The organism is Pseudomonas sp. AM14(2022) (genome assembly GCF_036346455.1).
GTDB lineage: Bacteria > Pseudomonadota > Gammaproteobacteria > Pseudomonadales > Pseudomonadaceae > Aquipseudomonas > Aquipseudomonas putida_A.
In genome coordinates, this window is sequence record NZ_JAOTNY010000007.1 from 115,344 (window position 1) to 172,308 (window position 56,965).

The window sequence follows — 56,965 nt, forward strand, 5'->3', positions numbered from 1 at the left end:
CCGTCACTCATTCTCCAGTGCAAACGCCTCGACAATCTGCTCAATCACCGCCCTGACCCGTGCGGTGTGGCGCAAGTCCGAGTGGGTCACCAGCCACACCTCATACGGTTGCGGGCGATTGCGCTCAGGCCAAAGCCTGACCAGGCCATCGCGCTCGCCCATGTACACCGGAATTTCTCCTACGCCCAGGCCAGCCGCAATCGAGCGGCGTACCAACAGACTTGAACTCAGGCTGGCGACAATCCGTCCGCGATGCAGCGGCTCGCAAACCAGCGTCATGTCCTTGTGCGTCTGCAAATACGGCTGGTAGACCACCAGGTCATGGCCTTCGAACGCCGTACCCGGCGGCGGGATGCCATGGGCGTCGATATACGCCTGTGAAGCGAACAATCCCACGGGCCAGCGTGCAATCCGCCGCGCGATCAGATCGGGATTGTCAGGCCGGGTATTGCGCACAGCGATGTCCGCCTCGCGCTTGGCCAGGCTAAGAATCTGCGTGGAGGCGTCCAGTTGCACACGCACGTCCGGGTGCAGCGCGTGCAGGCGACTAATGGCCGGAATCAGAAAGTCGATGGCCAGTGAGTCGGTGGTGCTGACGCGTACGGTGCCGGTCAGACGATCATCCAGGCCCTGAATCTGCCGCTCAAGTTCCAGCGCCGAATGCTCCATTTTTTCCACGCTTTTGAGCGCGGCCTCGCCGACTGCGGTCAATGCGTAGCCGTCGGAGGTGCGCAGGAACAAGGTCGCGCTCAGGGACTTTTCCAGCGCCGTGATCCGTCGCCCGACAGTCGCCTGATCCACCCCCAAAACCCGCGCTGCGCCGCGTAAGGTCGACTCTCTGCATACCGCGAGAAATACCCGCGCATCATCCCAGTTCATGCTGCCCCCAACCGATGCGAATTTGCATCACTATAAAGCCAAATCGCTGCATTACCGCAGCAAAGATAGCCGATATCCTGAGCGCCATAGACCTTCCTCAGGAATGCTGTCATGCGTACATCCACCTCAGCGTTACCGATTTTCTCGGGACTCTGCGCCAGCCTGGTCGGCATTGGTCTGGCGCGTTTTGCCTACACACCGCTTATTCCCTCGCTGATTCAGGCGCAGTGGTTTTCTGCCAACGACGTGGTCTACCTCGGCGCAGCCAATCTGGTCGGCTATCTGATCGGCGCCCTGCTCGGCCGGCCGATAGCGCGGCAACTGGGCAATAAAAACGCCCTGCGACTGATGATGCTGCTGGTCACCGCAGCGTTTTTTGCCTGTGCATTTCCATTGTCGGTGAGCTGGTTCTTTGGCTGGCGGTTGTTGTCGGGGGTTACCGGCGGCGCAATTATGGTGCTGGTGGCGGCGACTGTTCTGCCCCACGTGCCGGCATCCCGCAAAGGGCTGGCCAGCGGTGCGATTTTTCTCGGTATCGGCCTGGGCATCGCCGCCTCCGGAACCATCGTCCCGCCCTTGCTGAATATGGGCCTGCACGCCACCTGGCTGGGGCTGGGCGGATTGTCGTTGTTGCTGACCGCAATAAGCTGGTTTGGCTGGCCTGCTGATCTACCACACCCGACCGCCACTCCCACAGGCGCTGCGGTTGAGCCAACGCCCTCCGCCGTCTATTTGCTGTTCGGCCAATACGCATTCATGGCCGCAGGTCTGGTGCCGGCCATGGTGTTTCTGGTGGATTACGTGGCTCGCGGGCTCGGTGCCGGGGCGCAGATTGGTGCACTGGTTTGGGTGATGTATGGCCTGGGCGCAATTGTCGGCCCGGTAAGTTACGGCTTTCTCGCGGACCGGCTTGGCGCGCGGATGGGCATTCGGCTGGTATTGGTGGTCCAGGCGATTGCGCTGGGATTGCTGGCGGTTTCCGACTCTTTCATGGCGTTGGCCGTGCTGGCAGTGATCATCGGTTCATTCCCGCCCGGCATCGTCCCGCTGGCCTTGGCCCGCGTGCATGAACTGGTGCCGGATCACCATCGCCAGCAAATCGCCTGGAGCCGCGCCACCGTATCGTTTGCCACGTTTCAGGCGCTGGCCGGATTTGCCTTTTCGGCGCTGTTCAATGCCACGGGCGGTCAGCACGCAATGCTCTTCGTGATCGCCGCAGGGGCGATTGTCGTGGCGATTTTGTTGGAGCACGCCCTGAAATGGCTGCCCTCAGCGACTGAACAACGTGTCTGTGAAAATTGAAGGGAATCATTGCCCGCGGGCTGCGCTCCCATCTTCAGAACCTCAAGCAACAGGAATCGACATGACTTTGCCCAACGAAATGACCCGGATCGAAATCACTCAACCCGGTGGCCCCGATGTTCTGCAAGCCAAACGCGTGCCGTTGCCGGTCGCTGCAGCCGGCGAAGTGCTGATCCGCGTGCATGCCGCCGGGATCAACCGCCCCGACGCCCTGCAACGCGCCGGCAAATACCCGATGAAGCCGGGCATGAACCCGATCCCCGGTCTGGAAGTGGCCGGCGAAGTGGTGGCGCTGGGTGCCGGTGTCAGTCAGTTTGCCGTGGGGGACAAGGTCTGCGCGCTGACCAACGGTGGCGGTTACGCCGAATACTGCAACGTCCCGGCCGGACAAACCCTGCCGATCCCCGATGGACTGGATTGGGTGCAGGCCGCCGCTATCCCGGAAACCTTCTTTACCGTGTGGGCTAACCTGTTCGGTCTCGGCGACGCCCAGCGTGGTCGGCGCGTGCTGATCCACGGCGGCAGCAGCGGCATCGGCACCACCGCACTGATGCTGTGCCGCGAATTCGGCATCGAAGCCTTTGCCACCGCCGGCAGCGCCGATAAATGCGCGGCGATCAGCAAACTGGGTGGGCAGCCGATCAATTATCGCGAGCAGGATTTCGCCACAGTCATCGCCGAAAAAACTGCAGGCCAAGGCGTTAACGCGATTCTCGACATCATGGGCGCTTCGTACCTCAACGGTAATGTCAGCGCGCTGGCGATGGATGGCCGGCTGGTGATGCTGGGCTTTCTCGGTGGCGGCAAGGCCAACGACATCGACCTGCTGGCGATCATGGCCAAGCGTGCGGTGATCACTGGCTCATTGCTGCGTGCACGAACCGCTGAGGAAAAGGCCGAAATTGCCGAGCAACTGCGCGAACACGTGTGGCCGGCGCTGGCCGCCGGACGCTGCCTGCCGATCATCGACAAGGTTTATTCGCTGAACGATGCGGCCCAGGCGCATGCGCGCATGGAAGGTGGCGACCACATTGGCAAAATCGTTCTGCGCGTGGGCTGAGCCGCAGCATTTTGTAATCGTTGCGAGTAGACGGTGGTCGAAAAAGTCACGCGCAGACCGAGCCTTCTGGTAAAAAGCCTTCTTTGTCTGCGCTGTGGTGAACCGTTTAATGTTCCTGTCCTTCATGACCCGTTTGCGTCGTCGCCGTCTGGCGTTCGCCTGCATGGCTGCGCTGATCATTGGCGTGCCGACGAGTTGTGCGGTGCTCGAACACACCGAGCGCAAACTGCTGTTTCGCATCGAACCGGGCACGGCCGGCTGGTATCACGGCTTGCCGGGCAGCGTGCAGGAACTCGACTTGCAGCCCAAGAGCTTCAAGGCCGGGCAGAATATTCATGCCTGGTGGTGGCCCGCAGAACGACCGAACGCTCCGGCGATTCTCTATCTGCATGGCGTGCGCTGGAACCTCACCGGACAGCTGTTCCGCATTGAGCAGTTGCGCGCGGCCGGCTACTCGGTATTGGCCATCGACTACCGTGGTTTCGGCCAGAGCAAGGGCGATCTGCCTTCGGAAAGCAGCGTATACGAAGATGCCCGTGTGGCATGGGAACGCTTCAAACTGCTGCAGCCCGACCCGAGCAAGCGCCTGATCTACGGTCACTCTCTGGGCGGCGCCGTGGCCATTGATCTGGCGGCCGAACTCGGCCAGGGCGCCGCACGGGACAAGTCACCGCTGCCGGTCAAAGGTCTGGTGATCGAATCGACCTTCACCTCCCTCGCCGACGTGGCTGCCGCCGTGGCCAACACCTCGCTACCAGTGCGCTGGTTGCTGTCACAGAAATTCGACTCCATCGACAAGATCGCCGAGATTCACATGCCATTGCTGGTGGTACACGGCATGGCCGACGCATTCGTGCCGCCACGTTTCAGCGAGCAACTGTTCAACGCCGCTCAACAACCGAAACGATTGCTGCTGGTGCCGGGTGCCACCCATAACAACAGCATGGCGCTGGGCGGGCAGAATTATCGCAAGGCGCTCGATGCGCTGATGCAGTCCAAACCCGCGCCGCGCGTGGCCGGCCCCGCACTGGTGCGCAGCGCGCAGAACTCCTAGCGATAGCCGCGCGCCTGCAGATCGAACAGTCTGGCGTAGTGTCCGTTGGCGGCGATCAGGCTATCGTGATCGCCCTGCTCCAGTATCCGTCCAGCCTCCAGCACCATGATCTGATCGGCGTTGCGCACACTGGAAAAGCGGTGGGAGATCAGCAGGGTCATGCGCCCTTCGGTGTGCTGGCTGAAATGCTCGAACACTGCCGCTTCCGCTGCCGGATCCAGCGCCGAGGTCGGTTCGTCGAGAATCAGGATGTCGGCATCGCGGCGCATGTACGCCCGGGACAAGGCAATCTTCTGCCATTGCCCACCGGACAACTCCTGACCGCCGGCGAACCATCGGCCTAGTTGCGTTGCATAGCCACGGTCGAGGTTTTCAATGAACGGCGCGGCCATGCCTTCGGCCGCTGCGGCCTGCCAGCGCGATTCATCGTTGAACGCCGAGGTATCGCCCACGCCGATGTTTTCGCCCACGGTGAACTGGTAGCGAATGTAGTCCTGAAAAATCACCCCGATACGCCGCCGCAAGGTGTTCTCTTCCCAATCCTGCAAATCACTGCCATCGAGCAGAATGCGCCCCTGATCGGGCCGATACAGGCGCGTCAGCAATTTGATCAGCGTGGTTTTGCCTGAGCCGTTCTCTCCCACCAGCGCCACACTCTTGCCCGGCACCAGGTGCAGGTCAATGCCTTCCAGCGCCGCACGGTGGGCGCCCGGATACCGAAAACCGACGTTTTCAAAGCGCAGGCCATCGCCCGGTTGCGCGCCGACGGTGAGATGGCCGCAATCGGCGAGCACCGGTTCGGCCAGATATTCATACAAGTTGGACAGATACAGACCGTCTTCGTACAGGCCACTGATCGCGCTCAGACTGCTGCTGACCGCACTCTGCCCCTGCTTGAACAACACCAGATACATGGTCATCTGACCAAGACTGATATTGCCGTGCACGGCATCGATCACCACCCAGGCATAAGCCAGATAGAACGCCCCGGTGCCGAGCAAGCCGAGACCGAAACCCCAGCCATCACGACGCAATGTCAGGCGCCGATCCTCGGCGTAGAGCTTGGCAAAGGTGTCCCGATAACGCTGCAACAGCAACGGCGCAAAGCCGAACAGCTTGACCTCTTTGATATAGGCCTCATGGGACAGCAAGGTTTCGATGTAATTTTGCTGCCGACTCTCCGGGGCACGGCGGGTGAACAAGCGGAAAGCGTCGCCGGAGAAATGCGCCTCGGCAAAGAACACCGGCAACGCGCCGATCACCAGCAACAGCAGTGCCCACGGCGAAAAATGCATCAGCAGCACACCGAAGCTGATCAGCATGATCAGGTTCTGGATCAGCCCCAGCGACTTCATCACCAACGCCAGCGGCCGGGTCGAGGCTTCGCGGCGCACGCGCACCAGCTTGTCGTAGAACTCGGAGTTCTCGAACTGCACCAGCGACAGGGTCTGCGCCTTTTCCAGAATCAGCGTGTTGACCTTCTGCCCCAACTGCACCCGCAACAACGACTGCTGCACCGAGAGCGCCCGTTGCGTACCGGACAACAACGCCAGCACGCCCGCCTCCATCAGCACATAACGCAACACCGGCCACAGCGGTGCATCGCCCTTTTGCGCGTGCAACTGCATCGCCGTCACCACCGCATCGACAATGCGCTGACCCAGCCATGCGGCCAGCGCCGGCAGAACGCCGGCAATCAGGGTCGCCAGCACCAACCCCAAAAACAACCCGCGTGAAGTCGCCCAGACCAACAGCAAGGCGCGCCGGGCCTGATCGAACAGGGCGTTGAAGCGGGAAATCAAAGGCATGGCAGAACAAGCTCGATAGGTCGTACAGGGTGTCATGGTACTCCGCAGGTTTTATCCGTGCTGAAGCGCGGCGTTTTCAGAAGAAAAACATCTGGAAAAACTCTGGCCGTTGCGACGTCCAATGCTTTGCTATGGTTTAACCGCCTTTCGCGGAACCTGGCGAACATCGCCTCTCTCCGCGCCTACTGCCAGGAACGCCACCATGCGAATCAATCCCTACCTGATCTTCAACGGCAACTGCCGTGAAGCCTTCACCTTTTATGAGCAAGCGCTGCAAGGAAAACTCGAAGCAATCATGACCTTCGGCGAAACACCCGCCGCCGAACACGTACCGAAAGAGCACCACAACCTGGTCATCCATACCTGCCTGAAGGTTGGCGATCAGATGATCATGGCCTCGGACACCACACCTGATCGCCCGACCGGGGGCATGAGTGGTTGCTCGATTTCACTCAACGTCGACAGCATTGCCGAAGCCGAGCGGGTGTTTAATGCACTGGCCAAGGACGGTCGCGTCGATATGCCGCTGGAAACCACGTTCTGGGCCGCCCGGTTCGGCATGCTGGTCGATCGCTTTGGTGTGTCGTGGATGGTCAATTGCGAGACTGACAAGTGACGTCGACATTTCGTCAGGCATGAAAAAGCCCAACCTCTTCAGGTTGGGCTTTTTGATTTATCGTTGGGCCAGCTCATGCCGCACGCATTGTTCGTAATAGGTCTGCTTGACCGCTGCCGGCTTGAGCTTCGACGTGCTGTTGTAGGTCTGCTCGGTAATCCCCATTGCCGTCATGCGCATCCACGGTTGCTGGAACTTGCGCACCTGCAACTGCTTGCGCGCGCCATACAACGAGATCCCCGAGAGCTTCGACTGCTGCGCCCCGGCGGCGATGTCCGAGCCCCAGGTACAGGCGAACCGGTGACTCTTGCTCAACTCCCTCGCTTCAATGGCCGAAGCGAAAGCAGCCAGGGAAAGCGTTGCAACGGTTATGACAATCGTCCGCATATAGCCAACCTAACCTTTTGAAAAAAGGCGATTTTGCCGGGGAAGCCCAAGCCTGGGGGCCAGCAAATTGCCGCATTCGCGAGATTGATCCGGGCTTGCGACGCGGTCAGCGACCGTTGCGGACCTCAACCCGCAGACGCTCGGGGCCCGCTTCCGAGCATTCGATAGTGACCGGCAAGAAGCGCTCGATCACCGCGATGTTGCTGTGCAGATGCTCGGTCATTCTTGGGGTAGTGAATGATCCGCCACCGGCCAGCGCCATCGGCAGCAGCAACTGGTCGGCGAGGTGTTCCGCCACCGCAGCGTCACTGCGTAACCAGTCTGTCGCTTGATTGATTGCGCTATCAGCGACCTTCTCCGCCCGTAACAACACCTGGCCAAAGGCACTGAAGACTTCGGTGACCTGCTCGAACACGTACTCCAGTAACAGCACGTTACCGGGGCCACGCGCCGGGTCGAGCGTGATCGGATGCAAAGTTTCCGCTGCCCAGCGCATGCGTTTCGCCACCTGATTCAGTTCACGCTCGGCGACGCTCGGTGCGAGACCGGCCGTCAGCGCCAATGCTTGCTGCGACAGCAGCGCCCCACGCTCACACAGGTCCAGCGGCGTCAGTTGCGACGGCTGCACCGTGACGTCGATCTCACCGCCACCGGCCGGGACAAAGCCGTGACGCAGCAGATCCAGCTCAATGCCGGCACCCATGCGCCGCATCAACGGCAACCAGCTGCGCGTAAGGAAATCGACAGGCGGCGCCAACGGATTATGCGTACCGCCGCTGATCCGTACGCGACTTGTGCCCGGCGCCTGCAACAGCGCCGGCAGCAATGTCTGCAACACCAACGTGCAACTACCGGCCGTGCCGATCGCAAACCGGTAATCACCCGAACGAATCGCTCCCGGCTCGAAGCGCAACTCCTGCGAGCCCAGTTCCGCTCCCGCGATCCGTGCGCCGCAGACTTCGGCGGCCGCCATCACTGCCGTCAAATGCTGGCGTAACAATCCCGGCCGACTGCGGCGGGCACGAATCTGTTTAATGCGAAACGCCTGGCCCGTCACCATCGACAGGCTCAGCGCGGTGCGCAACACCTGACCGCCGCCAATCGCGCCGTCCAGTTCAATCACTTGCGGTTCCATTTCAATCCTTACGCATACAACCCGACGATGTCCCTGAGGTAGTCATCCAGTCGTCGCGAGTCCTCCTGAGTTCTGAGTAATGTGGGCACATCGCGTTCGAGTTCGGCAGTGATGAACCTGTGCAGCGCCGGACGACGCGGGCCGTAGGCGCGCTCGTCGGCATTGCGTTTAACTGCCAGCAGTTCGTCGACTTCAGCCAGCAGTGCGCGGTCGTCGACCGTGGTCAGCAGGTCGGCGAAGGTCATCGGTGGACGCCCACGCCCCTGATCGATCCAGCGCACCGCCAGCAACGGCCGCAGCACGTAGAAGTACTTCTTGAACCGTACGCTGTCGCCTTGCAGGTACTGGCGAAAGTTGTTTTTCGCCATCGACAGATAGTGGTTGCGGGCTGCCGGCGGGCTGTAGAACGCTTCGGCCAGCTCACGCAGTTGCGCAACCTGTGCGCTTTCGCTGCGGTACACCAATGGCGAGTCGAGCCACTCCAGCAACGTCGGATTGGACTTGCGCAACAACCCGAGGGTCTTGCGCAGTTCCCAGCCGCTGACGTCCAGCTCATCGTCCAATGGCCGCTCGATCACCGCGCGCGGCGTGTCGACCTGAACGAACCACTGCGGTTTTTCCACGTACACGAACCGTACGTCGTAGTCGCTGTCGGTCGAGGCAAAGCCCCAGGCCCGACTGCCGGACTCACAGGCGTACAACACCGTGACATTGCGCTCACGCTCTATACGCGCCAACTCTTCCAGTACCCGCGCACGCATCGTGGCGCACAGCGGGTGGCGTTCTGCAAATTCCATGACTGCTGATCCTTTTATCCTTTGACGCACACCACTTGCCGCAGGGTGTGCAGCACTTCCACCAACTCGCGCTGGGCGTGCATGACTTTGTCGATGTCCTTGTAGGCCATCGGAATTTCGTCGATCACCGCTTCGTCCTTGCGGCACTCGACATGCGCCGTGGCGCGGATCTGGTCTTCGACGGTGAATGTATTCTTTGCCTTCGTTCGGCTCATGGTGCGGCCGGCGCCGTGGCTGCAGGAGCTGAACGACTCTTCGTTGCCCAGGCCGCGCACAATGAAACTCTTGGCGCCCATCGAACCCGGAATGATCCCGAGTTCACCTTTCTTCGCCGACACCGCGCCTTTGCGGGTGACCAGGATTTCTTCGCCGAAATGCCGCTCTTTCTGCACATAGTTGTGGTGGCAGTTGACCGCTTCCAGCGCCACCTCGAACGGCTTGCGAATGATCTGGCGCGTGGCATGAATCACCGCGCGCATCATCAATTCGCGGTTCTGTCTGGCGAAGTCCTGCGCCCAGCTCACCGCTTCCACGTAATCATCGAAGTGCTGGCTGCCTTCTTCGAAGTACGCCAGGTCACGATCCGGCAAGTTGGCGATGTGTTGCCGCATATCCGCCTGAGCCATCTGAATGAACAGGTTGCCAATGGCATTGCCGACACCGCGAGAACCACTGTGCAACATGAACCAGACCCGGTTGGCTTCGTCCAGGCACACTTCGATGAAGTGGTTGCCACTGCCAAGCGTGCCCAGATGCCCGCGGTTGTTGGTATTGGCCAGTTTCGGGTACTTGTCGGTGATCAGTTTGAAACGTGGCTGAAGCCCCGCCCAAGCCTGATCGGCTTGCTGCGGAATCTCGTCCCATGCGCCCTTGTCGCGCCGAGAACGGTTCGAACTGCGGCCATGGGGCACCGCTTGCTCGATGGCGCTGCGCAGACCTTGCAGGTTGTCCGGCAAGTCGGCTGCGGTCAGCGACGTGCGTGCGGCGATCATGCCGCAACCGATGTCCACACCGACGGCTGCAGGGATGATCGCGCCCACCGTCGGAATCACGCTGCCAATGGTCGAGCCCTTGCCCAGATGCACATCCGGCATCACCGCCAGATGCTTGAAGATGAATGGCATCTTTGCCGTGTTCATCAACTGCTCGCGGGCCTCGTTTTCCACCGGGACGCCTTCGGTCCAGAGTTTGATCGGCTTGCCGTTGGCGACTTCGAGCAGTTGGTAAGTGTGTGCTTTCATTTCTCTATTCTTTATTCGTTGGCCGATGATTCGGCGTTGTTCCGTCATGTGCAGCGACAAAAAAACAGACACTGTGGCTCTGCCAGTCGAGCCTCCGTTGCCGGGGCGGGATTCGAACCCGCGTTCCGATGGAGTACCTGTTGCATTCGCTGCCCTCTTTTTCAATAAGGTGGCACGACAAAAGTTGATGACTGTTGCGCGTTGCCGCGCACCGGGGTTAACCGGCCTCAGATGTACAGCCATCAGGCATTCGTGCCGTCACACACGCTGACAAGGGTTTGATGAGACGTCTTGGATGTAGTCCCACCGGCATTCAGCGCCTGTGACAAATCAATTCATTGCATGTTCTCGATCGCTTCGACCCAGTGCTGGGCACCGTAACGACCGCTGGTGAACTGCTCGACCACATCGAACACCGCATCGCTGAAACCGCCGACATTCAGAATGTCGTCGCGGTCGGCTGCCTGCGTTGCATAACCCGGCTGGATATCGATGCACACCAGCCGCGCCTGCGGGTTGATCTGCTTGATTCGTTCCCATTGGCGAATGGTCTCGCTTGCTCCATGGCGCCGCGTGTCGATCCAGGACTCGTTGTCCGATACCAGAATCAACGTATCGACCCTGGCCTTGCTGTCCGCCAGTTTCTTCAATGGCGCCGAGCAGTTGGTGCCGCCGCCAAAGGCCGCGGCCAGTTTCTCCGCATTGCTGATCACGCTGTCCCGTGGGTTGAGCTTGATATCCACCACCTTCACTTCGAACGGCATCACCCGCGCCGCCGGCTGTTTGCGCAACACCGCTGCCGCGACCAGTGCCGCCACATCAATGCAACGCACTGCGGTGGTTGCCCCCTGACGATAACCGGTCGCCGGGCTGCCCATTGAACCCGATACGTCCGGGCAAACCACCACCGCGCCCTCCAGCTTCGGCACGTTGGCCAACGACAACTCAAGTGCATCCTGCAACGCCTCGCGGATCTGCAGCGGTACGTTATCGCCAACCATCCGATAGGCCGCCAGCAACTGGTATGGATAAACCCGCGCCTTGGCCACTTCTTGCGGATCTGCAAGTCGCGCTGCCACGTAATCGACGCAACCCGGAACCTCGAACGCGCCATGCCGCGCCAGGGTGTTGAGGTTGATGCGCAACCCCTGCCAGCCCATGTTGCAGGCCTGCGCAGCCCATTGCTCTTTGCTCAGGGTTTCGTTGCCGAGCAGTTGAAACGGTACCGCGGGGACTTCGCGACTCGCACCGCTGCGAAATGCCAGCAAATCACGGGTCAACTCGGGCAATGCCTGCACATCCACCGGTTTGCCGATCAGCCAGGCGAAGAACGCTTCGCGCCAGGCCTCAGCCGGCTTGGGGTGAACCATCTTCACCACGTCCGCCAGCGATGGCTGGTTGCCAATCGACGCTTGTAGCAGTTGACGTTCGGTCGCGCCGTTCAGCCAGTTCTGCACCAGACGTTTGGGTTGCGAACCAAGGGATTTGCGCCCGGTGGCGCCACTGCGCAGGATCTGCACGTAGTTACGCAACATCTTGCCGCTGTCGATCACTTGTTCAAACACCTCAGGTACCAACGTCGAACGGTTCGCCGTTAACGCCGCGAGCAGCAATGCCGGCATGTCTTTCATGTGGCCCTTTTGGCGAGCGTAGACAGCAGCCTTCGCCACGAAACGGCTGTCGAGTTCAGCCACCAGCTTCAATACTTGATCCAGCTGGCTTTCAGCGCTGGCGTAAAACGTCTGGTTCAGGCAACCGGTGACCGCCAGTTGAGCCAGTTGATGCTTCGGCGTGTAGGCATATGCCGAGGCACCGGAGGCATTCAACGTGTCGCAGGCTGGCAGCTGTTTCGATTGCGTGTTGAAGAGTTTGAAGTTGGCCATCTTGGCGTCTCGCTGTGTTGTCCTGTTCGTTGCGATAGGTATTGCAGCGGCTGTGCCAGCTTTTGAGAGGCGCAAAATTTATTTTTTATCTTATTGATTTATATAGTTTTTTTATTCTTTATCGATTTCTTTGAGCTGAACCGAAGACAAACCCAGTGTGAGAAACCTATCATTTGATATCGTCATTTATCTTTTGAGATAGCCATGCCCAACAAACGCACCGTCGCCATCGGTTTTATCGGCGCCACCCTGGACCGCGTTGGCAAAGGCGCCAATCGCTGGAGCCACTGGCGACCGAGCGTTGGCCTGTGCCAGCAACCGGACGTGTTGATCCATCGTCTGGAACTGATTCACGGTATCGACGCGCGCGACATCAGCCTCGCTGAACGGGTTCGCACCGATATCCAGCAGATCTCGCCGGAAACCGAGGTACACCTGCACCCCATGTCACTGCGCAATCCGTGGGATTTCGAAGAGGTCTACGGCGCGCTGCATGACTTCACGACGGCCTACAGCTTCGATACCGAGCACGAGGACTATCTGGTTCACATCACCACCGGCACCCACGTCGCGCAGATTTGCTGGTTCCTGCTGACCGAAGCACGCTATCTGCCGGCGCGCCTGATCCAGACCTCCCCCGCCCGACGCAAAAGCGAAGATGAACAAGCCACCGGCACTCACGCGCTGATCGACCTCGACCTGTCGCGTTATGACCGCATTGCCTCGCGTTTCGCCAACAAACGCCTCGAGGGCCTGGAGTTCTTGAAGTCCGGCATCGCCACCCGTAACGCGGCGTTCAACCGCTCCATCGAACAGATTGAACGCGTGGCCGTGCGCTCCAAGGCGCCCATGCTGCTGATCGGCCCGACCGGCGCCGGCAAATCGTTTCTCGCCCGACGCATCTATGAACTCAAACGCAGCCGCCATCAAATGCAGGGCCGGTTTGTTGAGGTGAACTGCGCCACCCTGCGGGGCGACGGTGCGATGTCGGCTCTGTTCGGTCACGTCAAAGGCGCATTCACCGGAGCGCAGAACGCCCGCGACGGCCTGCTACGGGCAGCGGACGGCGGCATGTTGTTTCTCGATGAAATCGGTGAGCTGGGCGCGGACGAACAGGCGATGCTGCTCAAGGCTATCGAAGAAAAGCGCTTCTTTCCGCTTGGCTCCGACAAGGAGGTCGACAGCGACTTCCTGATCATCGCCGGCACTCACCGCGATCTGCGCAGCCGCGTTGCCGAAGGCCTGTTCCGCGAGGATCTGTACGCACGCATCAACCTCTGGACATTTGATTTGCCCGGCCTGGCCGGCCGCCGCGAAGACATCGAGCCCAACATCGATTTCGAGCTCGAACGTCACGCTCGCGATCACGGCCAACTGGTGCGCTTCAACCTCGAAGCGCGGCGGCGCTACCTCGCCTTCGCCAGCTCTCGCGAAGCGGCATGGCTGGGCAACTTTCGCGAACTGTCAGCGTCGATTACCCGGATGGCCACGCTGGCGGACAGCGGACGAATTGATGAGGCGCAAGTGCAGGAAGAAATTGATCGACTGCGTTATGCGTGGGGGCTGGCGCAAGCGGACGGCGTGTCGGATGACCTCCCGGGAGACGCCGCTAGCCTCGACCTGTTTGATCGACTGCAATTGAAAGCGGTAATTGACGTATGTCGGCAAGCGGACAGACTGTCGGATGCCGGACGCAGACTGTTCGGCGTATCGCGCCAGGCCAAGGCGCAGCCGAATGATGCAGATCGCTTGAGAAAATACCTGAGCCGCTTCGGGATTGAATGGGCCGACTTGCAAGGCCGCAAAACATAGCGCCCTCGACTGAGGCACACAGCTTGCACGAAAGCAGATGCACTCATAAGCTCGACATTCATTGCCGGCCACCCGAAAAATAATGCCCCATGAGAGCCACTACAACTTGAGCGAGCTTTTTGATTTCCTGGCAGCACTCGTCGCTTACGATGACTTCAGATCAAGGCGGCGCAGTAATCGTGTGTTTTCGCGCCGCTTTGTCGCGGTCATGTTTGTGGTCGGCTTGGTAGAAATCCTTCTACTTTCACATTGGGCCGGGTATCTGTGACTTTACCGCTCGTCCAACGGCCAGCACCTTAGGCCTGTTCATGCCTCCAAAGAGTTACCCACATCGCGCGGAAGACTCAGATCATGAACAAGTCGATTGCAACCCTGACGCTTGCAAGCCTGCTGTTGACTGGCTCGCTCTTCACGCAGACCAGCTCGGCAGCAACACCGACAGCCTCCTCCGGCACAAATCAGGCGCAAAGCTCAGAGTCCAACGAGGAAAAAGCCAATAAAAAAGGCGAAGAAGCGTCAGGCTCAAACTCCGGCGCCGAACCGCAAGAAACGCAGAAGGACGCCGCAACCTCCAGTGACTCGGAGGATATTCAGCAAGATTCGAAACCTTAACACTTGGGCGACTGCCGTCGCCCACTTGACTCACCTGACACGAATCACAATTGTTGACGCAAGCATGTCGCCCAGGCGTTTGCGCGAGCCAAAGAAAATGAAAATCCAGTCGAGGATGTTCAGAAACGGCGTTGTGATATTGCGTATGAACGATTGATACAGATTGCAGTTCAAGTAGCTACGCTCATCAATCACCGACATCCCCAGCAGCTTTTTACCCAGGCTTTGCCCGTTGGGCATTGCGTCGGAAAACAGGTAATACGCCACACCCGTACCAAGAGCCAGGACAGCCACCACATTTGGCGGCAAACCAATAAACTCCGCCAGCCGTCCTACGAAGAGGATCAAAAAGTAGGTGATCAACGTATCGATGATCTGCCCACCCCAGCGACGGCCCAGCCCGGCAAGATTTTTCGGCTTTTGATATTCACTGCTGGTATTGCTGATGTCCATGCGCCTTCGCTCGATCGGAATTTAGATGACTGAGTATCGGCACCCGATCGCCAATATTTAGTGGCGCTTCAGAGGCGAGCGCACTGACAGTACGGTCTATCAAACCCCGCAATACTGCTGCACATGGCTCGGCTCGCTGAAGGTAAAGAAGTAGAAGGAAATTTTTCCGTCCTCTACGTCTCTTAATTCATATCTGATTCTGTCGAGCCCACGATCGATTCGGGTAACGACGAGCTCCATGAATTGAGTCAATCCGCCGCCAAAGCCACTTAGATCAAGCGCACTGACATCCTGAAAATTTATGGTGATGGCGCTTTCTGCTGCGTCATCGAGCGACGACATCGTCAAGGCCAGGTTGTACTTGAAGTCTTGAATTTCGATATTCAGAGAAACGACTGCATTGTGCTGAATCAAAAGCGAGTTCAAGCGAGATAACTTATCCATTTTCTTATGAACCAATGACGGAAAAGATGTAGCCTGCAACATTCGTGTATTTGAGCGAGCATCTTCAGCCCTGGCAGGGAGAGTATCAACCCGACATCAGAGTAACTGCGCAGAACCTTTGCCGAGCTGGCGTGCCAACTCGACATTCATTTCGAACTGTTCGCTGACATCAATCGCCGTACGGCGACTCTCTTCGACTGAGCCTTCCCGAGCCCAGAGAAACGGGAAAAACGAAAAGCACTGATTGGCTTCCAGCGCCTGCAGGTCGCGAATCCAGCCGTTCCAGCGCAAACCGTCGTAGAAGGTCGCGAGCCGATCGCTCAACGCCCAACCCAGAAAGTCGGTGTAAGCAATGTGCAATGGCTCCCACAACAGCGTGTCAGGCGCCCAGTAATACATCGCCCCAACTTCTTCACCCAAACCACCGCCATTGAGAGCAAAAAAACCTCCAGCGGCATCGTCGGCGACCAACATATAAGCATCAGCACGGCCGCCATTCCAATCCAGAAGATTTCGCGGTAATTGCAGATGCCCGGAGCCGAGCACACGTAACCAGCCGTGATCAATCAACAGCCCACCCGTTTCGAAGGCGATCGCACCTAAAGCCGATTTAGTCGTGAGCTGAAGACCTGAAAGAACTCTGTCATTTTCGGCGGAGGGAGGGAGTAACTGATAGTTGAGTACGGCTTCCCCCAGCATTTTTTCAATGATGGGCAGCGCCGGATCCCGCTTGTCTATCAAGTGATCCAAACTTTTCATCCAGCGACCTTTTTTTGCGCGAGCTTTGCGCAGGCACAAAAAAGCCGATCTAAATGATCGGCTTAAGTGTCTGATTTTACTCAGGAATAATGGTCGGGACGGAGTGATTCGAACACTCGACCCCTAGCACCCCATCTCCTTTTTCATACTTCTTGAAAGCTTCCAAAATTTTACTCTGGATTTTTCTAAGCCAGTATTAACTTGAGCTCCAGCGGTGTTCTGCTCTACGAAAGTCCAGGAACGTCCATCAAGAGCCGGCATTTTTGTGGGGGGAAAAGTAGGGGTAGTCCGTTTTATGGCTAAAATCACCATCAGTGAAAGACTGCATGTACGCATTCGTAAGCGTCACCGTTGCGGAACTGTTCGAAAAAGTATGGCAAATGCCCATGGTCAAGTTGGCCCACGACATTGGTGTTTCCGACGTCGCCGTCGCCAAAGCTTGCTGCAAACCCGGCATCCCTCTCCTCGGCTTGGCCGTGGCCCACTGGGGTCAAATCGGAAAAACAACTGCAACGCAAACCCAAACCCAAACTTCCTCAGGTCGAAGGCAATGTCCGATTCCAGGTGCTCGACCGTGACACCTCGCTCGCCACGACTGGCACTGATTTGAACTCACCTATAGTCCGGGGAACGTTTGAAGCCCCCTATCAATTAACCGAGCCTCACGCGCTAATGAGTCAATGGCTAAAGAGCGCAAAAACGTCGAAGCTCATGGACGGCTACCTCGATTAGCCGAGATAACAGAGCCCCCCAACACAGGAGTCGCTAGGCATGCGGTCTAGGACCTCTGACATTGACTCCGAACGACCATAACTCCCCTCACCTACCCCTGGGAGCAGTACTAAATTCTCTATCAGCCACCATCTGCGCATATCCTCATTAATCATTGGCATACCGCTTAGGTACTGGTGCATCTACATCTTCCACGGGCTGATATAGCTTTTTACCAATTCTGACCACATAACCTTTCTGCTTGAAAGTGGCGAAGGCGCTCGCAACAATTGAACGCCACTCTGCTAGCGAAATCTGCTCCAATTCCCTGTAGCGATAGTAAATCTCATCCGCGAGAACATCTACCGACATAGTTGTTTTAGGCAAGCAGACTGCGATCCTGGATTGTGCAAACACGAACGCGGTCGTATACAGGTTTCGTCCGGAAGGTAATTGGACCAAGAGGATATTGCTTCGAACTTTATTTTTATTCGCGCGCATCAGTGCTGCTACTGCTGCCACCTCTAAAGGAAGATGGGGTCGCAACTGTAGAGTCTGATGTGTCGGCAGCCTCGAGGTGATCACTGCATCATACAAAGAAATTTGGTCGATGATATCTTGATCGGGCGGCAACAACCTGCTCTCCACCGTATAGCAAAGTGCACACTTGATTTTCGCAGTATCACTGTGCGGAGTAAGGGAACCGCATGCCTTGCACTCTTCCATAGCCAGAGAATAATGACCACACGATTCAATCTCTCCATTTAACTCGGGCACAACCATGTAAAATTTAGTGAGCGTATCTCCATACCATATAAATATAGGATGAGAGATAGTTCGGGACAGATAATTAACCCATAGTACGAGTTGAGTTTCGTTCGCTTTAAATTCAACCAGCATCGCCCCCCAATCCTCAGCCCACATTACATCCAAGCTCTTCATGCCCAAGGGTCTAATAGAAGTGCAACGCGCCACCATATTCCTAATGCGAAGCGGGACTTGGGCTTTTTTCAAAATCGCTGCACTTTCAGGCTTCCCCTGCAACCGCGATTGAAAATCCAGACGGCCTTTCCACTGACGATTATGAGCATTGTAAATAGCTACAAACTTCGTCGTTGCGCGGGAGTAGGCGCTGAAAAGTTCGGCTGTATCTAATGCTTCAGCGCCCAAAACAATAACAACGGCAGCTTCTAAACCACGAAATTTCGCTATATTTTCAGTAGCTAGTTTCTCAGCTTTCAAAAAATCAAAATACTGCCTATCAATTATCGACCCTGTCAAAACGACGATATTCTCTGAACCAACGCCACCCGCGACTAGTTCAGACTTAATACGTAGAAGCTCCTCACAGGGGGTCAACGTGATGATTTCAAGCGCAGTTTCCGGTTCAGCTACTCGTGGTGAGGACAACTGGATTTTGGGAGGAACTACCTCTGAAAGAATTTCGGTAACTGCTTTCGGCATGCGTAAGATGATCGAAAGCGGAAAAGCAGCTACTCCTAAAATCTCCGTCAAGCCGTCTAAGGTCACGCCGTTGCGCTCGAATTTGAATACTTGAGTTTCGTCGCAGAAAAATGCTTTTGGCTTCCCATCAAACCAACTTACAAGCGTCTTGCACCAAGATTCTGCTAAGGCTTGCGATTCATCTACGACAAGGGCGTCATACTCTCCTAGTAATCCCTTGTTAATAGCGATATCGAGATCTTCTAAACACTTGACCTTATACCACTCCTCCCCCACCGATAAATGATTCAGCGCATTTGCTGCTTGACGGCAGAGACCGTGCCAAGTCATCACTGTGCAGGTTCGATAGCCTTCAAGCTGCGCACGAATATGCTCAGTGAGCCGTGCATTGAATGAGAGGACCAATACCCGCTTGCCCTCCACCGAGAGTTTCCTCGCAGCCTCGATAGCTATCAAGGTTTTCCCAGTACCTGGCCAGCCCGTGATCAGTGAGTCCTTGTTCCTCAGCACAGAACGGACGACCAAACTTTGCTCGCTTGTTAACTGAAGCCAAACTTTATTGTCATAGCGAATTCGACTCGCCCACCGAGGCTGACCATCAATTTTTGGCGCAAGGTAGTCGATCAGCTCTTGGGTTCTGGAAGGACCCAAATCAGAATTTCGAAGTGCTCTCTTCCAATACTTCATGAGGTCTATGATTTTCTGAGCGACGTCAGGGTACGCCTCAAAATCTATATAGAGCGACTGAGGCGGATTGGATTGGGTATCGTACATTCCTGGGATATTAGATCGATCAAAATCCGAATCAGGAAAAATAAACCCGTATCCGATTTTCAGGCCTAGTGCCGGGTCAGCACCAAGCCACGACGCGAATCCATGGACATTTTTTTTGGTTTGACTGAGCGGGTCTATCTTGTAGCCATTGCGGACATGTACAAAGAAAGAATTCTCGATTCGATAAACACCACTCTTAACCTCAAGGGCTAAGACCCCATCTTCTGGATGGACTATCAGAAAATCAATCTCTCCTGTCGGCCTCGCTCGTTTGTCGAGCTTGCTTACTGCGGAGCACAACCATGGCAGGCTATGGATTACGGTGTATTCGTCAGGTAGCTGGGATTTGAGGACTGAGTACAGGTGACGCTCACCGTAGCTTTCAGTGTGGTGTGGTCCATGCTCCGGAATCATCCTTGCCATCTACAACGCTCGCTTTTTCTAATCTATGACACTTGGACGCGGCGATGATAGCACTTTGAAGTTTAGACACGCGCCAGTAGGGCTGCCAATGGAATCGACCACATCGCTCGGACAGCACCGACGGCCCTTCGCCAAGACGGTCAGTTTCAGGCAAAGAGGTGTCTACGAAACCTGGGGCGATTCATAACCAGCGCTTACTCCGCTCCTCATTCAGAGGAGACGACGTTGGTGATCCGCTCCACCGCCGATGCTTCCAAGAGATAGAGCTGGTTGATCAGCATGAACTCGCGCACGGCTTCCTTGGGATTGCAGAGGATTTCACGGTGAGCCCGGGGATTACGGTAGGCAAGAAAAACCGCCACGAACAGTCCCGCTTTTCCTGCCTGCTCGCCGCCGTCCAGATCGTTCCAGTGGAGCAGGGACTTGTCGCCCTCAAAAGCTTTCTTGAACAGATGAGTGCCACTCTTGTCGTAAATGCCTACTCTATCTCTGACAATGTCTTCTAATCGACGAAAGGCGGTATTAATCGCTGAGTCCGGACTCTCAAGGAGGCTGATCGCCAACTCTACAAGTCTCTCGTCGAGAAGCCCTAAATTGATAGCAGCAGGAAAGCATTGCTGAACATCACGGACGTCAGTTTCTCGCGGCAAATTTGGTTGTCGTAGGATGTAGTCGTAGAATCTAGTTGGACGAATAGGACAAGATTTTTCCAGTCTTTCCAAATCAGATGAAAGCAGGCATCCAGCCTCAATCCGTTGCTTCACCGCTCGATCGATGTCGTACTCTTCAATCTCTACGCTATGCAGTTGTAGGATCTTCAGAGCGGTGGAAAGCCCACTCGGCCCCTCTCCTGAATACCCCGACGTGAAGCCTGTCTTTATAAGCACCTGTCGCGCAGGGAATATTCTTAGTAAAAAACTATGCTCACCAATGCTTCCATCGAACCAAGATAAAATCCAGGCTGACTTGATCTGGCCGCCAGAGTTGATGATATTCACGATGGCGTCGATGGAATTCTGAGTAATTCCAGAACTACCGTGATACTCAATCCTGGCAACTTTGCTGATATCTACCGTTTTCCTCATTTTCGCTCCCTGACAATTGGAGTTTAGCTTATTGTAGTGTCGGACCGAACTGAATGACGTCCTGCAAATGGTCAGGTGAGATATGAGAGTACCGCATCATCATCGGCAACGAGGCGTTACCCGCAAATATTCTATACGTCTCGGAATTGCTCACCTTTAATGATGTAGTGGCTACCTGCGTAGCGTCACCGCCCTTCAACATGACATCTGTCCCGAAGATTTTTGCCCACAATATAGGACATCAGCAGAGGCTGAATCACTGGCCGGATAAACCCAAGCCAGCGTTCAAAATAACTTGACCACTACACCGTATCCATTACCTTGCGCGGTGTGCCCCTCAGAAGTCAGGGTTAGTACGCTCTTCTTCTCATATTCTCATCGCAAGTTCATCGTACCGACAGAAAGCATTGGCGAGTTGCATCTGGCGGGGTGTTCGGCATTGAGCCTCAAACAAAGTAGGCGACGCAACGAGTACACAAACACATTTTGCACGTGATGTAGCGACATTCAGTCGGTTTAGGCTGTAGAGAAACTCCATTCCACGCGGTGCATCGACGTAGCTTGATGTTGTCATCGAGTAAATGACGATCGGCGCTTCCTGTCCTTGGAATTTATCGACAGTTCCGATCCGAGCGCCCGAAATGCGGTCCTGCAACTCGAACACCTGCGCATTATAGGGAGCAATGATTAATATATCTTGAAGCGTTATCAGTCGCTCAACACCATGCCTGTCGATCCAGGTAGTGCCTGATGCAAGGATTTCCTCCACGAGCGTTCGAACGCAATCAGCCTCTTCCGGCGATGAACTCTGATTGCCTTCAGAAACGACTGCCACATAGCGGAGGCCTGAACCATTGAGGCGTCCGGGTGAGCGAATTGCTTGAGCCTCCAATCCTGGCCGAGGATGAAGACGCCCCTCGTAGAATAGTTCGGACGTATAGGAGCAGATGTCCGGATGAAGACGCCATGTCTCCGCAAGAAAAAGTCCTCGGTCAGACGCAATCGTCTGCTCTTCACCAAGAATATGATGCAGAGCTGAAACATCAGTGCCTTCTGGATGACTACCCTGCATCGGCTGATCGAGTTGTTGCGGATCGCCTAGCAACACAACGCTATTCGCCGCTTGTGATACAGCAATTACATTCGCAAGCGCCATTTGCGCCGCTTCATCAATAAACAGCACCTCTACGGAGTGCGCTGCATCAGGCGACGCCCACAGCCAAGCAGTCCCTCCTGCCACATTTGCTCTGCTGCCGATGGCGCTTAGCAAATCAGCATTGCTTTTTACAAATCGCAATCGCTGCTGATCTGGCTCCATCTCCGAAGTTTTTTGAAAGCAGCAAACATCAATTCCCATTTCTTCAGAAGCCTTCACAACTCCATCGAGAAGGTTGCGGATGACCTTGTGGCTATTGGCAGTCACTCCAACAGTCTTCCCGGCTTGTACGAGAGAACAGATCATGCGTGAGCCTGTGTGCGTCTTGCCGGCACCTGGCGGCCCTTGAATTGGAAGCAGCCCACTTTCGATATGTGCCGCAACACGGAGTGCGGCATCTAGGGCAGGCTCACCTTCATGCTGGATCGGTTGATTGTCTATACGAGGGGGCAGACGCATCAGAAGATCACGAGCGGCCTGAAAGGGTCCGCCTCCCTCCATCCCATGAGCAACGACATGTTCGCCGATGCGAACAAGCGCATTGGCGAGGACAGTAGTGTTAATAACTGTGTGGGAAAAAACTGCCTCAGGATGAATATTTGCACTGTCCCCTCTTTTCTTAATATCGACCCAACGTTCATCCAGAGAAATTGCGTCGACGCTGCCTAGCTTCCTGCCTCCTAAAGTGTGCAAATCCTCACTGCCGCGCATCTCCGTTTCTTGAGGAGGGAAGCCGTAGCGATGAATGGGTGCCTTAGCTGTTCCCCCATTCACGCCCACAAATGTTAGACCTGAAAGTCCAGCTCGCTCGTCGAGCAAATCTTCTGCCATAAGGTCAGAAAGGCGGAAATACTCCCACCAAAGCGCCTTCTGTTCTCGCCGATGCCAGTCGAGCGAATGCGCCAGAATCCATCGAGCATGCTCCTCGGCCGTGCGCTCTGCCGCATCAGTAGGAACCCCGTCCGTCAACCGTTCGATAAGCCCATTGATCGTCTCTTGCCATTCACCAAGTGCCTCGCTTGGCACGCTCTCAGATACTTCCGGTCGAGGAATGATATTGCCAACATTGATCAAGTTGGTGCGCCGTATTTCTAACCAGTCGCGAAGGCGCCATGTAGATACGCAGTCATCTCGGTTGTATCCAGTCACAACATAACGATCAGCATCATTGACGAATGCTAAATCTCCCAGTTCAAGACATGCTTGAACCTTAGCAAGCGCCATGTTTGCTTCTGAAAGCTCTGTATCTCGGATGAAATCGTATAAGGGTTCAAGCTTTTTGATCGAGTAACTTTCCACGCTCGCTCGCAGACCATTTCGTATCACGCTGTAAAGGTCAACAAAGCGTTTGGAGCGCAGAAGAGCATCAATCTCTTCTTCACGACTTGCATGCCGCCCCATCAACCGTTTTAGAGCAGCCGGCTCGTAGGGCGCGAAATGATAAATGTGCAGATCCGGGTATTGCTCCTGTCGAGCGACGACGAAATCGATGAAACGCTCGAAATTCAGTTTTTCCTCCTCACGAGATAGCGCCCAGTCAGCCGTGTAAGCGATGCCATTGCTACCATCAATAAAAGTATAACCAAACAAGTACTCAAGGCCGCCTTCCCCAGCAAATGGATCGCCCTCCAGATCGAAGAAGATATCCCCGACTGAGGGTTCGGGTAGGCTCGCTAAACCGAATCCTTCCGTCACAGGTAAAAGTTCGTGAAGCACGCTCCCTGCTTCCCGTCCCTCGACCTGAATGCGCGCCTGCTCTCGTACCCGCTCGTACGAATGTACTGCCCCGCGCGAGGGTCTCCATGGAAGCGGAACCGGCATTGCTGCTAGATCCGTCATGGTTTCAATGCCGTGCCGTCTTAACTCATCGATATGGACTTTGGTGATCCCGGCCACAAGCGAGAGATGGTCATCCTCTCGACGTTTCCGGTCGCAACGACTCTGCCAACGACAGATGTCGCAATGCTCCTTCGGTTCAGGATAGATCACCTCCCCCGCGTGCTCGATAGCAGCTACAAGGCTGCTTTTGACTCGTCGGAAGTACGCTGCGTAATCGTCCATTCGATACATCTGTGGCTCATACCCGGACCATGGGGCAACTACATAGCTATGCGTCGGGCAACCCCCTTGGATGGTGCCGACTAGATCGGCGTACAAGCATAGCTGCAAGACAGTTCCACCTTTGGTCTCACGAGCGAGCTTGGTATCGATCACCTCATAAGACCATGCTCCAAGATCGCTCTCGGCCTCTATTCGCCTGAGGACATCCGTGCGACCCACCCAACCATTCGCGCGAAACGCGCCTTGTACTATGATCTCATCCCCAGCGAACATGGCGCTCCTTGTGCGCTCAACCGATTCATCATCAACTCCGATACCGTCAATGATTGTGACGGATAGACCTTGGGATCGTAGGTGTTCGACAAAGCCTTGTTCATGTCGCGCGCCACGCTCCCAAAGTATCTGCAGCAATGGATCCCAGATAGCGGGGCGTTCTAGCTCGCCATTCGCCACCGCTAAGTCAAGGCTCGTTAAGTGCCGGCAGTTAAGATGTCCAACTAAGTCAGAAGCACTAAGAAAAATCGAATCGCCTAGCCTTTGCATTTGATTCCGACCTCATCAAAAGTCCATTCAGATGCTCTGTCGTCCAAATGCCAGCTCAAGTGACTTTTAGGATTAGCCAAAGCGAATACCCGCTCGTCGAGTGTAGTCAATAGCGAAAGATTCACTGTGGACAGAAAAACAGGCACTCAACATACCCCGTCGTGCGCTACCTTAGAGCTCCATCCAGATCACACCTACAGGGAAGATCGCGTGTACTCACTCACTCAGAGGGACATTTCATGCCCTACGATCTAGAGAATCGTCTAGTCATCGGCGTTGCATCTAGCGCCGTATTCGACCTGTCCGAGTCGGACGCAGTATTCAGAAGTCAAGGTGAGCAACACTATCGAAAATTTCAGGAAGAAAATCTGACAACCCCTTTGCCAAAGGGTATTGCGTTCTCATTCGTCAGGCGCTTGCTATCACTTAATGACCTGAGCACAGATCCTGAAAATGATCCCTTGGTGGAGGTGGTTCTACTGTCTAGAAATGATCCCGACACAGGACTGCGCGTGATGAAAACCATCGAGCATTACGGTCTGGGCATCACTCGCGCTATTTTCATGCAGGGGCGCTCGCCCTATGAGTTCATTCCCGCGTTGAACATAGCCTTGTTTCTGTCTGCCAACAAAGAGGACGTGGATGCCGCGATCAAGGCTCGCTACCCTGCAGGTCAAGTGCTGGACTCAACGATCGTCGATGACGAGCAGGACAACTCACTGCGTATTGCATTCGACTTCGATGGGGTATTGGCCGGTGACGAGTCCGAGGCGGTGATGCAAAGCCAAGGCCTTACGAACTTTCATGCCCATGAGGTTAAAAACGTGATGCAACCACACAATCCTGGTCCTTTGCAGGAGTTTCTCGTGCGCATGGGAAAGATTCAGGCTGCAGAAGAGCAGCGAAAAAAAGCCGACCCCAGTTACGAAAATCGTTTCCGCGTTTCTATCGTCACAGCGCGCAATGCGCCTTCACATGAACGGGCTTTAAATACGCTAAAAAGCTGGGGAGTGATGGCCAATGACGCGTTTTTTCTGGGTGGTATCGAAAAAAGGAAGGTATTGGGTGTGCTAAGACCGCATATTTTCTTCGATGACCAGTCGGGCCATCTACGTTCAGCCAGCACAGTAGTGCCATCTGTACATATTCCGTTTGGAGTCACCAACGAGGTTTAAAGCACATTGCTCGCTGCTCCATTGGTCTTGCCCTTAGGCTGCTGGCTAGCACAAGGAGGATTTTCCTTCTCCCAGCTGCTGGTGCCGTGCGGGCGTTTTGATCAAGTAACGGTTTTAAAGGTTTATAACGCTGATTGCGGCCCAGGCACGGATCATACTTCTTTCACTCAGGAGGAGTTATCTGGCTCTCAGGGCCTGATCCCGGGTTCGAGCGGTCGGCCCAGGTGAACAACGCCATTTCTACGTCTGCCACTCGCCAGCCTGTCTCTGTTGGCGCCGCCAGGAGATTACATCCCGGCCGGGCGATCTTCGCCGCATCGAGTTGCGTAACCAGGTCAGCGCAGAAGGCCTGGAATGCAACGTAGCCTCGGACCATCGAGTTTTCATTACTGTCGTAAATTTTGTTAAGCAATCCGGCTTTAAGCATTGCTTCGCGTATACGCCCATCAAGGCTGGCGTGCACATCCGGTCGCAAGAACCGCAGCAGCTTCGATGCATAGGTCAACCCGCACCCGGGGATCTGAAGCGCCGCAGTGATCGCGTCCTTTGGACTACCGATATTGGCAACGACTGGCTCGAAGATACTCAGCAGTGAAACGTTGCCCAGACCGACCTCAAATCTCATTCGGGGATCGTTCTTTCCGGCACCCCAGGCGAGAAGCTCACGGACATAGTCCGTCGGTGCGTCAGTCATAATCGTCTGTTTAACAAGCCAACTGCCACGGTCTTCTAACGACTTTATCCACGGAAAGGCGGGATATATGTCGCCCGGATACCCTCGTGCCTTGTGGTTAACGTTCGACCAGTTGTAGGCACGAAAGAAGGCAGGAAACTCATTGATATTTATGACGGACAAAATGCTTCCTTAGCGCTGTCCTGCGCCGGTAAATTCTTGCTAAGAGGTAAAAATTACTCATCGACGACACCACAAGACGCCTGAGTAAGGGAATTGGTATCAATGAGACTTTGATTGGACCTTGCCATCCACCAGTGTCACCGTCATGTAGACATACACTTCAGTGCCCCACGTGTAGACTTGAACCCTCCCCGTACTTGCGGCTTCTTTACCGGGTATTTTCACAATTTCTAGTACCTCGTCATACGTCATTCCCGGTTGTATCGCTTGGTACTGCCGCTCACTGATATTAGGGCGTTGTGCCCTAATTGTTTCAGCGCTAGGGAACCCAGTCTGCGACTGGTAGTTAACGGTATTGCCGTTTCCAGAAATGACCGGACTATTTGCCCCGTTGCTGCTCTGCGACACTGCGGTTCCTGGTAATACCAGCGCAGCTACTGACGCCAAAGCGCCTAAAATCCCCGCATACAAACCTATTTTTTTCATACTCACCATACGACACTCTAAGGAAGTAAATAAGGAACGTTGCCCGCAGGCACCCGAGAAACGATGCCATGGGACGTATGAAACCTAAACGCGGATCCACTCGCCAGGATCATCAGGTAACCCGAGAACAGACGTATCCAGCAACTCAAATGTTTTGGGGGGCAGCACTGAGCTAGTTGCATCACTTGTCAGATCATTGATCGCATGGGTAATGCTTCGATAGCTGCCCAGGCTCTCATCATCAAATACTAGGTGAAATCGCCCGTCAGTCGACTGGCCAATGTAGAAGGTACCAACCTGCGTCGGATACCTCAAAAGAGCTCGCATCGATTTGCCTCCCTGCATCGAGGCCAAAATGCCGTCGATCGTTAATGAGCAATGTAGCAAAAGCCACTATAAAGCCATCACACCTATTTCAATCCAATTAGCGCGATCAGGCAAGGCCTGGAGCAAGCCGTTCTGATAGAAGATTCCAGTAAGAGCCAGTCGTTTTGTAGGGGTAAAAACGACAAAAATAAAAAAGGGTCGCGAGATAAAATCTCGCAACCCTTTGAATTATATGGTCGGGACGGAGTGATTCGAACACTCGACCCCTAGCACCCCATGCTAGTGCGCTACCGGACTGCGCTACGCCCCGACTGGTTTGAAACCGGCCCTTCATCTCGAAGAGCGCTCAAGAATATAGCGCAAGCTCTTGAAAACTGGAAGTATTCAAACGCAGCTTTTTATTTCTTGAGCACCACCAGTACATCTTCAAGCTCAGCGATCATCTGGCGGATCATTTGCTTGTACTGGGTGGTGTCGTCTTTGGCTTCATCACCGGACAAGCGCAGACGCGCGCCGCCGATGGTGAACCCCTGATCATAAAGGAGCGCGCGGATCTGCCGGATCATCAGCACGTCCTGGCGCTGATAATACCGGCGGTTTCCGCGGCGTTTGACGGGGTTGAGCTGAGGAAACTCCTGCTCCCAGTAGCGCAGCACGTGTGGTTTTACCGCACACAGCTCGCTGACTTCACCAATGGTGAAGTAGCGTTTGCCCGGGATGACGGGTAGTTCGTCGTTATGACTTGGTTCCAGCATAAGCCTCAACTCGGGCCTTCAACTTCTGCCCTGGACGAAAGGTGACCACACGGCGAGCCGTGATCGGGATTTCTTCCCCCGTTTTCGGGTTGCGGCCAGGCCGCTGGCGCTTGTCCCGAAGATCGAAATTGCCGAAACCGGACAATTTGACCTGCTCGTTGTCTTCAAGAGCGTGCCTGATTTCCTCGAAAAACAGTTCTACCAATTCCTTGGCTTCCCGCTTGTTCAGGCCCAGCTCTTCATACAGACGTTCCGCCATCTCAGCTTTCGTCAAAGCCCCCATACGTCACTTCCTTAACGTGGCGTTCAACCTTTGTTCGAGCGAGGTGAGGATATTTTGCGTCGTCGAATTCACCTCATCGTCATTAAGAGTGCGCGATGGATGCTGCCAGGTCAAGCCGACTGCAAGGCTTTTTCTATCAGGATCAATACCTTTACCCTGATACACGTCAAACAGCCTGAGATCCGTGAGCCATTCGCCTGCATTTTCACGGATTACGTCCAATACAGCCGAGGCCGCAACGTCTTTGTGCGCGATCAGTGCAAGGTCACGACGCACTTCAGGAAAACGCGACAACTCGTGGAATTGCGGCATTTTTCCGGAGGCGACTTCAGCCAGAACCAGCTCGAAGACGAAGACCGGACGATCCAGGCCCAGGGCTTTGGACAACTCAGGGTGAATCGCACCGATAAAGCCGACTTCACGCCCGTCACGTTCGATGCGCGCGGTTTGACCCGGGTGCAGCGCCGGGTGTTTACCCGGAGCGAAAGTGAAGGTATCCAGTGCACCGGCAAAACCCAGCACCGCTTCAACGTCAGCTTTCACGTCGAAGAAATCGACGGTGTCGCGACCCTGCGCCCAACCTTCCGGCAGACGGCTGCCGCAAACAACACCCGACAGCATCGGTTCTTGCTTAAGACCTTCCAACTGACCGACGAAGCGCAGACCACTTTCGAACAGACGCACGCGATCCTGCTGACGGTTCAGGTTGTGCTGCAACGCCTTGACCAGACCTGGCCACAGCGAGGAACGCATGGCCGCCATGTCATTGGAAATCGGGTTGGCCAGCAACAGCGGCTCAACGCCCGGGTTGAACAGCTCGAACTGTTTCGGATCGATGAAGCTGTAAGTGATCGCTTCCTGATAACCACGGGCCACCAGCAGACGACGCAGTTCAGGCAATTCGCTGCGTGCTTCAGCCTTGGCTTGTGGCGCCAGACGCGCTTGCGGATAACGAACCGGCAGCCGGTTGTAGCCGTACAGACGCGCCAGCTCTTCGATCAGATCGACTTCCAGGCTGATGTCGAAGCGATGGCTTGGCACTTCTACGCGCCACTGCCCTGCGCCGTCAGCGGAGATCTTCAGACCCAGCGCGCTGAGCAGACGCTCGACCTGCGCCGAATCCATTTCCATCCCCAGCATCTGGGTGATGCGCTGAGCACGCAGGGTGATCGGCGCGATCGACGGCAGGTGTTGCTCGCTGACGGTCTCGATGATCGGACCGGCTTCACCACCGGTGATTTCCAGCAGCAGGCCAGTGGCGCGCTCCATGGCTTCACGGGCCAGTTGCCAGTCCACACCACGTTCGTAACGATGCGAAGCGTCGGTGTGCAGGCCGTAGGAGCGAGCCTTGCCAGCCACAGCGATCTGATCGAAGAACGCACTTTCCAGGAAAACGTCGCGAGTGGTCGCGGACACACCGCTGTGCTCGCCACCCATCACGCCGGCAATCGCCAGAGTGCGGGTATGGTCGGCAATCACCAGCGTATCGCTACGCAGGCTGACTTCCTGACCGTCGAGCAGAACCAGCTTCTCGCCCTCTTCCGCCATACGCACGCGGATGCCGCCATTGATTTCGGCGAGATCGAAAGCGTGCAGCGGCTGACCCAGCTCGAGCATCACGTAGTTGGTGATGTCGACGGCAGCGTCGATGCTGCGCACGTCGGCGCGGCGCAGACGTTCAACCATCCACAGCGGCGTTGGTTTGGACAGGTCAACATTACGGATGACGCGACCCAGGTAACGCGGGCAGGCGGCAGGCGCCAGCACTTCTACCGGACGCACTTCGTCGTGCACAGCCGCAATGGTCATGACCACCGGGCGAGCGACCGGCGTGTCGTACAGCGCACCCACTTCACGGGCCAGACCGGCCAGCGACAGGCAGTCGCCACGGTTCGGGGTCAGGTCGACCTCGATGCTGGCATCTTCCAGATCCAGGTACACACGGAAATCTTCGCCCACCGGCGCATCGGCCGGCAGTTCCATCAGACCGTCGTTGCCTTCACCGACCTGCAGCTCGGCTTGCGAGCACAGCATGCCGTTGGACTCGACGCCACGCAGCTTGGCCTTCTTGATCTTGAAGTCGCCCGGCAGTTCGGCACCGATCATGGCGAACGGAATCTTCAGGCCCGGACGCACGTTTGGCGCACCGCACACGACCTGGAAGGTTTCCGCGCCATTGCTGACCTGGCACACACGCAACTTGTCGGCATCAGGGTGCTGCTCGGTGCTCAGCACCTCGCCCACGACCACGCCGCTGAATATACCGGCGGCCGGGGTCACGCTATCGACCTCCAGACCCGCCATCGACAGACGAGCAACCAGCTCGTCGCGACTTATCTGCGGGCTAACCCAGCCACGCAGCCATTGTTCACTGAATTTCATCCTGCTCTCCTAAGAATTCGTTACGACTAGCGAAATTGCGCGAGGAACCGCAAGTCGTTGTCGAAGAACAGACGCAAGTCGTTCACGCCGTAACGGAGCATTGCCAGACGCTCGACACCCATGCCGAAGGCAAAACCGGAGAACTCTTCCGGATCGATGCCGGACATGCGCAGCACGTTCGGGTGCACCATGCCGCAGCCCATGACTTCCAGCCAGCCGGTCTGCTTGCAGACGCGGCAGCCTTTACCGCTGCACATCACGCATTCCATGTCGACTTCAGCGGATGGCTCGGTGAACGGGAAGTACGAAGGACGGAAACGGACGGCCAGCTCTTTTTCGAAGAACACCCGCAGGAATTCTTCGATGGTGCCTTTGAGGTCGGCGAAATTGATGTCGCGATCGACCAGCAGGCCTTCGACCTGGTGGAACATCGGCGAGTGGGTGATATCGGAGTCGCTGCGATACACACGGCCAGGGCAAACGATGCGGATCGGCGGCTGCTTGGACTCCATGGTGCGGACCTGTACCGGCGAGGTATGGGTGCGCAGCAACATGTTGGCATTGAAATAGAAAGTGTCATGCATCGACCGGGCCGGGTGGTGGCCTGGGATGTTGAGCGCTTCGAAGTTGTGATAGTCGTCTTCGACCTCAGGGCCTTCGGCGATGCCGTAGCCGATGCGGGTGAAGAACTGCTCGACTCGTTCCAGAGTCCGGGTCACAGGATGCAGACCACCGGAGGTCTGGCCACGGCCCGGCAACGTCACGTCAATGGATTCGGCAGACAGTTTGGCAGCCAGTTCGGCTTCTTCAAACAGAGCCATGCGCGCATTGAGAACGCCTGTAACACGCTCCTTGGCAACGTTGATCAGGGCGCCGACTTGCGGACGCTCTTCTGCCGGCAAATTCCCCAGGGTCTTCATCACCTGAGTCAATTCACCCTTTTTGCCAAGGTATTGAACCCGGATTTGCTCCAGGGCATTGATATCTTCAGCGCTTTGCACAGCCTCTAGTGCTTGAGAGACCAGCGCATCCAGGTTTTCCATGTACAGACTCCAGATACAAAATAGGGGAAGAGCTTGAAGGCTCTTCCCCTATTTATGACGTTTAACACCTGGCCCCACAGAGGTGAGGCCGGGTGACTGTCGGGGGTACTTAAGCCAAGGTGGCTTTAGCTTTCTCGACAATCGCAGCAAACGCCGCTTTTTCGTTCACTGCCAGATCAGCCAGAACCTTACGGTCGATCTCGATGGACGCTTTTTTCAGGCCAGCGATGAAACGGCTGTAGGACAGACCATTAACACGAGCACCAGCGTTGATACGAGCGATCCACAGAGCGCGGAACTGACGTTTTTTCTGACGACGGTCACGGTAGGCGTATTGGCCTGCCTTGATTACCGCTTGCTTGGCAACACGGAATACGCGGGAGCGTGCGCCGTAGTAGCCTTTAGCAAGTTTCAGAATTTTTTTGTGACGCTTACGGGCAATGACGCCACGCTTTACACGAGCCATGAGTTACTTCCTCTATTCTTGACTAAAATTAACGAAGGCGCAGCATGCGCTCGACTTTTGCCACGTCAGACGGATGCAGCAAGCTGCTACCGCGCAGTTGACGCTTACGCTTGGTCGACATTTTGGTCAGGATGTGGCTCTTGAAAGCGTGCTTGTGCTTGATACCGTTAGCAGTTTTCAGAAACCGCTTAGCAGCACCACTTTTGGTTTTCATTTTTGGCATGTTCGGATACTCCGCATTCAGTTGATAAACATAATCAGAAGGCCTGCCGTGCCCTGTTGATTACTTCTTCTTTTTCGGGGCGATGACCATGATCAGCTGGCGTCCTTCCATCTTAGGATGCTGTTCGACCGAACCGTACTCGAGCAGGTCAGCTTCAACCCGCTTGAGGAGTTCCATCCCCAGCTCCTGGTGGGCCATCTCACGGCCGCGGAATCGCAAGGATACCTTGGCCCTGTCCCCGTCACTCAGGAAACGTACCAGGTTGCGCAGTTTTACCTGGTAATCCCCTTCCTCCGTCCCTGGACGAAACTTGATTTCTTTTACCTGAATCTGCTTCTGGTTTTTCTTCGCTGCTGCAATCTGCTTCTTCTTCTCGAAGATCGATTTGCCGTAGTCCATCACCCGGCAAACCGGTGGGACTGCGTCAGCAGAGATTTCTACCAGATCAAGCTTTGCTTCTTCAGCAATACGAAGCGCTTCATCAATCGAGACGATGCCAATCTGCTCGCCATCAGCGCCAATTAACCGAACCTCGCGTGCCGAGATATTCTCGTTGATCGGGGCTTTCGGTGCAGCTCGTTTATCTTGTCTCATTTCACGCTTAATAATAATTACTCCGAATCTGGGCGACCACGCCGGGAAACCGCTTGCGCGAGAAACTCAGCGAACTGGGCGACGGGCATCGAGCCCAGGTCAGCACCTTCACGAGTACGCACAGCGACAGTCTGCATCTCGACTTCCTTATCTCCGATAACCAAAAGATAGGGAACCTTGAGCAAAGTATGCTCGCGGATTTTAAAGCCGATCTTTTCATTTCTCAAGTCGGACTTGGCACGAAATCCGCTTTCGTTGAGAGTTTTTTCAACCTGAGCGACGAAATCTGCTTGTTTATCAGTGATATTCATGATCACTGCCTGGGTTGGCGCCAGCCACGCAGGGAATGCACCTTCGTAATGCTCGATCAGAATCCCGACGAAACGCTCGAACGAACCGAGGATCGCCCGGTGCAGCATCACTGGGTGTTTGCGGCTGTTGTCTTCGGAGACGTATTCGGCGCCCAGACGGACAGGCAGGTTGAAATCGAGCTGCAAGGTACCACACTGCCAGACGCGACCGAGGCAATCTTTCAGCGAGAACTCGATTTTCGGACCGTAGAACGCACCTTCACCCGGCTGCAGATCATACGGCAGACCCGCAGAATCAAGGGCTGCAGCCAGTGCCGCTTCGGCGCGATCCCACAGCTCGTCGGAACCTACGCGTTTTTCCGGACGAGTGGACAGTTTCATCTCGACGTCGGTGAAGCCGAAATCGCGGTAAACGTCCATGGTCAGCTTGATGAACGCCGCGGATTCGGCCTGCATCTGCTCTTCGGTGCAGAAAATGTGGGCGTCGTCCTGAGTGAACGCACGCACACGCATGATGCCGTGCAACGCACCCGACGGCTCGTTACGGTGGCAGGCACCGAACTCGGCCAGACGCATCGGCAGCTCGCGGTAGCTCTTCAGGCCCTGGTTGAACACCTGCACGTGGCATGGGCAGTTCATCGGCTTGATGGCGTAGTCGCGGCTTTCCGATTCGGTGGTGAACATGTTGTCGGCGTAGTTGGCCCAGTGTCCGGATTTCTCCCACAGGCTGCGATCGACCACTTGCGGAGTCTTGATCTCCAGGTAGCCGTTGTCGCGCTGCACTTTGCGCATGTACTGCTCGAGCACTTGATACAGGGTCCAGCCGTTCGGGTGCCAGAACACCATGCCCGGCGCTTCTTCCTGGGTGTGGAACAGGCCCAGGCGCTTGCCGATCTTGCGGTGGTCGCGCTTTTCCGCTTCTTCGATGCGCTGGATGTAAGCCGCCAGCTGCTTCTTGTCTGCCCAGGCAGTACCGTAAACGCGCTGCAGTTGCTCGTTCTTGGCATCACCGCGCCAGTAAGCGCCGGACAACTTGGTCAGCTTGAAGGATTTCAGGAAGCGCGTGTTTGGCACGTGCGGACCGCGACACATGTCGACGTATTCTTCGTGGTAGTACAGGCCCATGGCCTGTTCGTTCGGCATGTCTTCGACCAGGCGCAGCTTGTAGTCTTCGCCACGAGCCTTGAACACTTCGATCACTTCGGCGCGCGGAGTGACTTTCTTGATGACGTCGTAATCCTTGTCGATCAGCTGATGCATGCGCTGTTCGATGGCGGCCATGTCGTCCGGCGTAAAAGGACGCTCGAAGGCGATGTCGTAATAGAAGCCTTCGTCGATGACCGGCCCGATGACCATTTTCGCAGTCGGGTACAGCTGTTTGACCGCGTGGCCAACCAGGTGCGCGCAAGAGTGGCGAATGATCTCCAGCCCCTCTTCATCCTTTGGCGTGATGATTTGCAGCGTCGCGTCGCTGTCGATGATGTCGCAGGCGTCGACCAGCTTGCCGTTGACCTTGCCGGCCACAGTGGCCTTGGCCAGACCGGCACCAATGGATGCGGCGACCTCGGCTACGGAAACCGGGTGATCGAATGAACGTTGACTGCCGTCGGGAAGAGTAATAGTTGGCATGGCGCCTCCTCTCCTAGTGGTGACCCCTACCAAAGGTCACGTGGGTTGGGATGAGCCAGTACAAGATCCGATCCAGGCCATTCAATGACGAACGCCTGCCTTACAGCGGCAGGAGCCTTGCGGCCAACCGGAAAACCGAACCAGAGTGACTGGGATTCAAATCAGAATTTTCGCACGCTGACCGCTGCCGGGGCTGAAGGCCATCCGGAGCCTGAGAACGCTTGAGCCCGGCATGCTAGCACAGATGAGTGGTCACCGACGTCATCGAATTGAGGTGTTGCTGATTTGCGCATTTTTGCGGCGCGCAGTGAACTTGGGATATACGCTTTGCCTCAAATAAGCTGAGAATCGTCGCCGATATCAACCCAAGGAGTTTCCGACATGCGCCTTATCCGACTTTTTGCTTTCGCGGCCCCGCTGGCCCTGCTGCTGCCGCTGAGCGCCAACGCGGCCTGGCCTGCCGGCGTCAAAGCCCAATACATGAACGACTGCACCGCCGCAGCCAGCAAGAGCGTCAATCCGGCCGAAGCCAAAAAACACTGCGCTTGCGGTGCCGACGTTCTGGAAAAGAAATTCACCACGCAAGAGATCGCGCAACTGATGGACAAGAACACCCCGCCAAGTAGTGAACTGGGTCAGAGCGCATTGGAAGCAATCAAGGTTTGCCGAGTGCAGAAATAAACGCTGACGAATGTTTTTTCGGGCGTCCAGCAGGCTGAAAACCGCCAAAAAGACCCCGAAATCGATAATTTACGCAGGTTTTATAGCTTTTTTTACACCCTCTTCTTTCGGCTGAAAGCCACTGAAACCGGGGCTTGCAGACATTTCAGAGGTTGAAATCAATGCAATATGAAAGCAAACAGCACGTCCGGGGGGCTACCAAAGCGAACATTTCGACTATGATACTCCGGTGTGCCCAGTTGGCCTGAGCAGCACAGTACTACTGAAAATATATGTTTCTTGGAGATACACCATGTCTAATCGCCAAACCGGCACCGTTAAATGGTTCAACGATGAAAAAGGCTTCGGCTTCATCACTCCTCAAGGTGGCGGTGACGACCTGTTCGTACACTTCAAAGCTATCGAATCCGACGGTTTCAAAAGCCTGAAAGAAGGCCAGACCGTCTCTTTCGTGGCTGAGAAAGGCCAAAAGGGTATGCAAGCTGCACAAGTTCGCCCAGAGTAATTTCCCGGCGCACTAAAAAAACCCCGTCCATGTGACGGGGTTTTTTATGCCTGCAACAAAAGCGGTCTGCGATCAGCCGCAGTTGACGCGAGTGACCACCAGGTTGTTGTCGGTGTTCAGATTCAAGCGATCGGAACGGTACTCCAGAGTGATCATGTCGGTTGGCTTGAGGAAGCGGGCGTTTTGCGCGCCAGCCTTGGCACGAGCCTGATCGAGCAGTTCCGGCGAAGCCTTTTTACCGATGGCAAACTCCGCTGCCTTTGCTTCACAGCGGCTATGACCAGCATCGGTCGCCACAGGATCCTTTGCCGACTCGCTGGAGGTTGTGCTGCAACCGGCCAACATGGCAACGGCCATTAGTGCACCCAGAGACGCGAACTTCAAAGGCATGAAGCCTCCTTTTTTCAAATGGTTAAGCTGAGATCGTGCGACCGCCAATTCGGCGTTTGGTTTCACAGCCGGTGCCATCATCCTGCCCCACGACCCGGAAAAACGCTGAGTCTGCCTGAAGTGCGGGCACCGCATCCTCACGCAATCGTCACCGAATATTAACGACGCTCAATAGACGTCGATGTAATCAAGCGGCGGATTCGGCCAGTTGTCTTTCAGCGCGTTGAAAATCTGCATCACCCAGACTTCATCGCTGGCCGCAACATTGCCGACATAACCCGAGCCCTTGGCCCAAGTCTCCAGGCGAAACAGCAGGCCATCAATATCCTGGCCGCCGGTCACACCGGAAGAGATATAGGCAATCCCACCCTTGGTCACACGCAGCTGCGTGTGCACATCATCGCTGGCCGACGCCAGCAACTGGCGCACAGCGTCGAGTGTCAGGCCGTCGGGGGTGTTCAAATCGATCTGCACAGCACATTCCTTGGATCAGCCGGAAAAGACCAAGTGTCGCATAGCGACGCGCTCATGCCTAAGTCGCAGTGCCAAACGCCCGCCAAAGTGGTTAACTCGCTTTCAGACATTTCCGACTTTTCGAGCGCACTCATGAACACCGTAAGCATCTCCGCCGACATCAAGGTTCATTGGCCGAAGGGGCACAGCTCGTACAGCCCGGGCAGTGCGGAGGAGTTGGCATTGATCAGCATCGATCTGCTGGTCAAGACGATGGGAACCCAGGGCGCACAAACGTTTATCGCCCAGGTGTTCGAGCGGTACCAGCATGACGGCGAGAACACGCAGGACACCGAGAGAAAATAAAAACCCGCAGGCTGGCACCTGCGGGTCACAGCCTTACTTCAAGCGCTTCAGACGCTCGGTCAGCAGATCGAAGAAGCCTTGAGCATCCCCATTTTCCACCCAGAAGGCGTTCTTCGGCGCCTTCAGACCGTCATACCAGTCAACGATGGTCTGGCCAAAAGTCGGACCTTCGCGACTATCCACCACAACGTTCACCGAACGACCGGTGAACAGCTCAGGCTTGAGCAGGTAAGCGATAACGGTAGCGTCGTGCACCGGGCCGCCCGGGATGCCGTAGTGCTCCATGTCACCCTTGATGTACTCGTTGAGGATGTCGCCAACAATCTTGCTTGCGTTGTTGTTCAGCGCGGCAATCTGTTTCAGGCGTGCGTCGCTGGTGAGGATCTTGTGGGTCACGTCCAGCGGCAGGTAGGTCAGTTTCACGCCGCTCTTGAGTACCACTTCCGCCGCTTGCGGGTCGGCGAACAGGTTGAATTCGGCCACCGGGGTGATGTTGCCGCCATTGAAGTGCGCACCGCCCATGATCACCACTTCCTTGATGCCATTGACGATCTCCGGCTCCTGGATCAGCGCCAGCGCCAGGTTGGTCTGCGGGCCAAGCATGGCGATGGTGATGCTGTGCGGCTTGGCTTTTTTCAGGGTGTCGATGAGGTAGTTGACCGCATTGCCTTCGGCCAGGCCTTTTTTCGGCTCATGCACGGTGACACCCGACAGGCCTTCCTTGCCATGGATGTTCTCGGCGTAGATCGGCGTACGCATCAGCGGTTTCGGCGCACCGGCATACACCGGAACGTCTTCGCGTCCTGCCCACTCGCGAGCCAGGCGCGCGTTGCGCGATGTCTTGTCGAGGCGCACGTTGCCGGCCACGGTAGTCAGTGCACGAATGTTCAGTTCGTCCGGCGAAGCCAGGGCGAACAGCAAAGCGACCACGTCGTCGGCACCCGGGTCGGTGTCGATGATCAGGTCGATCTTTTCAGCAGCCTGAGCGCCGGTGGCGGTAATAAAAGACAAAAGCAGCAGACTCCGAAGCAATTGGTGGAGTTTTTGAGCATAGCGGTGCATGGCGCATTCCTTGTGCTGATGAAAATGAAAGGGTCGGAACCCGATTAGAATGTTACCCCGGCCACCAGCACGATGTTGCAGTACGGCTGACATTCGCCTGTACGAACAATCGCCCGTGCCTGTCGGCTGAGAACCTTGAATTGCTCATGCGTCAGCAGATCGCGCCGACCGAGGGCGCCCTCTTCCTGCAACTCGTCCAGCGCGACCAGGGCGGTCGGCTGCTTGTCGAGAATTTCGTTGGCCAGCACATGGCTTTCCACCTGCATCTCGCTGAGCACGACTTTCAGGGTACTGACAAAATCCGGAACGCCGTGGGTCAGCGCCAGATCAATCAATTCAACACCCGGTGGCACCGGCAGTCCGGCGTCACCGATGACCACCATGTCACCATGGCCCAGGGAGGCGATCAGCCGCGACAACGCGACGTTGAGCAGAGGAGTCTTTTTCATGCGGGTTTGAACGCCTGTACGTCGGACATGGTTGGAATGGAAGGTTGTGCGCCGGCCCGGGTCACAGACAGCGCTGCCGCGACTTGCCCGTACCGGATCGCCTCGGCCTCGGATTTGCCACTGGCGAGCGCCGCCGCAAAACCGCCGACGAAGGTATCGCCGGCGGCGGTGGTATCGACGGCCTTCACCTTCGGCGCCGGGAAGTGCTCGAAACCTTTGCCATTGGCAAACAGTGAACCTTGCGCACCGAGGGTAATGATGACCTTGCCCGCGCCCATTGCGATCAACTGGTTGGCAGCGCTTTCTGCGCTTTGCAGCGAATCGACCGGCAACCCGCTCAACGCGGATGCTTCACTTTCGTTGGGGATCAGGTAGTCGATGGCGGCAAACCAGTCTGCCGGTAGCGGACGACTGGCTGGCGCCGGATTGAGGATCACCGTCTTGCCCAACGCACGTGCACGCTTGAGCGCATGCCCTACCGTTGCATCCGGGATCTCGAGCTGGCAGATAATCACGTCGGCCGCTTGCAGCACCGCATCAAAACGGTCGATCACTGCCGGGGTCATTGCACCGTTGGCGCCAGCAACGATCACGATGGCGTTCTGACTGTTGTCATCGACCACGATCAGCGCCACGCCACTGGAATCTTCGACCGTGCTCACCGCCTGACAATCGATCTGCTCGGCCAGCAATGCCTCACGCAATTGCACGCCGTAGTCATCGTTGCCAACACAGCCGACCATTGCCACCCGCGCACCCAGGCGCGCAGCAGCGACTGCCTGATTGGCGCCCTTGCCGCCGGACACGGTGGCAAAGGAATGACCGATCAGCGTTTCACCGCCCTTGGGCAGCCGTGGTGCCCGGGTGACCAGATCCATGTTCAGGCTGCCTATTACCACTACATTTGCTGGCATACATCACTACTCGTCAATTCGGTTTCAGCGGTACTCGGTGAATACGCCGGACAGCGGCGCAGTCGATTCGCGCAAGACAATACTCGGGGTCACGATCCGTTGATCGGTGACCAGACTCGGGGTAGCAATCCTTCGCAGCAACACTTCGGCAGCCATCTCGCCCAACTGCAGGATCGACTGGCCGACCGTGGTCAACGCCGGGTACACGTAGCGACTCATCTGGATATCGTCGAAGCCGATCACCGACAGCTCGCTTGGCACGCGCACATTGCGCTCGGCCGCCGCGCGCAGCACACCGATACCGATCATGTCGTTACCGGCGAAGATCGCACTCGGCGGATTGCTTTCAAGCAGGATCGCTGCCGCGTTGTAACCACCGGTGCTGGTGAAATCGCTTTCCAGCATGCGCTCGGCCCGTACCTTGATGCCCGCCTCCTGCAGCGCCCGACAAAAACCGGCCTGACGCATTTGCGCCACGCTGGTGCTCGACGGACCACCGATGGTGGCGATGTCACGATGGCCCAGCTCCAGCAGATGCCGCGTCGCCAGATAAGCGCCATACTCATGGTCGATGCGCACCAGGTCGGCGTCGACGCCATCCAGCCCGCGGTCGACGATGACCATTGGCGTCTTCACCCCGGCCAGCCCTTGCGCAAGTCCGATGTCACCACCGGCGGAGGCGACGATCAGTCCGTCGATGCGTTTTTCCAGCAGCACGCGCAAATAGCTGCGCTGTTTTTCCGGGTTGTCGTCAGAATTGCAGAGGATCACGCAGTAGCCGTTACGCTCGCAGTAATCCTCGATGCCCCGTGCCAACTCGGCAAAATACGGGTTGAGACTGTTGGGCACCAATAAGCCAATGGTCGCAGTGGTCTTGGCTTTCAGCGAACGCGCCACCGCACTCGGCACATAGTCGAGGCTTTTGATGGCCGCCTCGACCTTCAACCGCACTTCCTGGCTGACCGGGCGCGTCTTGTTCACCACGTGAGAAACCGTGGTGTAGGAAATCCCCGCGAGCGCCGCCACATCCTTGATCGTTGCCATCTGTTAGCCCCGTCGACTGGCGCGCTGGCTGCGATAGGTATCGAGCACTACCGCGATGACAATCACCGCGCCGGTGATGATGCGTTTGGTTGGCTCGGTCGCGCCGATCTGCGCCAGACCGGCGGCCAGTACCGAAATGATCAACACACCGAAAAAGGTGCTGATCACCGAACCACGGCCACCCATCAGACTGGTGCCACCGATCACCACGGCGGCGATCACTTGCAATTCGAGACCGGAGCCGGCATTCGGGTCTGCAGCTTCCAGACGGGAAATCTGGAACAGTGCGGCAATCCCGGCCAGCAGCCCCATCAGGCTGAACACCAGAATCTTGTACGGTTTTGGATTGATCCCGGCCAGCCGCACCGCTTCCTCGTTGGTGCCGATACCGATCAGGTAACGACCAAACACGGTGCGGGTCAGCACAGCTTGCGCAATGAATATCACCAGCAAGGCAATGATGAACGACGGCGAAATGCCGAACGCGATCGGGTTCGACAGCCAGGCAAACGAATCACCGATGTAGGCGGTGCGCGAACCGGTCATCTGATACGCCAGGCCTCGGGCCATTTCCAGCACGCCGAGCGAAACGATGAACGATGGAATACGCCACGCCACGGTGATCGAACCGGTCACCGTACCCGCCAGTGCCGCCACCGCCATACCCAGCAACGCGGCTGGCAACACACTCCAGCCCCAACCGAGAATCGCCACGCTGACTGTCGAGGCGGCAAGCGCCAGCACCGAACCCACCGACAGGTCGATGCCGCCGATGATCAGTACAAAGGTCATGCCCACCGCCAGCACCATCAGATCGGGAATCTGGTTGGCCAGCGTGCTGAAAGTGTCATAGGACAGAAAGTGGCTGCTCATCATCGAGAACAGCGCCACCATCGCCAACAAGGCACCGGCCAGGCCCAGATAAGTGCCCAGACCATAGAAATTGCCACTACGTTTGCCGGCGGAAGATGCAGTTTTCATGGGAGATCCCTAGGCGCTGCTTCATTGAGCAACGCATCACGTTTTTGGTAGCCGGCGAACGCGGCGGCAAGCAAATCATCCTGGGTCCAGCTGTCGCGCTCGAAGGTATCGATCAGACGCCCTGCCGACAGCACACCGATCCGGTCGCAGATCAGCATCAGTTCGCGCAGGTCACTGGATACCACGACCAGCGCCTTGCCCTGGCGCGTCAACTCGCCCAGCAAGGCATAGATATCGAACTTGGCACCGACATCGATGCCGCGGGTCGGCTCGTCGAACAACAGCACCGAGCAATCACGCTCCAGCCAGCGGCCGATCACCACTTTCTGCTGGTTGCCGCCGGACAACTCCGACACCAGTTGTGTCGGGCTGGAACTGCGGATGCGCATGGCGTCAATCTGACGCTGCGCCAGGGAAATTTCGTCGCTGTTATTGACGATCCCGGCCCTGGAAATCTCCGGCATGTTGCCCAAGGCGATGTTGGCGCTGATCGACTGACTGAGCAGCAGGCCTTCGCCCTTTCGGTCTTCAGTAATCAAGGCAATGCCATGGTTCACTGCATCAACCGGTGAACGCACACTGACCACCTGCGCCGGCGAACCCAGCGCGATCGTGCCGCTGTCGGCCAGGTCGGCGCCGAAAATCAGCCGCAGTAATTCCGTGCGCCCTGCCCCGATCAGCCCGGAAATCCCGAAGATCTCGCCGGCGCGCACTTCGAAGGAAACATCGCGCACCTTGTCGGAGCGGGTCAGGCCTTGGACCGTCAGTGCCGGGGCGCCGATCTTGCGCGGGCCCATGTCGATGTGTTCGCCCAGTTCGCGGCCAACCATCAAGGTGACCAGTTGCTCGCTGTTGTAGTTGGCCATCGGCTCGACGCAAACCAGATTACCGTCACGCAGCACGGCAATGCGTTGCGCGACGCGCGCCAGCTCTTCGAGGCGGTGCGAGATATAGATGATCGAGACGCCACGCGCCTGCAAACGAGTGATCTGCTCGAAGAGCATTTCCACCTCGCGGGCGGTGAGCATCGCAGTCGGCTCATCGAGGATCAGCACATGGCAATCGCCGATCAGGTTGCGTGCGATCTCGACCATCTGCTGGTGCCCGATCCCCAGCTCACCCACCAGGGTGTCCGGGTCAATGGCATCAAGGCCGACCTGCGCCATGGCTTCGATCGCGGCTTTGCGCAATTGCTTGCGACTGATCCAGCCGCCGTTGCTCGGCAGGTTGTCGAGAAACAGGTTTTCCGCCACCGACAGGGTCGGCAGCAGATTGAGTTCTTGCATGACCATGCGCACGCCAAGCTCTTCGGCCTGGGTGCGACTGCCCGGACGGTAGTCCTTGCCCTGGAATTGCATCTGACCGGTGGTGGGCGTAACCAGACCCCCAATGATCTTCGACAGCGTGCTTTTACCGGCGCCATTCTCACCGGTCAGCGCCAGCACTTCACCGCGCATCAGCGTCAAGTCGATGCCCGTGAGCACCGGTTGCGCATAGGTCTTACCGATACCGCTGACCGAGAGGACAGCGTTCGGGGCGGAAACTGACATAAAAAACTCTCCATGCGCTCGTCCGGACGGACGAGCGCCGTTGTGTCGCCGGAAGACTTACTTAGTGACCAGCTCGACTGGCGTTTCGATCACGCCATTGACGCCGCTGTCGACTTTTTCGCCCTTGAGGATTTTCAGCGCAGTCTCGATACCGAACACGGCCTGCTTGGCAGCGAACTGATCGGCCGTCGCCAGCACACGACCATCCTTGAGCATCGGCTTGATCGCATTGATATTGTCGTAGCCGACCACTTGGACCTTGCCCGCCTTGCCAGCAGCGCGCACAGCGGAAACAGCGCCAACGGCCATGCTGTCGTTACCCGCCAGCAGCGCTTTCACATCCGGGTATTCGCTGAGAATCGAAGCGGCAACCTTGTTGCCCTTGTCGATCTCCCAGTCACCGGATTGCAAGGAGACAACCTTGATCTGCGCCGCGTCCATCGCATCCTTGAAACCTGCGGTGCGTTGCTGGGCGTTGGTGGTGGTGGATACGCCTTCGATGATGCCGACCTCGTCACCGGCCTTCAGTTGCATGGCCAGGTATTCGCCGACCAGACGCGCACCTTTGCGGTTGTCCGGGCCTACGAAAGGCACGCTGATGTTTTTGCTTTTGACAATCTGCGGATCGAGCTGATTGTCGATGTTGATCACAGTAATGCCGGCATCGACGGCTTTCTTGATCACCGGCACCATGGCTTTGGAATCGGACGGTGCGATGACCAGCGCGTTGACCTTGGCCAGAATCATCTGCTCGACGATGCGGGTCTGGCCGGCGGTATCGGTCTCGTCCTTGATGCCGTTGGAGATCAGGTCGAAGTCGGCGGAGTGTTCTTTCTGGTAGGCCTTGGCGCCATCTTCCATGGTCAGGAAGAATTCGTTGGCCAGGGATTTCATGACCAGTGCGACTTTGGGTTTTTCCGGGGACTCGGCGAAAGCCGAAGAGACAGGTAGTGCGGCGGCTGCGGCAGCCAGCATAGCGACAGCAAGAAGACGTCCAGCGAATGGCAGCTTCATGGGTTCACTCCGATCTTATGATTATTGTGAGCAACGCTCGCGCTGGCGTAAGCTTCAGCGCTCTCTTCCGGACAATAGTGCACCGGGGAAGCCGCGCAAACGTTTGCGTAGACCGAACTATGCGAATCCCGCCGACATTTGTCAACAATCAGAAATCGTCGTTGTATTGCGGGGCGCAATCGTCTGATTCACCCCTTACCGCTTAAGCCGTGGTGCTGACCAGGTTGCCGCTGGTGGAATCCTTGGACATTTCCTTGACCAGTGCCGCTGCGACTTCCATCAGCGCGCCGCTAGTTTGCGCGATCTGCCCCTGAACGGACATCACCGCCTGTGACTTGGCCTCGGGCGTCGGATAGCTCGCCGCCTGGGCCGCCGCCAGTTGCTGTTGCTGCTCTTGCAGTTGCTTCTGCAATTCCTGCATGCGCTTGAGCAACATTTTTACGGTCACGCTCAGACTGTCGCCGCTGTCAGCGCTATCCGCCTTGCTGGCTTCTTGCGCGGGACCACCGGTGCGAACTTGATTGCTCGGTTCTTTTTCAACGCCAAGCGCCTCGTCGGCAGCATCTGCTTCCGCCTGGTTCATTGCATTGATTGTCGCTGCGGTTTTACCGCCAATGGTGACTGAGCCGGGATTTGAAAAACCGATCGTCAGTGACATGTGAACTCCCTAAATAAACGTTTCCTTCCACAGCCATCGGCCTGCTGACGGGTTTCTTTAGCAGAAGACCTGAAACCAACAAGCCGTTGCGGTCGCCAGGAGGTGCAGTCCCTTTCGGTGAACCGAACACGAAAGCTTCCTTTGTTCGGAAACCCGGATAAGCCATTCATTCAAGAATCCGAAAACTTACAAAATATTGATATAAATCATCAGGTTAAACATTTCTCTAAAGCAAAGTAGCACTGGTACAGATCCTGCTCCCTAGCCTGCACCCCGGGCATTAAGATCGGCTCGGGGCGCATCTAGATGAACCTGCATCAGCACCGTCTCACTACTAGAGAGAAAAATAATGAAATCTGCTTTCAACACCTTGGTTCCGGGCGCTTTGGCCCTCCTCCTGCTCCTGCCCACTGCCCTTCAGGCAAAAGAAGTCGAAACCCAGACCAAACTCGCCAACGTCGTAGTGCTTGCCACGGGCGGCACCATTGCCGGTGCCGGCGCCAGCGCAGCCAACAGCGCCACCTATCAAGCGGCCAAGGTCGGCATTGAACAACTGATCGCCGGCATCCCCGAACTGAGCAAACTGGCGAACGTGCGTGGCGAACAAGTCATGCAGATCGCTTCGGAAAGCATCACCAACGACAACCTGCTGCAACTGGGTCGCCGCGTATCGGAACTGGCCGACAGCAAAGACGTCGATGGCATCGTCATCACCCACGGCACCGACACCCTGGAAGAAACCGCGTACTTCCTGAACCTGGTGGAAAAAACCGACAAGCCGATCATCGTGGTCGGCTCGATGCGTCCGGGCACCGCCATGTCGGCGGACGGCATGCTCAACCTGTACAACGCCGTCGCCGTCGCCAGCAGCAAAGAAGCGCACGGCAAAGGCGTGCTGGTAACCATGAACGACGAGATCCAGTCCGGTCGCGACGTCAGCAAAATGATCAACATCAAGACCGAGGCGTTCAAAAGCCCTTGGGGTCCGCTGGGCATGGTGGTTGAAGGCAAATCCTACTGGTTCCGCTTGCCGGCCAAGCGTCACACCATGGATTCGGAATTTGACATCAAGAACATCAAGAGCCTGCCTGACGTAGAAATCGCCTACTCCTACGGCAACGTCGATGACACCGCTTACAAGGCTCTGGCCCAGGCCGGCGCCAAAGCGATCATCCATGCCGGTACCGGTAACGGTTCGGTGTCTTCGCGCGTAGTGCCATCTCTGCAAGCCCTGCGTAAAGACGGCGTGCAGATCATCCGTTCTTCCCACGTCAACGCCGGTGGTTTCGTTCTGCGTAACGCCGAACAACCTGACGACAAGTACGACTGGGTGGTCGCTCACGACCTGAACCCGCAAAAGGCCCGCATCCTGGCCATGGTCGCCCTGACCAAAACCAACGACAGCAAAGAACTGCAGCGGATGTTCTGGGAATATTGATTGGCCCTCGCCTGACCCTTTCGGGTCGGGCAACCTGCTCACCACTCGCCCGTGCGGCGGGTGGTGCTGCCACTTACGCTGAGCGCGACTTTTTCATACAAAATAATCGACCCGACCTACACCAAAATCGGAAAAGCGCTGTCAGAGGATTTTCTTGAATTTTAAGCAGTTGCGAAAATGCTTACAGTTAAATACTGTATGCACGTACAGCTTAATAAGGATAACCTCGTGGCCACCTCTCCTGATGCTCCTGACGCTTACGAACGCATGGGCATGCGCGTTCAGAAAATCATCAATTCCCCTACCGCACAAAAAGCCAAAGCCGCACTGATCTTCCGTCTGCCGGACGAGCCTGTGGATGCATGGGAGCAACTGCTCGAGGAAATCGACGAGAACGACAACGTCAAACTCGCCTATCGCGACGATGGCGGCGTGCAGATTTTTTGGGTTGTGCCGAAGGAAGATTGATTCAATGAGTGTCCGCTGTTTTGCTTTGCTGTTGTTGTTCATCGCTTTTGGCGCCCAAGCTGGCGCCCCCCGCACCTTTACCGAGGCCAAAAAGGTCGCCTGGAAACTCTATGCACCGCAGTCCACCGAGTTTTACTGCGGGTGCAAATACACCGGCAACAAGGTGGACTTGAAGGCATGCGGTTACGTGCCGCGCAAGAATGCCAAGCGTGCTTCACGCATCGAATGGGAACACATCGTCCCGGCGTGGGAGTTCGGTCACCAGCGTCAATGCTGGCAGTCGGGCGGGCGCAAGAACTGCACCCGCTATGACCCGAGCTACCAGAAAGCCGAAGCCGACCTGCACAACCTGGTGCCGAGCATTGGTGAGGTCAACGGTGACCGCAGCAACTTCAGTTATGGCTGGCTGCCGGTGCAATCCGGGCAGTACGGCTCGTGCCTGACCCAGGTCGACTTCAAGGCCAAGAAGGTCATGCCGCGCCCGTCGATTCGCGGCATGATCGCGCGCACCTATTTCTACATGAGCAAGCAGTACGGCTTGCGCCTGTCGAAACAGGATCGGCAACTGTACGAAGCGTGGGACAAAACTTATCCAGTGCAGGACTGGGAACGTCAACGCAATCAGAGCGTGGCGTGCGTGATGGGACGCGGCAATGAATTTGTCGGCCCGGTAAACCTGAAAGCCTGCGGCTGATTCTTCAGCGCAAAAGAAAAGGCCTCGAACGTGATGTTCGAGGCCTTTTTTGTTTTTAGCTGCCAGCCTTGTTGTAGCGCCAATAGCCCATCAGATTGAGTGACTCGCGGGGGATACCGCACTCCTTGATCAGGTATTTGCGCAGACGCATGACCGCTGCGCTTTCTCCGGCAATCCAGCCATAAAATCCTTCAGGGGCCGTGTTGGCGATCTCCCAGAGAATGTCTTTGTCGATATCGACTTCGGCGAGTTCGGCAGCTTGCCCGACCGATGAATCCTCTGCCGGCAGGAACGCCTGCTGCACTGCCTCTACCATCAGCGCCCCAGCCACTACTTCTGGCGCCTGATCGCGAACCAGCCACTGCACCGACAGCCCAGACCAATCCGGCACCGGGAGCATGTCTGGCACGCTGTCCACTTCAAAGTACGCCTGAGTCTGAGGCGGTTCAGCCATGGCAGCCAACTCGTCAAGAATGCCCATGGCGGCCGGCAATGCCGTGGCATCGGCCACCAGCAAAACCTCCTTGAGCAGCTGCGGCGGTTTCCATTCAAACCCGCCGGCGTCCTGCGCGGAAAAACCGCTGTCGGGAGCGAGAATCTGCATCGACGCTCCCGGCTGCGCACGCAGCGCCCAGCGCGACGCGGGACCGGTTTCGCCATGCAGAACAAAGTCGATGTCGACCTCGCCTTGCTCGGCGCGCAAATGACGAATGGTGTAGGTACGCATTGCTGGTCGACGACTCGCGAGCATCGAGCGAAAACGGGCGTACCAGCCCTCTTCCTGCGCAAGATTTGCGGGAGTTCCATCCTCAGCAGGAAAGAACAGCTTGACGCGCTGATCCGGCGCCCAAGTGGCCATGCCACCTATCGAAGGGTCGGCGAGCGTGATCCGCATCATGTGCGGACTCACCAGCGTCTTGCGGTGCAAAACCGCATTGAAGAGTTTGTAGGGAGCGGCGGAGGCCATGCGGAGCTCCTTCGGGAAATCGTGATTGACTCGTATAAGACGAATCGCCCGCGATGTCCTTTAGGCCGCTCCGCTGAAAGTGCTGCTTACGGCGCGAGCGGATGCTCGACGATCACCGACTCGACGTTCTGCTTCTTGGCCTTCACCAATGCCGCATCCACCTCTACCTTGCGCGCTTGCGCGTCGGCCTGGGAGTTGAACGGACCAATCAGGATCCGCGTCTTGCCGCTGCTGTCCTTGATCACGGTCGGCACGAACGCATGTTCGATCAACCAGCCACTCAGATCACTGACAGCCTGAGGTGTTTCGCCGCGTACTTCGAGGTCCCATTGCGGGGCGGACGCTGCCGCAGGTGCGGCCGCGACGGCCGTTTTCGGCTTCTGCACGTCTACACTCTTGCCTTCACCACATCCCGCCAATGCCAGTGCCGCGACCATCCAGACCAATTTGCGCACAACGCTTTCCTCGAAAATCACAAAGCGGCGATCTTAACATTCATAAATACTTCGCGAGGCCCGCAAAATGGGCACAAAACAACGAGATTGATGATTGCAGCCTCTGTATAGTTACGCCCTGGGAATTAATGCCGCATCTGCGCGTCAGAAAGAGGCACCCAAACCGTGAGACTTCGCACTAATCTATACGTACCACCGACCTCTGCACTGTCTGAATCAGGTGCCCTACAAAGCAATCAAGGAGAAGACCATGCTGATACTCACCCGCAAAGTCGGTGAAAGCATAAATATTGGTGATGACATTACGATCACCATCCTCGGCGTAAGCGGTCAGCAAGTCCGTATCGGCATCAACGCCCCGAAAAACGTTGCCGTGCACCGTGAAGAGATCTATCAGCGCATTCAGGCTGGCCTGACCGCCCCGGACAAGCCACAAACGCCCTGAGCCGCATTGCAGTCAGTAGCCAGTCCGTTTGCCTTCGCGTAAGACTGGCTAAAGATTCACGCGCCGTATTGCCATCCGCGCCCCACTCCGCTGGGCACGGCGCCTGACACCCTCCTCGCCTTTACTCCCTCTTCTGCTGCAGCGCGATACTACCTGCGACTGCCAAGCCTGGCTGTCAGACATTTCCGAGAGGACACAGGGAATTGCTCCCTGCTAGCCGAACGTCACGCCGCGCGCCATGCCGGTAGCTGCAATCATCATCAGTACCAACAGCAGCGCCTCGACATGGCTGATTCGCGCGAACAGCTTTGCACGTCCGGTATCGAGCGCCTTGCCCCGCGCCAATGCGATCCGCCATTTGACCAGCGTGATCATCGGCGCCAGCTCTGTCAGCAGAATCAGTACGAACAGCGTCATCTTCAAATGAAACAGCGGCTGGTGCAGATAGTAGTCAGTGCCCTTTTCAAAGCCACCGAAGGCGCGCATGCCTCCGGTGACCAGCAACACCAGCGCGGCAATCCCCCACAGATTATCAGCGAGCAAAACCCGCTTGGCCTCACCGACGCCAGCGGCCAGACGACTGAACGCCGTGCCACGGGTCAACACAGCCCAGAAGCCCAGTGCAAAAGCCAAGAGATGAATCGCGGCGAGAAACCAGTGAACCAGCATCGACGAACTCCTTTGAGAAAGCCCTGGAAAACGCCAGTCAGTAGTAGTCGAAAAAAGCCGGTTGCGCCCGCACACAGCAATGGGGCTGGAAAGCTTCGCGCAGGAACAGAGAGACAGAAACGGAATTCGCCAAATCGCAGGCAAAAAAAATCCCAAGCAGCTGATGGAAGCTTGGGATTTAAAAATGCATAAACCGTGGTGGTGAACGCGGGGCAGATGTTACTGAAGTTCACGATCAGCAACAACATTTTTTTGATAACCGGTCGGTTAAAAATACCGGTAACCCCTTCAATATCCACACTTTTTCGACGGATCCAAAAAAAGAACAGAACGCCATATCAGCAGGTCGTGTTATTTCGAAACACGCTAAGCGCTTGGTAACGGAAGAGATGCAGTGTTGAAAGGTGCGCTGAGGTGGGGGTTTTGAAAAAGCTTTGCAAAAGTTTTGCAAATCGCAGACAACAAAAAAGGGCCCACCTTTCGGTGAGCCCTTCTAGACCGCCCAGCAGAGCGGATTTTGTTTGGTAGGCGCGATTGGACTCGAACCAACGACCCCCACCATGTCAAGGTGGTGCTCTAACCAACTGAGCTACGTGCCTGCTGTGAGGCGGCATTCTACGGAATTCCGGAGGGGTGTCAACACCTTTTTTTCACCTAACCCTATGAATATGCAAAATATTTAATTTCGGGCCGGTGAAGAAGATTTTTCCGGTGGCTGGCGGAGGTTTTTCAACTCGGGTAGGATCGAAGCACTCGTAAAATATATTAAACAGAGGCTGCAGGATGGCGAACACCCCTTACCCAGAGTCTTATTACGCTGCGTCGGCCAATGCCGTACCGCCACGTCCGGCCTTGCAGGATGATGTGGAGACGGATGTCTGTGTGATCGGCGCCGGGTACACCGGGCTGTCCTCGGCCTTGTTTCTACTGGAGAACGGTTTTCGCGTGACAGTCCTGGAAGCTGCCAAGGTCGGCTTCGGTGCGTCGGGGCGTAATGGCGGGCAGATCGTCAACAGCTATAGCCGTGACATCGACGTCATAGAGCGCACGGTTGGCCCAAAGCAGGCGCAACTGCTCGGGCAGATGGCCTTCGAAGGCGGCCGGATCATCCGTGAGCGCGTGGCCAAGTACAACATCCAGTGCGACCTGAAGGACGGCGGCGTGTTCGCCGCGCTCTCCGCCAAGCAGATGGGACACCTGGAATCGCAGAAGCGCCTGTGGGAGCGCTTTGGCCATACCCAACTGGAACTGCTCGACCAGCGCCGCATTCGCGAAGTGGTGGCGTGCGATCAATACGTCGGCGGCATGCTCGACATGAGCGGCGGCCACATTCATCCGCTGAACCTGGCGCTCGGTGAAGCTGCTGCGGTCGAGTCCCTCGGCGGCACCATCTATGAGCAATCGCCAGCCGTGCGCATCGAGCGTGGTGCCAACCCGGTGGTGCACACGCCGCAAGGCAAGGTCAGGGCCAAGTTCATCATCGTTGCCGGCAACGCCTACCTCGGTAATCTGGTGCCGGAACTGGCGGCCAAATCGATGCCGTGCGGCACCCAGGTAATCACCACCGAACCGCTGGGCGATGAGCTGGCGAAAACTCTGTTGCCGCAGGATTACTGCGTTGAAGACTGCAACTACCTGCTCGACTACTACCGCCTGACCGGCGACAAGCGCCTGATCTTCGGCGGCGGCGTGGTTTATGGTGCGCGAGATCCGGCGAACATCGAAGCTATCATCCGCCCAAAAATGCTCAAGGCGTTCCCGCAACTGAAAGACGTGAAGATCGACTACGCCTGGACCGGCAATTTCTTGCTGACCCTGTCGCGCCTGCCGCAGGTGGGACGCTTGGGCGACAACATTTATTACTCGCAAGGCTGCAGCGGCCACGGCGTGACGTACACGCATCTGGCCGGCAAGGTACTGGCCGAAGCGTTGCGCGGCCAGGCTGAACGTTTTGATGCGTTTGCCGATCTGCCGCACTATCCGTTCCCCGGCGGGCAGTTGCTGCGCACGCCGTTTGCGGCATTGGGTGCGTGGTATTACGGGTTGCGTGACAAGCTGGGTTTCTGATCAGCTTTCTTGACTGACAAACAACTGTGGCGAGGGAGCTTGCTCCCGCCGGGTCGCGCAGCGGCCCCTCTTTTATTTCGAAAGAAGGCCTGCTGCGCAGTCCAGCGGGAGCAAGCTCCCTCGCCACAAATTTGCAAAATCCAGATCAGAGCTGATCCCGGGCAATCCCGCTACGAATCCGCAAGATATCCGCCAGCACCGCCAAAGCGATCTCCGCCGGTGTCTTGCTGCCGAGGTTAAGCCCGATCGGCGCATGAATCCGCGCCAACTCGACCTCCCCCAGCCCACCAATCCTGCACAGGCGCTCGAAGCGTTTCTGCGAAGTCTGCTGCGAACCCATGACGCCGATGTAAAACGCCTCGGTGCGCACCGCTTCCATCATCGCCAGATCGTCGATGCGCGGATCATGGGTCAGCGCCACCACCGCGGTATCGCGATGACAACCACCATCGGCGATGAACACTGACGGCAGTTGCCGACGAATCTCCACACCATTCAGCACCACGCCTTCGAGCACTTCATCGCGCGGATCGCAGAGAATCACTTCGAAACCCAGACCCACCGCGAACTCGGCACAGGCCTGCGCCACGCTAGAGTATCCCGCCAGCAACAGACGCTGAGCAGCACCCACGCGAATCCGCACCCGATCGATCTCGCGCTCGATGCGCGCACCCTGCTCGCGATCAGTGAACAGACTGCGCGCACCGCTGGCCAGATCGACCTCGCGAATCAAACGGCGCTGGCCGAGCAATGCCGATTCGAGTTCACGCAGATGCGTCTGCACCTCGCAGTCGGCGTCAAATTTCTCTACCAGTACGTCGAGAATGCCGCCACAGGGCAGGCTGACCCGCGAGCGCGGATCATCACCTTCGCCGTAACGCACCACGTTGACCGCATCGAGAAACGCGCCCTCAGCCACGCGCTCGAGAAAGTCTTCCTCAACACAGCCACCGGACAGCGACCCGATCCACTGGCCGCTATCGTTCACCGCCAGCAGCGAACCCGGCGCACGCGGCGCCGAGCCGTAGGTGGTCAGCACCGTGCAGAGCCAGATGCGCTGCCCCGCCACCGACCACTCCAGTGCCCGCCGCACAACCTGTAGATCGAGATGCTGCATGTCAGTGCGCCTTGTGCTCGACGGCCGGAGCGTCAGCCTGCAGTTTCTGCACGTCGCTCACCGCCAGTTCAGCCGATTGACCGCCCCAGCCTTGACGCAGGTAGTTCAGCAGATCAGTCAGTTGCTCAGGCTTGAGCTTGTCGGCGAAACCCGGCATCGGTTGCATGTGTTCGAACCCGGCGAATTTCTGTTCACCGATACCGTCCTCGATCACCCGCACCAGGTTGCGCGGATCTTCCAGGCGCAGCGTGGTATTGCCACGCATGGCCACGGCGATGTGCGGTTTGCCTTCACCACCGGCGGCATGACAACCGGCGCAGACGTTCAAATATTCCTGACGGCCGCGCTGGGCGCTCGTGCTGAGCTTGTCCAGCGACACTTCAGTCAGCTCTTTTGCCGCTGGCGGCTTGTCGCCAAGCAGGAACGTCGCCATCGCCGCCAGATCCTGATCGTTCAGGCCCTGAGTGCTGTTGTGGAACACCGGGAACATCTCGTTGAACATCGTGCCTTGGGCGCTCATGCCGTGCTTGAGGAACGCGCTCAGGTCCTGCTGATTCCAGCCGCGCGCCGCGAGATCGGTGGCGAGCAGGCTCGGTGCCAGATACCCGTTGAGGATGCCGCCGGTCAGGCGCTTTTCCAATTGCATCGCACCCGGCAGGCCGCGTGGCGTGTGGCATTCGCCGCAGTGACCGAGCACCTCGACCATGTACTGGCCGCGCTTCCAGGCTTCGCTTTTGCCTTCGCCCGACTCGAGCTTCAAGGCCTTGCCGTACAGCATGTTCCAGCCGATCAGGCCCGGACGCACGTTGAACGGAAAGCTCAGACTGGTGACCGGCGCGGCGCGCTCTATCGGCTCGATGGTTTTCAGATACGCGTGAATCGCATCCGAGTCTTCCCGCGGCATCAGGTGATACGAGGTGTACGGCATCGCCGGATACAGATTCGCCCCGTCGCGACGCTTGCCTTCGGTCAGTGCAGCGAAGAATTCGTCATCGCTGTACAGGCCGATGCCGTGCTCTTTGCTCGGGGTGATGTTGGTGCCGTAGATAGTGCCGAACGGCGAAACGATCGACAGCCCGCCGGCAAATGGCGCGCCGCCCGGCGCGGTGTGGCACGCCATGCAATCGGCAGCGCGAGCAAGATATCCGCCGCGCTTGACCTGATCATCAGCGTGAGCAAACAACACCGGCGCAGCCAGCCCGACCGCCAGGGTCAGGCGGGTCAATAGATGCTTCATGCTCAACCCTCCTTGACCAGGCCGAGATCGGTCAGCACGTTGCGCGTGGCGTTGTAGTAACGCACGTACCCGGTGCAACGGCAGATGTGGTGGCCGAGGCTGTCCTCGATGACTTTTTCCAGTTGGCTTTTGACGATCGGCTGGCGCTGCAGCTTCTCCACCAGCACCGTCGCGGCGTTGACGAACCCCGGCGCGCAGTAGCTGCACTGGAAGGCGAATTCGTCGACGAAACGCTGCTGGATCGGGTTCAGCTCAGTGACCTGGCCACTCTCATCACGCTTGGCGTGACTTTCGATGGTGCGGACTTTCTTGCCTTCGAAGTAATGCGCGCCGGTGATGCAGGTGCGCACTTCTTCACTGGTGCCGTCCGGGTTGTCGACGATCACCACGCAGGCGTGGCAGATACCCTGGCCGCAGCCCAGGCGCGAACCGGTGAGGTTCTTGTATTCGTGCAGATAGTCGATCATCGGCAGGTCATCAGGGATGTCCACCGGGCCGACGGATTGACCATTGAGGGTCAGTTGAAGCGGACGGTTAGCCATTGAGGGTCTCCTTGATGCGCGCAGCAGTGATTGGCAGATCGCGAACACGTTTACCGATGGCGTGCGCCACGGCGTTACCGATGGCACCAACCACCGGGATCATCACCACTTCGGCGATGCCTTTGGACGGATCGCTTGGCGACAGCGGCGGCAGAATCTCCGCGGTCTGCTTCCACACCGCAACGTGACGGGCCATCGGCAGGCGATAACGGTTGAAGTTCCAGTCACCCTCCCCCGGTCCGCCTTCGTACAGCGGCATCTCTTCCATCAGCGCGTGACCGATGCCCATGGCAATCCCGCCTTCGAGCTGGCCTTTGACCAGTTCTTCGACCAGCACCCGACCGCACTCGACCCAAGAATGGTGGTTGAGCACCTCGACTTCCGCCGAGCCTTTGTTGACCTTCAGCTCGACCAGAGTTGCGACCGGGCTGTAGTAAGTCACCGCCGCGTTGTTCAACTGGACCACCGGATAGTTGATGTTCTGGCGATCCAGCAGGTGGAAACCCGCCGTGCTCATCAACGCTTTCTTCGCCTTCGGCGCGCCATCACCGTACTTCACTGCGAGACCGTCGAGCGGCAGACGCTCGCGCACGCCGTCGATGCTGTATTCGGCCTCGGCCCAGCTCCAGCGGTTGAACGCGTGCACGGTGGCGCCGGTGACCAGACCACGTTCGTGAGCGCGTTTGGCCAGCTCTTCGAAGCTCAATGGCTGCATGCCATTGGCAGTGAGCTTGCCATCGACCCAATGCGCATCTTCACGACGCACCACGTAAGGGTTGGCTTGACCGCCGTAAGGGCCCTGACGCCAGATTTCCATGGCCGCCGGCCACAAACCGTTGTTGAACAGCACGCGCGCCGCTTCACGGGTGGCGTGACTGAAGTAGTAGGCCGAGTTGGTCGCGGACGACGCCGAGGCCAGCTTGCCAACCCAGCGTGGATTGCGCAGCAGGTTGTCCTGCTCGGCCTGGCTCATGATGTAAGGGTTGCCGCTGGTGATCAGCTGCATTTCCTGCCATTCGGTTTCGCCGGTCTTCACGTCGTGCGCCGGGCTGCCAAGGAAATCGGCCACCACCAGCGCCTGCGAAGTGGACATGCCAGTGCCGATTTCAATACCGATGTGGCGCAGGGTGATGCGACCTTCAGCAGTGAATTCGATGCTGGCCATCGGCGCTTCGGAGCCAGTGCCGAAGTCTTTCTGGCAAATGGCAAAACCGACGCCGTACCAGTTGTCCGGGTCGGCAGCTTCGCGCTGTTTCTTGATCGCGTCGCGGTTTTTCCAGACTTCGTGCACCGAGGCCTTGTCGAGAATCTCGTGCAGGCGCAGGGCACCGGCCGGAATCGCGCCCTGGGTGTTTTTCATGCCCGAACGCAAGGCGTTCTTGCGACGCAGATCAATCGCGTCGACACCGAGGCGGTTGGCGATTTCGTCGACCATCATTTCGGTCGAGGCCATGCTTTGCAGGGTGCCGTAACCGCGCATCGAACCCGCTTCAACACCACGCGAGTGATAAGCGGTGACCTGCAGGTCGTTCTGCGGCATGTAGTAGATCGACTGCGCTGCCGTGGCACCGACTGCCGCCACCGACGGGCTGTAGTTGATGCGACCGCCACCGTCGACGCTCATCTCGGCACGGAAAATCTTGAAGCTGTAGTCATTCTTGTCCACCGCCAGCTGATAGCGGATGTCGAACGGGTGGCGCTTGATGCCGCTCTGGAACTGCTCGTAGCGATCATTCGCCAGACGCACCGGCACACCGGCGCCGTACAGCGCAGCGAGGGCCGCGTAGTAGACGAAGATGTTGTGGTCTTT

General features: G+C 57.1%; 55 protein-coding genes and 2 tRNA genes (1 of these 57 running past the window's edge). 15 read left to right on the plus strand and 42 right to left on the minus strand.

Annotated features, from left to right (window positions below; translation table 11 throughout):
- Positions 1-3: 3 nt before the first annotated feature.
- Complete coding sequence (locus V3W27_RS15765; protein ID WP_330207017.1) at positions 4-879, minus strand: LysR family transcriptional regulator; 876 nt, start codon at positions 877-879, stop codon at positions 4-6.
- Positions 880-990: 111 nt separating this feature from the next.
- On the opposite strand from V3W27_RS15765, the gene V3W27_RS15770 reads away from it, so the two are divergent.
- From V3W27_RS15770 to V3W27_RS15780, 3 genes are all read left to right on the plus strand, one after another.
- Positions 991-2,181 (plus strand): YbfB/YjiJ family MFS transporter, encoded by a 1,191-nt coding sequence (locus V3W27_RS15770; RefSeq protein ID WP_330207018.1) that lies wholly within the window; start codon positions 991-993, stop codon positions 2,179-2,181.
- Between the two features lie 61 nt (positions 2,182-2,242).
- Positions 2,243-3,241, plus strand: coding sequence for an NAD(P)H-quinone oxidoreductase (locus V3W27_RS15775; RefSeq protein ID WP_330207019.1), 999 nt, complete (start codon positions 2,243-2,245; stop codon positions 3,239-3,241).
- A gap of 109 nt (positions 3,242-3,350) precedes the next feature.
- A complete protein-coding gene (locus V3W27_RS15780; protein WP_330207020.1) occupies positions 3,351-4,295 on the plus strand; it encodes an alpha/beta hydrolase in 945 nt (314 codons plus the stop codon).
- Here V3W27_RS15780 and V3W27_RS15785 read toward each other — a convergent pair.
- Entirely contained in the window at positions 4,292-6,103 is a 1,812-nt protein-coding gene (locus tag V3W27_RS15785) for an ABC transporter ATP-binding protein (RefSeq protein WP_330207021.1), read from the minus strand. The genes V3W27_RS15780 and V3W27_RS15785 overlap by 4 nt on opposite strands.
- Before the next feature lie 202 nt (positions 6,104-6,305).
- On the opposite strand from V3W27_RS15785, the gene V3W27_RS15790 reads away from it, so the two are divergent.
- On the plus strand, positions 6,306-6,719 hold the full coding sequence (locus V3W27_RS15790) for a VOC family protein (protein ID WP_103367630.1): 414 nt from the start codon (positions 6,306-6,308) through the stop codon (positions 6,717-6,719).
- 57 nt (positions 6,720-6,776) lie between these two features.
- Here the strand turns inward: V3W27_RS15790 and V3W27_RS15795 are convergent, their stop codons facing one another.
- The 5 genes from V3W27_RS15795 to V3W27_RS15815 form a co-directional block, all read right to left on the minus strand.
- Positions 6,777-7,106, minus strand: a complete 330-nt coding sequence (locus V3W27_RS15795) for a hypothetical protein (RefSeq protein ID WP_007961262.1) — start codon at positions 7,104-7,106, stop codon at positions 6,777-6,779.
- A 106-nt stretch (positions 7,107-7,212) separates the two neighbouring features.
- A complete protein-coding gene (gene rtcA / locus V3W27_RS15800; RefSeq protein WP_330207022.1) occupies positions 7,213-8,241 on the minus strand; it encodes an RNA 3'-terminal phosphate cyclase in 1,029 nt (342 codons plus the stop codon).
- Positions 8,242-8,249: 8 nt separating this feature from the next.
- Positions 8,250-9,038 carry a nucleotidyltransferase domain-containing protein gene (locus V3W27_RS15805; protein ID WP_330207023.1) on the minus strand — a complete coding sequence of 263 codons (789 nt, stop codon included), beginning with the start codon at positions 9,036-9,038 and terminating at the stop codon, positions 8,250-8,252.
- A 14-nt stretch (positions 9,039-9,052) separates the two neighbouring features.
- Positions 9,053-10,279: an RtcB family protein gene (locus V3W27_RS15810; RefSeq protein ID WP_330207024.1), complete on the minus strand. Its 1,227-nt coding sequence runs from the start codon at positions 10,277-10,279 to the stop codon at positions 9,053-9,055.
- A gap of 335 nt (positions 10,280-10,614) precedes the next feature.
- A complete protein-coding gene (locus V3W27_RS15815; RefSeq protein ID WP_330207025.1) occupies positions 10,615-12,162 on the minus strand; it encodes an RNA-binding protein in 1,548 nt (515 codons plus the stop codon).
- Between the two features lie 204 nt (positions 12,163-12,366).
- Here V3W27_RS15815 and rtcR point away from each other — a divergent pair, with 204 nt between their 5' ends.
- Entirely contained in the window at positions 12,367-13,974 is a 1,608-nt protein-coding gene (rtcR, locus tag V3W27_RS15820; protein ID WP_330207026.1) for an RNA repair transcriptional activator RtcR, read from the plus strand.
- Between the two features lie 351 nt (positions 13,975-14,325).
- Positions 14,326-14,586, plus strand: a complete 261-nt coding sequence (locus V3W27_RS15825; protein WP_027611570.1) for a hypothetical protein — start codon at positions 14,326-14,328, stop codon at positions 14,584-14,586.
- Between the two features lie 30 nt (positions 14,587-14,616).
- On the opposite strand, the gene V3W27_RS15830 is transcribed toward V3W27_RS15825, so the two are convergent.
- The 6 genes from V3W27_RS15830 to V3W27_RS15855 all read right to left on the minus strand — a co-directional run bounded on the left by V3W27_RS15830 (position 14,617) and on the right by V3W27_RS15855 (position 24,459).
- The gene (locus V3W27_RS15830; RefSeq protein ID WP_097088693.1) at positions 14,617-15,039 is read right to left on the minus strand and encodes an RDD family protein; all 423 of its coding nucleotides are present in this window, start codon (positions 15,037-15,039) and stop codon (positions 14,617-14,619) included.
- Between the two features lie 99 nt (positions 15,040-15,138).
- Positions 15,139-15,483 carry a hypothetical protein gene (locus V3W27_RS15835; protein ID WP_150369119.1) on the minus strand — a complete coding sequence of 115 codons (345 nt, stop codon included), beginning with the start codon at positions 15,481-15,483 and terminating at the stop codon, positions 15,139-15,141.
- 96 nt (positions 15,484-15,579) lie between these two features.
- Positions 15,580-16,242 (minus strand): DUF2625 family protein, encoded by a 663-nt coding sequence (locus V3W27_RS15840; RefSeq protein ID WP_330207027.1) that lies wholly within the window; start codon positions 16,240-16,242, stop codon positions 15,580-15,582.
- Positions 16,243-17,121: 879 nt separating this feature from the next.
- The gene (locus V3W27_RS15845; RefSeq protein WP_330207028.1) at positions 17,122-19,614 is read right to left on the minus strand and encodes a nuclease-related domain-containing DEAD/DEAH box helicase; all 2,493 of its coding nucleotides are present in this window, start codon (positions 19,612-19,614) and stop codon (positions 17,122-17,124) included.
- A gap of 206 nt (positions 19,615-19,820) precedes the next feature.
- On the minus strand, positions 19,821-20,699 hold the full coding sequence (locus V3W27_RS15850) for a TIGR02391 family protein (protein WP_330207029.1): 879 nt from the start codon (positions 20,697-20,699) through the stop codon (positions 19,821-19,823).
- Between the two features lie 367 nt (positions 20,700-21,066).
- Positions 21,067-24,459: a TM0106 family RecB-like putative nuclease gene (locus tag V3W27_RS15855; RefSeq protein ID WP_330207030.1), complete on the minus strand. Its 3,393-nt coding sequence runs from the start codon at positions 24,457-24,459 to the stop codon at positions 21,067-21,069.
- Between the two features lie 239 nt (positions 24,460-24,698).
- On the opposite strand from V3W27_RS15855, the gene V3W27_RS15860 reads away from it, so the two are divergent.
- Entirely contained in the window at positions 24,699-25,634 is a 936-nt protein-coding gene (locus tag V3W27_RS15860; protein WP_330207031.1) for a 5'-nucleotidase, read from the plus strand.
- Positions 25,635-25,797: 163 nt separating this feature from the next.
- On the opposite strand, the gene V3W27_RS15865 is transcribed toward V3W27_RS15860, so the two are convergent.
- The 11 genes from V3W27_RS15865 to thrS all read right to left on the minus strand — a co-directional run bounded on the left by V3W27_RS15865 (position 25,798) and on the right by thrS (position 34,989).
- The gene (locus tag V3W27_RS15865) at positions 25,798-26,490 is read right to left on the minus strand and encodes a hypothetical protein (protein ID WP_330207032.1); all 693 of its coding nucleotides are present in this window, start codon (positions 26,488-26,490) and stop codon (positions 25,798-25,800) included.
- A 99-nt stretch (positions 26,491-26,589) separates the two neighbouring features.
- Complete coding sequence (locus V3W27_RS15870) at positions 26,590-26,985, minus strand: hypothetical protein (RefSeq protein ID WP_330207033.1); 396 nt, start codon at positions 26,983-26,985, stop codon at positions 26,590-26,592.
- Positions 26,986-27,536: 551 nt separating this feature from the next.
- A tRNA-Pro gene (locus V3W27_RS15875) sits at positions 27,537-27,613 on the minus strand.
- An 88-nt stretch (positions 27,614-27,701) separates the two neighbouring features.
- Positions 27,702-28,058 carry a MerR family transcriptional regulator gene (locus V3W27_RS15880; RefSeq protein ID WP_003179985.1) on the minus strand — a complete coding sequence of 119 codons (357 nt, stop codon included), beginning with the start codon at positions 28,056-28,058 and terminating at the stop codon, positions 27,702-27,704.
- Complete coding sequence (gene ihfA, locus V3W27_RS15885; protein ID WP_002553164.1) at positions 28,039-28,341, minus strand: integration host factor subunit alpha; 303 nt, start codon at positions 28,339-28,341, stop codon at positions 28,039-28,041. Before ihfA ends, V3W27_RS15880 begins: the two co-directional genes overlap by 20 nt.
- A 3-nt stretch (positions 28,342-28,344) precedes the next feature.
- Complete coding sequence (pheT, locus tag V3W27_RS15890) at positions 28,345-30,723, minus strand: phenylalanine--tRNA ligase subunit beta (protein ID WP_330207034.1); 2,379 nt, start codon at positions 30,721-30,723, stop codon at positions 28,345-28,347.
- Between the two features lie 26 nt (positions 30,724-30,749).
- Entirely contained in the window at positions 30,750-31,766 is a 1,017-nt protein-coding gene (gene pheS / locus V3W27_RS15895; protein ID WP_003226365.1) for a phenylalanine--tRNA ligase subunit alpha, read from the minus strand.
- A gap of 109 nt (positions 31,767-31,875) precedes the next feature.
- A complete protein-coding gene (gene rplT, locus V3W27_RS15900; RefSeq protein WP_002553161.1) occupies positions 31,876-32,232 on the minus strand; it encodes a 50S ribosomal protein L20 in 357 nt (118 codons plus the stop codon).
- Between the two features lie 28 nt (positions 32,233-32,260).
- Positions 32,261-32,455 (minus strand): 50S ribosomal protein L35, encoded by a 195-nt coding sequence (gene rpmI / locus V3W27_RS15905; RefSeq protein ID WP_002553160.1) that lies wholly within the window; start codon positions 32,453-32,455, stop codon positions 32,261-32,263.
- A 60-nt stretch (positions 32,456-32,515) separates the two neighbouring features.
- On the minus strand, positions 32,516-33,067 hold the full coding sequence (gene infC, locus V3W27_RS15910; RefSeq protein WP_170929410.1) for a translation initiation factor IF-3: 552 nt from the start codon (positions 33,065-33,067) through the stop codon (positions 32,516-32,518).
- Positions 33,067-34,989: a threonine--tRNA ligase gene (gene thrS, locus V3W27_RS15915; protein ID WP_007961251.1), complete on the minus strand. Its 1,923-nt coding sequence runs from the start codon at positions 34,987-34,989 to the stop codon at positions 33,067-33,069. The genes infC and thrS overlap by 1 nt, the downstream gene beginning before the upstream one ends.
- Before the next feature lie 381 nt (positions 34,990-35,370).
- Here thrS and V3W27_RS15920 point away from each other — a divergent pair, with 381 nt between their 5' ends.
- Positions 35,371-35,670: a hypothetical protein gene (locus V3W27_RS15920; protein ID WP_330207035.1), complete on the plus strand. Its 300-nt coding sequence runs from the start codon at positions 35,371-35,373 to the stop codon at positions 35,668-35,670.
- A gap of 292 nt (positions 35,671-35,962) precedes the next feature.
- Entirely contained in the window at positions 35,963-36,175 is a 213-nt protein-coding gene (locus V3W27_RS15925; protein WP_003179963.1) for a cold-shock protein, read from the plus strand.
- 72 nt (positions 36,176-36,247) lie between these two features.
- Here the strand turns inward: V3W27_RS15925 and V3W27_RS15930 are convergent, their stop codons facing one another.
- Both V3W27_RS15930 and V3W27_RS15935 read right to left on the minus strand, forming a co-directional pair.
- On the minus strand, positions 36,248-36,565 hold the full coding sequence (locus tag V3W27_RS15930) for an I78 family peptidase inhibitor (RefSeq protein ID WP_007961248.1): 318 nt from the start codon (positions 36,563-36,565) through the stop codon (positions 36,248-36,250).
- A gap of 168 nt (positions 36,566-36,733) precedes the next feature.
- A complete protein-coding gene (locus V3W27_RS15935; RefSeq protein WP_007961247.1) occupies positions 36,734-37,039 on the minus strand; it encodes a hypothetical protein in 306 nt (101 codons plus the stop codon).
- A 132-nt stretch (positions 37,040-37,171) separates the two neighbouring features.
- Here V3W27_RS15935 and V3W27_RS15940 point away from each other — a divergent pair, with 132 nt between their 5' ends.
- Positions 37,172-37,384 (plus strand): hypothetical protein, encoded by a 213-nt coding sequence (locus V3W27_RS15940; protein WP_096796226.1) that lies wholly within the window; start codon positions 37,172-37,174, stop codon positions 37,382-37,384.
- 33 nt (positions 37,385-37,417) lie between these two features.
- Here V3W27_RS15940 and V3W27_RS15945 read toward each other — a convergent pair whose 3' ends face one another.
- The 8 genes from V3W27_RS15945 to V3W27_RS15980 all read right to left on the minus strand — a co-directional run bounded on the left by V3W27_RS15945 (position 37,418) and on the right by V3W27_RS15980 (position 45,056).
- The gene (locus V3W27_RS15945; protein WP_096796176.1) at positions 37,418-38,446 is read right to left on the minus strand and encodes a nucleoside hydrolase; all 1,029 of its coding nucleotides are present in this window, start codon (positions 38,444-38,446) and stop codon (positions 37,418-37,420) included.
- A gap of 44 nt (positions 38,447-38,490) precedes the next feature.
- Positions 38,491-38,895 carry a D-ribose pyranase gene (rbsD, locus tag V3W27_RS15950; RefSeq protein ID WP_027611553.1) on the minus strand — a complete coding sequence of 135 codons (405 nt, stop codon included), beginning with the start codon at positions 38,893-38,895 and terminating at the stop codon, positions 38,491-38,493.
- Entirely contained in the window at positions 38,892-39,809 is a 918-nt protein-coding gene (gene rbsK, locus V3W27_RS15955) for a ribokinase (protein ID WP_096796175.1), read from the minus strand. The genes rbsD and rbsK overlap by 4 nt, the downstream gene beginning before the upstream one ends.
- A gap of 24 nt (positions 39,810-39,833) precedes the next feature.
- On the minus strand, positions 39,834-40,853 hold the full coding sequence (locus V3W27_RS15960; RefSeq protein WP_027611551.1) for a LacI family DNA-binding transcriptional regulator: 1,020 nt from the start codon (positions 40,851-40,853) through the stop codon (positions 39,834-39,836).
- Positions 40,854-40,856: 3 nt separating this feature from the next.
- Entirely contained in the window at positions 40,857-41,834 is a 978-nt protein-coding gene (locus tag V3W27_RS15965; protein ID WP_007961238.1) for an ABC transporter permease, read from the minus strand.
- Complete coding sequence (locus V3W27_RS15970; RefSeq protein WP_330207036.1) at positions 41,831-43,384, minus strand: sugar ABC transporter ATP-binding protein; 1,554 nt, start codon at positions 43,382-43,384, stop codon at positions 41,831-41,833. The genes V3W27_RS15965 and V3W27_RS15970 overlap by 4 nt, the downstream gene beginning before the upstream one ends.
- A 57-nt stretch (positions 43,385-43,441) precedes the next feature.
- The gene (locus tag V3W27_RS15975; protein WP_330207037.1) at positions 43,442-44,398 is read right to left on the minus strand and encodes a sugar ABC transporter substrate-binding protein; all 957 of its coding nucleotides are present in this window, start codon (positions 44,396-44,398) and stop codon (positions 43,442-43,444) included.
- 202 nt (positions 44,399-44,600) lie between these two features.
- Entirely contained in the window at positions 44,601-45,056 is a 456-nt protein-coding gene (locus V3W27_RS15980; RefSeq protein WP_027611549.1) for a hypothetical protein, read from the minus strand.
- A gap of 349 nt (positions 45,057-45,405) precedes the next feature.
- On the opposite strand from V3W27_RS15980, the gene V3W27_RS15985 reads away from it, so the two are divergent.
- From V3W27_RS15985 to V3W27_RS15995, 3 genes are all read left to right on the plus strand, one after another.
- Positions 45,406-46,494 carry an asparaginase gene (locus V3W27_RS15985; RefSeq protein ID WP_027611548.1) on the plus strand — a complete coding sequence of 363 codons (1,089 nt, stop codon included), beginning with the start codon at positions 45,406-45,408 and terminating at the stop codon, positions 46,492-46,494.
- Between the two features lie 177 nt (positions 46,495-46,671).
- Complete coding sequence (locus V3W27_RS15990) at positions 46,672-46,962, plus strand: DUF1654 domain-containing protein (protein ID WP_330207038.1); 291 nt, start codon at positions 46,672-46,674, stop codon at positions 46,960-46,962.
- A 4-nt stretch (positions 46,963-46,966) separates the two neighbouring features.
- Entirely contained in the window at positions 46,967-47,656 is a 690-nt protein-coding gene (locus V3W27_RS15995; RefSeq protein WP_064588319.1) for an endonuclease, read from the plus strand.
- A 55-nt stretch (positions 47,657-47,711) separates the two neighbouring features.
- Here V3W27_RS15995 and V3W27_RS16000 read toward each other — a convergent pair whose 3' ends face one another.
- Both V3W27_RS16000 and V3W27_RS16005 read right to left on the minus strand, forming a co-directional pair.
- Entirely contained in the window at positions 47,712-48,623 is a 912-nt protein-coding gene (locus tag V3W27_RS16000; protein ID WP_330207039.1) for a siderophore-interacting protein, read from the minus strand.
- Between the two features lie 86 nt (positions 48,624-48,709).
- A complete protein-coding gene (locus V3W27_RS16005; protein ID WP_047293271.1) occupies positions 48,710-49,078 on the minus strand; it encodes a sporulation protein in 369 nt (122 codons plus the stop codon).
- 250 nt (positions 49,079-49,328) lie between these two features.
- Between V3W27_RS16005 and csrA the strand changes: the two genes are divergently transcribed.
- Entirely contained in the window at positions 49,329-49,523 is a 195-nt protein-coding gene (gene csrA, locus V3W27_RS16010; protein ID WP_003179932.1) for a carbon storage regulator CsrA, read from the plus strand.
- A 213-nt stretch (positions 49,524-49,736) separates the two neighbouring features.
- Here csrA and V3W27_RS16015 read toward each other — a convergent pair whose 3' ends face one another.
- Together V3W27_RS16015 and V3W27_RS16020 are read right to left on the minus strand one after the other, a co-directional pair.
- Entirely contained in the window at positions 49,737-50,192 is a 456-nt protein-coding gene (locus tag V3W27_RS16015) for a DUF2214 family protein (protein ID WP_115989376.1), read from the minus strand.
- Positions 50,193-50,714: 522 nt separating this feature from the next.
- Positions 50,715-50,791: transfer RNA gene (locus V3W27_RS16020), tRNA-Val, on the minus strand.
- Between the two features lie 184 nt (positions 50,792-50,975).
- Between V3W27_RS16020 and V3W27_RS16025 the strand changes: the two genes are divergently transcribed.
- A complete protein-coding gene (locus V3W27_RS16025) occupies positions 50,976-52,259 on the plus strand; it encodes an NAD(P)/FAD-dependent oxidoreductase (RefSeq protein WP_098964641.1) in 1,284 nt (427 codons plus the stop codon).
- A 145-nt stretch (positions 52,260-52,404) separates the two neighbouring features.
- Here V3W27_RS16025 and V3W27_RS16030 read toward each other — a convergent pair whose 3' ends face one another.
- The 4 genes in view from V3W27_RS16030 to V3W27_RS16045 are tightly spaced (at most 2 nt apart) and all read right to left on the minus strand, a layout consistent with a single transcriptional unit that may run on beyond the window.
- Positions 52,405-53,376, minus strand: coding sequence for an XdhC family protein (locus tag V3W27_RS16030; protein ID WP_330207040.1), 972 nt, complete (start codon positions 53,374-53,376; stop codon positions 52,405-52,407).
- A 1-nt stretch (position 53,377) separates the two neighbouring features.
- Positions 53,378-54,613, minus strand: a complete 1,236-nt coding sequence (locus tag V3W27_RS16035) for a c-type cytochrome (RefSeq protein WP_330207041.1) — start codon at positions 54,611-54,613, stop codon at positions 53,378-53,380.
- 2 nt (positions 54,614-54,615) lie between these two features.
- Entirely contained in the window at positions 54,616-55,155 is a 540-nt protein-coding gene (locus V3W27_RS16040; protein ID WP_003226408.1) for a (2Fe-2S)-binding protein, read from the minus strand.
- On the minus strand, positions 55,148-56,965 hold the 3' portion of the coding sequence (locus V3W27_RS16045; RefSeq protein WP_330207042.1) for a xanthine dehydrogenase family protein molybdopterin-binding subunit. It continues 1,014 nt past the right edge of the window; the window shows 1,818 of its 2,832 coding nt (coding positions 1,015-2,832); its start codon lies beyond the right edge, outside the window; its stop codon occupies positions 55,148-55,150. The genes V3W27_RS16040 and V3W27_RS16045 overlap by 8 nt, the downstream gene beginning before the upstream one ends.

Bases quoted from the DNA above. Each gene is read 5' to 3' on its own strand.
- V3W27_RS15765 (WP_330207017.1), bottom strand. From the start codon at position 879: ATGAACTGGGATGATGCGCGGGTATTTCTCGCGGTATGCAGAGAGTCG.
- V3W27_RS15770 (WP_330207018.1), top strand. From the start codon at position 991: ATGCGTACATCCACCTCAGCGTTACCGATTTTCTCGGGACTCTGCGCC.
- V3W27_RS15775 (WP_330207019.1), top strand. From the start codon at position 2,243: ATGACTTTGCCCAACGAAATGACCCGGATCGAAATCACTCAACCCGGT.
- V3W27_RS15780 (WP_330207020.1), top strand. From the start codon at position 3,351: ATGTTCCTGTCCTTCATGACCCGTTTGCGTCGTCGCCGTCTGGCGTTC.
- V3W27_RS15785 (WP_330207021.1), bottom strand. From the start codon at position 6,103: ATGCCTTTGATTTCCCGCTTCAACGCCCTGTTCGATCAGGCCCGGCGC.
- V3W27_RS15790 (WP_103367630.1), top strand. From the start codon at position 6,306: ATGCGAATCAATCCCTACCTGATCTTCAACGGCAACTGCCGTGAAGCC.
- V3W27_RS15795 (WP_007961262.1), bottom strand. From the start codon at position 7,106: ATGCGGACGATTGTCATAACCGTTGCAACGCTTTCCCTGGCTGCTTTC.
- rtcA (WP_330207022.1), bottom strand. From the start codon at position 8,241: ATGGAACCGCAAGTGATTGAACTGGACGGCGCGATTGGCGGCGGTCAG.
- V3W27_RS15805 (WP_330207023.1), bottom strand. From the start codon at position 9,038: ATGGAATTTGCAGAACGCCACCCGCTGTGCGCCACGATGCGTGCGCGG.
- V3W27_RS15810 (WP_330207024.1), bottom strand. From the start codon at position 10,279: ATGAAAGCACACACTTACCAACTGCTCGAAGTCGCCAACGGCAAGCCG.
- V3W27_RS15815 (WP_330207025.1), bottom strand. From the start codon at position 12,162: ATGGCCAACTTCAAACTCTTCAACACGCAATCGAAACAGCTGCCAGCC.
- rtcR (WP_330207026.1), top strand. From the start codon at position 12,367: ATGCCCAACAAACGCACCGTCGCCATCGGTTTTATCGGCGCCACCCTG.
- V3W27_RS15825 (WP_027611570.1), top strand. From the start codon at position 14,326: ATGAACAAGTCGATTGCAACCCTGACGCTTGCAAGCCTGCTGTTGACT.
- V3W27_RS15830 (WP_097088693.1), bottom strand. From the start codon at position 15,039: ATGGACATCAGCAATACCAGCAGTGAATATCAAAAGCCGAAAAATCTT.
- V3W27_RS15835 (WP_150369119.1), bottom strand. From the start codon at position 15,483: ATGGATAAGTTATCTCGCTTGAACTCGCTTTTGATTCAGCACAATGCA.
- V3W27_RS15840 (WP_330207027.1), bottom strand. From the start codon at position 16,242: ATGAAAAGTTTGGATCACTTGATAGACAAGCGGGATCCGGCGCTGCCC.
- V3W27_RS15845 (WP_330207028.1), bottom strand. From the start codon at position 19,614: ATGGCAAGGATGATTCCGGAGCATGGACCACACCACACTGAAAGCTAC.
- V3W27_RS15850 (WP_330207029.1), bottom strand. From the start codon at position 20,699: ATGAGGAAAACGGTAGATATCAGCAAAGTTGCCAGGATTGAGTATCAC.
- V3W27_RS15855 (WP_330207030.1), bottom strand. From the start codon at position 24,459: ATGCAAAGGCTAGGCGATTCGATTTTTCTTAGTGCTTCTGACTTAGTT.
- V3W27_RS15860 (WP_330207031.1), top strand. From the start codon at position 24,699: ATGCCCTACGATCTAGAGAATCGTCTAGTCATCGGCGTTGCATCTAGC.
- V3W27_RS15870 (WP_330207033.1), bottom strand. From the start codon at position 26,985: ATGGTGAGTATGAAAAAAATAGGTTTGTATGCGGGGATTTTAGGCGCT.
- V3W27_RS15880 (WP_003179985.1), bottom strand. From the start codon at position 28,058: ATGCTGGAACCAAGTCATAACGACGAACTACCCGTCATCCCGGGCAAA.
- ihfA (WP_002553164.1), bottom strand. From the start codon at position 28,341: ATGGGGGCTTTGACGAAAGCTGAGATGGCGGAACGTCTGTATGAAGAG.
- pheT (WP_330207034.1), bottom strand. From the start codon at position 30,723: ATGAAATTCAGTGAACAATGGCTGCGTGGCTGGGTTAGCCCGCAGATA.
- pheS (WP_003226365.1), bottom strand. From the start codon at position 31,766: ATGGAAAACCTGGATGCGCTGGTCTCTCAAGCACTAGAGGCTGTGCAA.
- rplT (WP_002553161.1), bottom strand. From the start codon at position 32,232: ATGGCTCGTGTAAAGCGTGGCGTCATTGCCCGTAAGCGTCACAAAAAA.
- rpmI (WP_002553160.1), bottom strand. From the start codon at position 32,455: ATGCCAAAAATGAAAACCAAAAGTGGTGCTGCTAAGCGGTTTCTGAAA.
- thrS (WP_007961251.1), bottom strand. From the start codon at position 34,989: ATGCCAACTATTACTCTTCCCGACGGCAGTCAACGTTCATTCGATCAC.
- V3W27_RS15920 (WP_330207035.1), top strand. From the start codon at position 35,371: ATGCGCCTTATCCGACTTTTTGCTTTCGCGGCCCCGCTGGCCCTGCTG.
- V3W27_RS15925 (WP_003179963.1), top strand. From the start codon at position 35,963: ATGTCTAATCGCCAAACCGGCACCGTTAAATGGTTCAACGATGAAAAA.
- V3W27_RS15930 (WP_007961248.1), bottom strand. From the start codon at position 36,565: ATGCCTTTGAAGTTCGCGTCTCTGGGTGCACTAATGGCCGTTGCCATG.
- V3W27_RS15940 (WP_096796226.1), top strand. From the start codon at position 37,172: ATGAACACCGTAAGCATCTCCGCCGACATCAAGGTTCATTGGCCGAAG.
- V3W27_RS15945 (WP_096796176.1), bottom strand. From the start codon at position 38,446: ATGCACCGCTATGCTCAAAAACTCCACCAATTGCTTCGGAGTCTGCTG.
- rbsD (WP_027611553.1), bottom strand. From the start codon at position 38,895: ATGAAAAAGACTCCTCTGCTCAACGTCGCGTTGTCGCGGCTGATCGCC.
- rbsK (WP_096796175.1), bottom strand. From the start codon at position 39,809: ATGCCAGCAAATGTAGTGGTAATAGGCAGCCTGAACATGGATCTGGTC.
- V3W27_RS15960 (WP_027611551.1), bottom strand. From the start codon at position 40,853: ATGGCAACGATCAAGGATGTGGCGGCGCTCGCGGGGATTTCCTACACC.
- V3W27_RS15965 (WP_007961238.1), bottom strand. From the start codon at position 41,834: ATGAAAACTGCATCTTCCGCCGGCAAACGTAGTGGCAATTTCTATGGT.
- V3W27_RS15970 (WP_330207036.1), bottom strand. From the start codon at position 43,384: ATGTCAGTTTCCGCCCCGAACGCTGTCCTCTCGGTCAGCGGTATCGGT.
- V3W27_RS15975 (WP_330207037.1), bottom strand. From the start codon at position 44,398: ATGAAGCTGCCATTCGCTGGACGTCTTCTTGCTGTCGCTATGCTGGCT.
- V3W27_RS15980 (WP_027611549.1), bottom strand. From the start codon at position 45,056: ATGTCACTGACGATCGGTTTTTCAAATCCCGGCTCAGTCACCATTGGC.
- V3W27_RS15985 (WP_027611548.1), top strand. From the start codon at position 45,406: ATGAAATCTGCTTTCAACACCTTGGTTCCGGGCGCTTTGGCCCTCCTC.
- V3W27_RS15990 (WP_330207038.1), top strand. From the start codon at position 46,672: ATGCTTACAGTTAAATACTGTATGCACGTACAGCTTAATAAGGATAAC.
- V3W27_RS15995 (WP_064588319.1), top strand. From the start codon at position 46,967: ATGAGTGTCCGCTGTTTTGCTTTGCTGTTGTTGTTCATCGCTTTTGGC.
- V3W27_RS16000 (WP_330207039.1), bottom strand. From the start codon at position 48,623: ATGGCCTCCGCCGCTCCCTACAAACTCTTCAATGCGGTTTTGCACCGC.
- csrA (WP_003179932.1), top strand. From the start codon at position 49,329: ATGCTGATACTCACCCGCAAAGTCGGTGAAAGCATAAATATTGGTGAT.
- V3W27_RS16015 (WP_115989376.1), bottom strand. From the start codon at position 50,192: ATGCTGGTTCACTGGTTTCTCGCCGCGATTCATCTCTTGGCTTTTGCA.
- V3W27_RS16025 (WP_098964641.1), top strand. From the start codon at position 50,976: ATGGCGAACACCCCTTACCCAGAGTCTTATTACGCTGCGTCGGCCAAT.
- V3W27_RS16030 (WP_330207040.1), bottom strand. From the start codon at position 53,376: ATGCAGCATCTCGATCTACAGGTTGTGCGGCGGGCACTGGAGTGGTCG.
- V3W27_RS16035 (WP_330207041.1), bottom strand. From the start codon at position 54,613: ATGAAGCATCTATTGACCCGCCTGACCCTGGCGGTCGGGCTGGCTGCG.
- V3W27_RS16040 (WP_003226408.1), bottom strand. From the start codon at position 55,155: ATGGCTAACCGTCCGCTTCAACTGACCCTCAATGGTCAATCCGTCGGC.